The organism is Pseudomonas sp. IT-P2, from assembly GCF_949767575.1.
GTDB classification, from domain to species: Bacteria; Pseudomonadota; Gammaproteobacteria; order Pseudomonadales; family Pseudomonadaceae; genus Aquipseudomonas; species Aquipseudomonas pharyngis.
Genome location: NZ_CATKQA010000012.1, coordinates 1 through 55,279 on the forward strand (window position 1 = coordinate 1; position 55,279 = coordinate 55,279).

Consider the following 55,279-nt stretch of genomic DNA (forward strand, 5'->3'; position numbering starts at 1 on the left):
CGGGCCCTTTTTTCATGGCTGCATGAACCTGTTTTCATGACACTTTTGTTTCAATCCCCGCTTTAGCTGTGCAATGCTGGCGCCCAGACCGTTAGCCAACTACAGCTTAAGTATCAGAACGTAGAAATTGCGCGGTACCGTCCACTTGCCCCTCTGGGGCGCTGCCATTACAGGGGGTCTGCATGCTCACCCTGCTCAATTTGCTGTCTGCCGTGGCCCTGCTGATCTGGGGCACGCATATCGTTCGAACCGGCATCCTGCGGGTGTACGGCACCAATCTGCGCCACGTGATCGGCCAGAACATGTCCAAACGCTGGCTGGCCTTTGTCGCCGGCATCCTCGTGACCGCGATGGTGCAGAGCAGCAACGCGACTGCCATGCTCGTGACGTCCTTTGTCGGTCAGGGCCTGATGGCGTTGACCCCGGCCCTGGCGACCATGCTGGGTGCCGACGTCGGTACGGCACTGATGGCGCGGGTGCTGACGTTCGACCTGTCGTGGCTGTCGCCGCTGCTGATTTTTATCGGGGTGATTTTCTTTCTGTCGCGCAAACAGACGCGGCTCGGGCAGATGGGCCGCGTGTCCATCGGGCTTGGGCTGATCATTCTGGCGCTGCAATTGATCGTCGAGGCCGCTGCGCCGATCACCCATGCCCAAGGGGTGAAGGTGATTTTCGCCTCGTTGACCGGCGATATCCTGCTCGACGCCTTGGTCGGCGCGCTGTTCGCGATGATTTCCTACTCCAGCCTGGCGGCCGTGCTGCTGACCGCCACCCTCGCCGGCGCTGCGGTGATCAGCCTGCCGGTGGCGATCGGTCTGGTTATTGGCGCCAACATCGGCAGTGGCGTGCTGGCGTTCATGAGCACCAGCATGCAGAACGCCGCCGGCCGGCAGGTGGCGCTGGGCAGCCTGCTGTACAAACTGATCGGGCTGTTGCTGATCATTCCGGTGCTGGATCCGCTGGTGCACTGGATCGACAGCCTGGATTTCAGCCCCCAGGAAATGGTCATCGGCTTCCACCTGCTCTACAACACCGCGCGTTGCCTGATCCTGCTGCCGAGCGTCGGGCCGATGGCGCGGTTGTGTGCCTGGCTGCTGCCGGAGCGGCCGGAGGTCAACGGCACCGCCAAGCCCCGCCACCTTGATCCCACCGCGCTGGTCACGCCGAGCCTGGCACTGGCCAACGCCGCCCGGGAAACCCTGCGCATGGGCGACCTGATCGACAACATGCTCGACGCGACCCTCGACGTGCTGCGCGGCAAACAGACCGCCATCACTCAGGAAATGCGCAAGCTGACCGATGACGTCGAAGCGCTGTACAGCGCGATCAAGCTGTACCTGGCGCAGATGCCCCGCGAAGATCTCGGCGAGCAGGACAGTCGTCGCTGGGCGGAGATCATTGAGCTGGCGATCAACCTCAAACTGGCCAGCGACCTGATCGAACGCATGCTGCGCAAAGTGCAGCAGCAGAAGACTTCGCAACGCCGGTCGTTTTCCGAAGACGGACTGGAAGAGCTGGCCGGGCTGCAACAGCAATTGATCGCCAACCTGCGGCTCGGGCTGTCGGTGTTCCTCAGCGGCGACAAGGAAAGCGCCCGCCAGTTGCTGCGCGAGAAACGTCGCTTTCGCGCCCAGGAACGGCGTCTGGCCCACGCCCATGTCAGCCGGTTGCAACGCAAGATCGTGCAGAGTATCGAGACCAGTTCGTTGCACCTGGAGCTGATTGCTGACATGAAACGTTTGAACTCGCTGTTCTGCAGCAGCGCCTATGTGGTGCTGGAAACTTCCGATACCGGCGCGCTGGCGGCGGACGATATGGCGGACATCACGCATTCGCCTTGAACGTCTGGGGTTGTGGTCAGTCAGTAACTCAAGGTTCGGCCTCGCGGCCGGACTGACGACACGGATCTCCAATTCAGCCGTATGGAAGCTCGTTATGCGTTGCCTGTTGTTCGCTTGTCTGCTGCTCGGTTCCCTGCCCGCCTTCGCCCTGGATCGTTTTCAGGTCGAAGGCTATGCGCTGCCCAACGGGCTGCAATTGCTGCTCAAGCCCGGCACCGAGCGTGGGCACGTGGCGATCCGGCTGGTGATCGGCGTCGGTCTCGATGATTTCGACTGCAATGAAAAGGAGCTGCCGCACCTGCTCGAACACTTGCTGTTCAGCGGCATCGACGCCACCGGTGAAGGTGGTCTCGAAGAGCGCATGCAGGCACTCGGCGGTGACTGGAACGCCTTCACCAGCAACGCCGACACCACGTTCGTCATCGAAGCCCCGGCGAAAAACCAGCGCAAGGTCCTCGACCTGCTGCTGGACCTGCTGACCCAGACCCGCTTCGACGACAACGCGATCAACGCGGCCAAACGGGTAGTCGAGCGCGAGGACGGCGGCCATTACACCCGGCTGCAACGCTTCCTCGATCGGCAGGACCTGGGCCACACCGCGAGCAATCAACTGGCGGTTGAGCTGGGCCTGAAATGCCCGCAGCGGGCCGAAGTCGATGGCCTGACTCGCGAGCAGCTGGAGAAGGTGCGCAAGGCCTGGTACGCGCCGAACAACATGACCCTGATTGTCGTCGGTGACCTCGACAAATTGCTGCCGGCCTATCTGGAACGGGCGTGGGGCGCGCTGGAAGCGGTCGAACCGAGCGAACACCGTCCGTTGCCGGACATCCGCGCCAGCGCTGCCCACGAACGCACGATCACTCGCGGCTTCATCGGCAACAGTGCCAAGCTGCACTGGCTGGTGCCGGAGCCGGTGCTGGACGACCAGTACGACGAAACCTTCGACCTGCTCAAGGAATACCTGGAGTGGGCGCTATACCGCCAGTTGCGCCTGAACCACGGTTTGTCCTACGGGCCGTGGGCCGAGCGCGAAGTGTTCGGCGGCGTCGGCTTCATGAGCCTCAACGCCGACCTGGATCGCGGCGATATCGCCGAAGCCGAGCAGGTGCTGGAAGACCTCAAGGCCGACCTGCTGAAAAACGGCCTCGACGCCGACACCTTCAATCGCTTGAAACAAGCCGCCATCGCCCACCAGGCCTGGGCCGTGCAAGGCACCAGCGCCATGGCCGACTATTACTGGAGCGCGCTGGGCGACTACGAGGATGGCCGCTTTGCCGATCCTGCGCGGGAGCTGCAAGGCGTGACGCTGGAGGCGGCGAACAAGGCCATGCGCGAGTTGTTGCTGCAACCGGGTTATCTGCGGATCGAGAAACCGCTGCTCAGCGACGATCAGGTGTTGTGGCTGCTGGCGGGCGGATTGGGCGTGCTGGTGCTGATTCTGCTCGGCTGGCGCCTGCATCGGCGCAAGTCCGTGCATCCGGAATGACCGGCAGCCTCGCCACGGGGCCCGGCGGGCGGTACTCTGTCGAGGTTTTTTTCCTATCCAGTCGTGAACCGCCCCCATGTCTAAATTGACCCTCCTGATCCAGCGCATTCTCGAACTGATGAAGCGCTACCCCGGGGTCATTGCGCTCGGCGGTTTCATCTCCGGGGTCGGCAGCTTCATTCTGGTCGACCGGCAACAGGGGCTGGCGAGCTGGATCACCACGATCATGCTGCTGAGCTGGATCTGGCTGATGCTGGAAAACAGCCTGACTAAACTGTTCACGCGAATCTTCAAACGGGAAATCCCCCAGCCGCTGCTGCGTTACGCGACGCAGATGATCCACCAGGAAAGCCTGTTTTTCGTCCTGCCGTTCTTCTTCATCACCACCACCTGGAACAGCGGCCAGCTGTTTTTCACCGGGCTGCTGTGCATCGCGGCGCTGATCTCGATCGTTGACCCGCTCTACTACAAATGGCTGGCGCCACGGCGCTGGGCGTTCCTAGCGCTGCACACCCTGACCCTGTTCGCCGCCCTGCTCACGGCGCTGCCGGTGATCATGCACCTGACCACCTCGCAAAGCTTCAAATGGGCGCTGGGGATTGCGGTGGTGTTGTCGTTCCCGAGCCTGGCGTCGATCTTCCCGATCCGCACCGTGCGCAATGCCTTGGCGATCCTGTGTATCACGGTCGGCATCGGTGGCGTGGGCTGGGTCCTGCGTTCGTGGGTGCCACCGGCAACGTTGTGGATGACCGACGTGGCGATCAGCACTCAGGTGCAGGACCGGGTTCCGGGCGCCAGCCTCAAGGAAGTCAGCGCCGAGCAGATCCGTGGCGGCGGGCTCTACGCCTACACCGCGATCAACGCGCCGCGCGGGCTCGACGAGCGGATTTATCACGTCTGGCAGTTCAACGGCAAAGAGGTCGACCGCATCGCCCTCGACATCCACGGCGGGCGCAAGGAAGGCTACCGGGCCTGGACCCACAAGCAGAACTTCCCCGGCAACCCGGCGGGCAAGTGGCAGGTGCGAGTGTTGACCGAGGACGGTCAGGTGATTGGCGTGCTGCGCTTCGAGGTCACGGACAGCACACCGACCAAAGAAAAGTAACCGGGTTCGTGCTATTACGTAGGTTCGTCTCGATAGCCGAACAAGCACGGAGCTTATGACCAGCAGCCCAATGACCGGCAGTGCCCGCCTGGACACCTCGATCACCCCTGCCCGCCTGCGGGTGACCGGGGACTGGACGCTTGCCCATTACGCCGACCTCAAGCAACTGAGCGAAACGCTCCACGGCCAGTACGACGCCAACACCCCCATCGACCTCAACGGCCTCGGCGCCCTCGACACCGCCGGTGCGTCGCTGCTGGTGGAGCTGCTCGGCTCGGAGCGGCTGGGCAAGTCCGCCGAACACCCCGATTGCACGATTTCCAGCGCCGACCGCGCCTTGCTGCAAACTGTGTATCGTTCGCTGACCGACTTCTGCGTGCCGATCAAGGAACCGGAAATCAGCGTCAGCGTGCAACTGCTGACGCGCATCGGCCGGGCCGTCGACACGGTCTGGCGAGACACCCTGCAATTGCTCGGCTTCGTCGGCCTGATTCTCGAAACCATCGCCCGCAGCCTTTTCCGGCCCAAGCGCTGGCGGATCACGCCGATGATCGCCCACATCGAACAGACCGGCCTCGACGCTGCGCCCATCGTCGCGTTGCTGACCTTTCTGGTGGGCGCGGTGGTGGCGTTCCTCGGGGCGACGGTGCTGGCCAGTTTCGGCGCCAGCGTGTTCACCGTGGATCTGGTGGGCTTCGCTTTCCTGCGCGAGTTCGGGGTGCTGCTCACGGCGATTCTGATGGCCGGCCGCACCGCCAGTGCCTTCACCGCGCAGATCGGCTCGATGAAGGCCAACGAGGAAATCGACGCGATTCGCACCCTCGGCCTCGACCCCATGGAGTTGCTGGTGGTGCCCAGGGTGCTGGCGCTGCTGGTGGCGCTGCCGATGCTGACGTTTCTGGCGATGATCTGCGGGATCGTCGGCGGCGCGGTGGTTTGCGCGGTGTCGCTGGATATCTCGCCGGCGATGTTCCTGTCGCTGCTGCAAAGCGACATAGGGATTCAACATTTCCTGGTGGGTCTGGTCAAAGCCCCGATCTTCGCGTTCCTGATCGCCGCTATCGGTTGTCTGGAAGGCTTCAAGGTCAGCGGCAGCGCCGAATCGGTCGGCGCCCACACCACCTCAAGCGTGGTGCAATCGATTTTCGTGGTGATCGTGCTCGATGCGGTTGCCGCGCTGTTTTTCATGGAGATGGGCTGGTGAGTCGTCTACCCCGCGCGCCCTCCGAGGCGGTGATCGAAGTCCGTGGCCTGTGCAATCGCTTCGGCAGCCAAAGCGTGCACGAGAACCTCGACCTCGACTTGTACAAAGGCGAGATCCTGGCCGTGGTCGGCGGCTCCGGCAGCGGCAAATCGGTGTTGCTGCGCAGCATCGTCGGCCTGCGCCAGCCCAGCGAAGGCATGGTCAAGGTGCTCGGCCAGAACCTGCCGAGCCTGCCGGAACATGAGCGTTCGCTGATCGAGCGGCGTTTTGGTGTGCTGTTTCAGAAAGGCGCGCTGTTCTCGTCGCTGACCGTCACAGAGAACGTCGCCCTGCCCCTGATCGAGCACACCGGGCTCAGCCGTGACGACGCCGAACATCTGGCGGCGGTGAAGCTGGCGCTGGCCGGGCTGCCGTTGTCGGCGGCGGACAAGTACCCCGCCTCGCTGTCCGGCGGGATGATCAAGCGCGCGGCACTGGCCCGGGCGCTGGCGCTGGATCCGGACATCCTGTTTCTCGACGAACCCACTGCCGGCCTCGATCCGATTGGCGCCGCGCAGTTCGACCAATTGATCCTGACCCTGCGCGATGCTCTGGGCTTGAGCGTATTTCTGGTGACCCACGACCTCGACACGCTCTACACCATCACCGACCGCGTCGCGGTATTGGCGCAGAAGAAGGTGCTGGTGGCCGGTCCCATCGACGTGGTCTCGGAAACCGACGACGCGTGGATTCACGAATACTTCCACGGCCCTCGCGGCCGCTCGGCGCTGGACGCCGCCAAACAGCTCAACGAGGTCTGACATGGAAACCCGAGCCCATCATGTATTGATCGGCCTGTTCACGGTGATTGTGGTGGCAGGCGCCCTGCTCTTCGGTCTGTGGCTGGCCAAGTCCAGTGTCGACACCGAGTTCAAGGATTACGAAGTCGTGTTCAACGAGGCGGTCAGCGGCCTGTCCCGGGGCAGCCCGGTGCAGTACAGCGGGATCAAGGTCGGCGACGTGGTCAGCCTGCGCCTCGACCCGCAGGACCCACGTCGGGTGCTGGCACGGATTCGTCTGGCCGGCGACACGCCGGTCAAGGAAGACACCGAAGCCAAACTGGCCCTGGCCGGGATCACCGGCACCTCGATCATCCAGCTCAGCGGAGGCACGCCGCAAAGTCCGAAACTCAAGGGCCATGATGGCAACCTGCCGACCATCGTCGCCTCGCCCTCGCCCATCTCGCGGCTGCTCAGCGACAGCAACGATTTGATGAGCGGGGTCACGACGTTGCTCAGTAATGCCAATCAGATGTTCTCTGCCGACAACATCGAGCGCGTGAGCAAGACCCTCGAGCATCTGGAGCAGACCACCGGCTCGATCAACGATCAGCGCGGCGACCTGCGTCAGGCCATGCAGCAACTGGCGACGGTCGGCAAACAGGCCGGCAACATGCTCGAACAGACGTCCGCGCTGATGCGCAACGCCAACGGCCTGCTCAACGATCAGGGCAAACAGGCGCTCGGCAGTGCCGAACAGGCGATGAAATCCCTGGAGCAAAGCAGCGTCACCATCAACGGACTGCTCAGCAAGAATCAGAACTCCCTCGACAGCGGCATGCAGGGCCTCAACGGCCTGGCCCCGGCGATCCGCGAACTGCGTGAAACCCTGAATTCGCTGCGCGCCATTTCCCAACGCCTGGAGGCCAACCCCAGCGGTTACCTGCTGGGCAGTGACAAGAACAAGGAGTTCACGCCATGAAGCTGACTCGCCTCGCCCTCCTCGCCGGCTTCACGCTGATCAGCGCGTGCTCGATCCTGCCCAAGTCCGAACCGTCGGATGTCTATCGCCTGCCGGCGGCACAGGCACCCGCCTCGGCCGGTTCGGCGGCTGCTCAGCACTGGTCGCTGCGCCTGAACAAACTGCAGGCCAGCGAAGCGCTGAACCGACCAAGCATCGCGGTGATTCCTCAGGGTGATGTGATCAGCAGTTACAAGGCCTCGCGCTGGAGCGATCCGGCGCCGGTGCTGGTGCGTAACCGGTTACTGGATGGATTCCAGCGCGATGGCCGGGTGTCGCTGTTGAGCACCGATGACAGCAACTTCCAGGCAGACCTGGAATTGGGCGGCAGTCTGCAGGCGTTTCAGACCGAGTATCAGGGCAATCAGGCCAGCGTGGTGGTGCGGGTCGATGCGTTGCTGGTGCGCGGTTATGACCAGCGGATTCTCGCCAGTCGCCGATTCGAAGAACGTCAGCCGCTCAGTGATGTGAAGGTTCCGGCGGTGGTGGCCGGATTCGGGCAGGCCAGTGATCGCCTCACCGCGAAAGTCGTGGCGTGGGCGGTGGAGCAAGGGCAGAAAGTTGCCCCTCCTGCCCGGCCTTGAGCCTTAACCGAAGAACCAGTAGCAAACGCCGATAGCGCCGAGCACACCCGCCAGCTCGGCCAGCAGCGCACAACCTACGGCATGCCGGGCGCGCTGGATGCCCACCGCGCCGAAGTAGACCGCCAATACGTAGAAGGTGGTTTCGGTGCTGCCCTGAATCGTCGCCGCGACCAGCGCCGGGAAGCTGTCCACGCCCGAGGTTTTCATCGTTTCGATCAGCATCGCCCGGGCGGCGCTGCCGGAGAACGGTTTGACCATGGCGGTCGGCAGCGCATCGACGAAGCGCGTGTCCCACCCTGCCCACTCCACCAAATGGCGAATGCCGTCGAGGCCGAAGTCCAGCGCGCCCGATGCGCGCAATACGCCGATCGCGCAGAGCATCGCCACCAGATACGGCAGCAGGTTCTTGGCAACGTCGAAACCTTCCTTCGCACCTTCGACAAAGGCCTCGTAGACCTTAACCTTGCGCAAGGCGCCGATCACCAGGAACAGCATGATCAGGCCGAACAGCGTCAGGTTGCCGAGAATCGACGAAAGCCCCGCCAGTGCGGTGGCCGACATCGTCGCGAGCAACGCCATGAAGCCGCCGAGAATCAGCGCGCCGGGAATCAGATAAGCCAGCACCACCGGGTCCCAGACCCGCAGGCGCTGCATGAACGCCACCGACAGGAAGCCGACGATGGTCGAGCAACTGGTGGCCAGCAGGATCGGCAGGAACACCAGCGTCGGGTCCGGCGCGCCTTGCTGGGCGCGATACATGAAGATCGTCACCGGCAGCAGGGTCAGGGACGAGGCATTCAGTACGAGGAACAGGATTTGCGCGTTGCTGGCGATGGTCGAGCTGGGGTTGAGCTCTTGCAGCGCCTTCATGGCTTTAAGGCCGATCGGCGTGGCGGCGTTATCCAGGCCCAGGCCGTTGGCGGCGAAGTTCAGGGTGATCAGGCCGATGGCCGGGTGACCCGGCGGCACTTCCGGCATCAGCCGCAGGAACAGCGGGCCCAGCGCTTTGGCCAGCCACTCGACAATCCCCGCCTTTTCGGCGATGCGCAGGAAACCCAGCCACAGGGTCAGCGTGCCGAACAGCAGCACCATGACTTCGACCGACAGCTTGGCCATGGCAAAAATGCTTTCCACCATCGCCGCGAAGATCCCGGCATTGCCGCCGATCAGCCATTGCCCCAGCGCCGAAACGGCTGCCACGATGAAGAAGCCAAGCCACAGGCCATTAAGCATCAGTCAAATCCCCCGGAAGATGCGGCGAATGATAGCGGGGTCGCCAGAAACGACAAACCCCGGATTTCTCCGGGGTTTGTCAGGGTGCCTTGCGGGCGGGGATCAGTTGTTGGAAACGTCACCGGCCGGCAGTTTTTCCTTGCTGCGCCAGTGCGGCAGCGAGTTCCAGTAGCGCTGGCCCTTGGCGTCGTCGTACATGCCTTCCCAGCGGGCGATGACCAGTACGGCGAGGGCGTTGCCGATCACGTTCAGGGCGGTACGCGCCATGTCCATCACACGGTCGACACCGGCGATGAAGGCCAGGCCCTCCAGCGGGATACCGACGCTGCCCAGGGTGGCCAGCAGCACCACGAAGGACACGCCCGGCACGCCGGCGATGCCTTTGGAGGTAACCATCAGGGTCAGGACCAGCAGCAGTTGCTGGCTGATCGACAGGTCGATGCCGTACAACTGGGCAATGAAGATCGCCGCGATGGACTGGTACAGGGTCGAGCCGTCGAGGTTGAACGAGTAACCGGTCGGCACTACGAAACTGCAGATGGCTTTTGGTGCGCCGTAGGCTTCCATCTTCTCGATCACCCGTGGCAGCACGGTTTCCGAGGAGGCGGTGGAGTAAGCCAGGACCAGCTCATCCTTGAAGATGCGCATCAGCTTGATCACCGAGAAACCGAACATCTTGGCGATCAGGCCCAACACCACAAAGGCGAAGAAGGCGATGGCGACGTAAACCAGGATCACCAGCTTGGCCAGCGGCAGCAGCGAGGCGAAACCGAAGTTGGCCACGGTCACCGCGATCAGGGCGAACACGCCGATTGGCGCGTAGTTCATGATCATGTGGGTGACTTTGAACATGCTTTCCGATACGCCCTGGAACATCTTCACCAGCGGCTCGCGCAGGTCCGACTGCAGGCTCGACAGACCGAGACCGAACAGCACGGAGAAGAAGATGATCGGCAGCATTTCGCCGCGAGCCATGGCCGCGAAGATGTTCGACGGGATCAGGTTGAGGATGGTCTCGATGAACGCGTGTTCATGCTGCACTTCGGCGGCGGTCGCCTGGTACTTGGAGATGTCCACAGTGCCCAGGGTGCTCATGTCGATGCCGGCACCCGGATGGAACAGGTTGGCCAGCAGCAGGCCGACGACGATGGCGATGGTGGTGACGATTTCGAAGTAGATGATGGTTTTCAGGCCGATGCGCCCGAGTTTCTTGGCGTCGCCCACGCCGGCGATGCCGACGATCAGGGAAGAGATGACGATCGGGATCACGATCATCTTGATCAGACGGATAAAGATATCGCCTGCCGGTTGCAGGACGTTGCTGATCCACCAGGCCTTTTCGGCGCTGAAATGGTTAAGCAACGCGCCGATTGCAATCCCCAATACCAGACCGATGAGGATCTGCCAGGCGAGGCTGAGCTTTGCCTTCTTCATTATCTTTACCCTTACTTGCGTTTGACTCAGGCACATGCAGGAACTGGAACGCTCATCAGCGGAAAAGTCTGTGCATCTGCCTCCGTATAAGGTGCCCCGAAGCGCGTGTTTACGGCTCTCCGGCAGGCGAAAAAAGGCGCAACTATTCCGATGCAAGGTTGCGCCGTCTAATGCCGTAAACGCCTACCCTATGCCGAATCGGCATGAGCTTTTTTTTATGAAACTGGCGTCCCAACCGGTTCGAATACGACATTTCGGCAGGCATAAGTGCCGTGAACCGGCCATTACAGCGTAGGTTGGTTATTTTTTGAACGGGTGATTTCGACGAAAAATTTGGGAAAAAGCCTACGTTCGGAAACTAAATGTCCGACTGATTCGGTCGACTCTTTCTCGATATACGGTCGCCAGGAAACACCGCGAAATGCTTTCGCATGCAGTGTGAGCGATAAAAAAGTTGAGCAGAACGCTCTGGATCAACGTTTTGTCACGTTGAAAGCCCAGCGCAAGTCCGTCGAACCACTCCGGTTGGCGAACTTGCGTCGCAGCTTTTACCCTGACCCGGCCCTCATCGCAGGCACTCCCTGTACCCGTAGGTCACTCCGACCCTGCAACAGTCAGAACGTCCCGGCCCCCTGGTCATGCACCGGCCTTCCTCGGGCCGACGCAATGGAGGACAGCCTTTCGGCTGCCCTCGTGTTCAATACCAGTTCGGATCTTTCTTCAGCGTTTCCATCAGAAGGTTTTGCATGCCCTGATCGGGTTTGCCGAGGAAGCGGTAGGTGGCATGTCGCGTTGGCGACTTGTCCGCCGGCAGTCCTTCGGGCACATCCACAAGCATGGCGTAAGCGTCTTTCTTGTCGAAACTGAACGCGACGATCAAGCGATGGTTCATGCATTTGTCTGCGGATTCGCAGAGCGGGCCGACCAGATACTTGTCGCCATCTTCGGTCACGGCATTCATCTGCTGGTCAGGTGTGCCGGACAGGTTCATCACCCATTCCGGCAGGCGTTCTTCCTTCTTCACCACGCCTTCCCAGGTTTCCCTGTATTGCGGGTCGGAACTCAACAGTTCGTTGACCCGCGCCTGGCCGTCATTGGCCGCGATTGCCATGGCACTACCGCCCAGGAGCAGGGCGGCTGCCAGTGTCTTTAACCCCTTCATGTTCAACCTCGACCGCGACGGCCAAAGAAGAAGGAAGCGATGAACATCACCAGGAACACGACAAACAGAATCTTGGCGATACCCGTGGCGGTGCCCGCGATACCACCGAAGCCCAGTACTGCGGCGATGATGGCAATGATCAGGAATGTGATTGCCCAGCTCAACATGGTGATTCTCCTTGCTTCTATTTAGGGATGTTGCCGGTCTCGGCGCGGGGGCGCCCAGATTCGTTGATCAGAAAACCCAGCGTTCTTCACGGGGCATGTCGCCCAGCGGTTGTGGCTGGTCGACGTCCATCATGCGCATCGCGCCGTTGTCGGCCTGACTGCTGCTGACGGCGCTGAAGTGCGTCTGCGTCGCGTGTTGCATGGAAATCAGGGGCTCACTCTGCTGGCTCTGCTCCCAGCGCAGGTATTGCTGGCAGGCGATTAGAGTGATCAGCAGCGCAAGTGCGCCAAACAGGGCCTGCTGCAGATGCAGTGGCGAAATACGCATTTGGGCGGCACGTTGGCGAGTCATCCTGGGTTCCTCACTCTTGTTCGGTGGGGGCAGTGCATTTCTGCCCGGGCTGAGTGATGTATTGCAGCCCGCATGCCAGCTTTTTTGTTTAAAAAAATCTAATAAAATCAGATAGTTATAGATGCTGCAAAAGTTACTGACGACGCATCCTGCACGATGACCCTCGCGGCGTCGTGCGTAATGCACGATTATTTCGTAGGAGAAATCATTCTTTTTGAATTGAGAGCAGGGTGCGGATGTCAGAAAAGGAGGCAGGAAATCGTCCTGAAACTGTGCGATGTTTAAAAAATCAACAAAATCAGTGGATTAGCCGTAAGGGCAGGAGAGAGCTACCCTGCTATGACTGGAATCGATCAGAATCAACCATGCAACTTGCCCGATTTTTCCGGGACTAACCCAAGACATTTACTTATGGAGCGTAGGAAAAATGGAATCAGCCACTGAGCACCAAGGCCGCATTCTGCTGGTGGACGATGAATCCGCCATCCTGCGAACCTTTCGTTATTGCCTCGAAGACGAAGGTTATTCTGTCGCCACTGCCAACAGTGCGGCCCAGGCTGAAGCGCTGTTGCAACGCCAGGTGTTCGATCTGTGTTTTCTGGATTTGCGTCTGGGCGAAGACAACGGCCTGGATGTATTGGCGCAGATGCGCATTCAGGCGCCGTGGATGCGGGTGGTGATCGTCACCGCCCATTCGGCCGTCGACACCGCGGTGGACGCCATTCAGGCCGGCGCTGCCGATTATCTGGTCAAACCGTGCAGCCCGGATCAATTGCGCCTGGCGACCGCCAAGCAACTGGAAGTACGTCAGCTGTCGGCGCGTCTGGAAGCCCTCGAAGGCGAGATTCGCAAACCCAAGGACGGTCTCGATTCCCACAGCCCGGCGATGAAAGTCGTACTGGAAACCGCGCGGCAAGTGGCGGGCACTGACGCCAACATCCTGATCCTCGGCGAGTCCGGCACCGGTAAAGGTGAGCTGGCCCGAGCCATTCACGGCTGGAGCAAGCGCGAGAAGAAATCCTGCGTCACCATCAACTGCCCGTCGCTGACCGCCGAACTGATGGAAAGCGAGCTGTTCGGTCACAGTCGCGGCGCGTTCACCGGGGCCAGCGAAAGCACGTTGGGTCGAGTCAACCAGGCCGATGGCGGTACGCTGTTTCTCGACGAGATCGGCGATTTTCCGCTGACATTGCAACCCAAGTTGCTGCGTTTCATCCAGGACAAGGAATACGAGCGGGTAGGGGATCCGGTCACCCGCCGCGCCGATGTGCGGATTCTTGCCGCCACCAACCTCAATCTCGAAGACATGGTGCGTGACGGACGTTTCCGCGAAGACCTGCTCTATCGTCTGAACGTCATCACCCTGCATTTGCCGCCGCTGCGCGAGCGGGCCGAAGACATCCTGACCCTGGCCGACCGTTTCCTCGCCCGCTTCGTGAAGGAATACGCGCGTCCGGCCCGGGGCTTCAGTGACGAGGCTCGCGAAGCACTGCTGGGCTATCGCTGGCCCGGCAACATTCGCGAGCTGCGCAACGTGGTCGAGCGGGCCAGCATCATTTGCCCGCAGGAGCGTGTGGAAATCAGCCACCTCGGCATGGCCGAACAACCGGCGAACAATGCGCCACGGGTCGGCGCGGCGCTGAGTCTCGACGAACTGGAGAAGGCCCACATCGGCGCAGTACTGGCGACCGCGGGCACCCTCGATCAGGCCGCCAAGACCCTGGGAATTGACGCCTCGACGCTGTATCGCAAGCGCAAGCAGTACAACCTGTGAGCATTCGCCGATGAAACTGGCGATGAAGTTGCGGACTCGCTTGTTCCTGAGCATTTCCGCGCTGATCACCGTGGCCTTGCTCGGGCTGATGCTCGGGCTGGTCAGTGTGATGCAGATGGCCGGCACTCAGGAGGCGCTGATCCGCAACAACTTCGTCACCCTCGATCTGGGGCTCAAGCTGCGCCAGACCCTCGGCGATCAACTGATCATGATGCTCGCCGAAAAACCCGACCCTGTTGCGTTCGAGGCGTCCAAACAGCATTACTTCCAGTTGCTCGACGAGGGCATCGCCCAGGAGCAGAAAGACGACGATCGCCAGTATGGATTCAGTCAGGCCAAAGCCGATTACCTGAGCTTCCTCCAGGCGTTCGACATCTCCCGCGACCCGGCTGCTGCCCTGAGCGGCGGTGGCGACTTGCGTGAGCGCTTCAACACCCTGCGCAACGGATTGATTACCGAGCACAAGCACGCACTGGACAACATCAATTCTGTCCAGCATGCCGCCCGCGACCGCGCATTGCTGATCGCTGGCCTGTTGGGACTGGTGGGGCTGGCGGTGCTGATCATTGGCTTCGTTACCGCACAGGGCATTGCCCGGCGGTTTGGTGCGCCGATCGAAGCGCTGGCCAAAGCGGCGGACAATATCGGCCAAGGCAATTTCGAGGTGACCCTGCCAGTGTCCTCGGCCATGGAAATCAACCTGCTGACCCGGCGCTTCGGGTTGATGGCCGAAGCCCTGCGCGAACATCAGGCGACCAATGTCGACGAATTGCTCGCCGGCCAGCAGCGCCTGCAAGCGGTGCTCGACAGCATCGATGACGGTTTGCTGATGATCGACCGTCAGGGTCGTCTCGAACACTTGAACCCGGTGGCCCAGCGACAACTGGGCTGGGACAGCGACCGTTTCGGCGAAGGCCTCGGCACGGCGCTTCAGCGACCGGAGCTGGATGCACAGCTGCAACTGGTGTTGCGCGGTGGCAACCTTGAGCGGGCGCCGGAAGATTTGAGCATTGAGGTCGACGGCGAAACGCGCCTGCTGACCTACAGCCTGACGCCGGTCAGCCATACCCAGGGGCATATACTCGGCGCCGTGATGGTCCTGCACGACGTCACCGAGCAGCGCGCCTTCGAACGGGTGCGCAGCGAGTTCGTGTTGCGCGCGTCCCACGAACTGCGCACGCCGGTCACGGGCATGCACATGGCGTTCGGACTGTTCCGCGAGCGGGCGAAGTTTCCTCCGGAGTCGCGTGAGTCCGACCTGCTCGACACGGTCAATGAAGAAATGCAGCGTCTGATGCAGTTGATCAACGATCTGCTCAACTTTTCGCGTTATCAGAGCGGTTTGCAGAAACTCACACTGGCGCCGTGTTCCATCGAGGACCTGCTTGAACAGGCGCGTTTGCGTTTCGCCGATTCGGCAGCGCAGAAGGGCGTTACCTTGACCGTCGAAGCGCAGAGCCCGCTGCCACGCTTGCAGGCGGATCAGGCGCAGCTCGATCGAGTCCTCGACAACCTGATCGACAACGCCTTGCGCCACACGGCGCGCGACGGGCTGATCCGCTTGCAGGCCCGTCGCCATGGCGAACGGGTGATCATCAGCGTCGAAGACAACGGCGAAGGGATTGCCTACGGTCAGCAAGGGCGGATTTTCGAACCCTTCGTTCAGGTGGGCCGCAAGAAGGGTGGGGCCGGGCTGGGTCTGGCGCTGTGCAAGGAAATCGTCCAGTTGCACGGTGGGCGGATGGGCGTTTACTCGCGGCCGGGGCAGGGCACGCAGTTCTATATGGCGCTGGCGGTTTAGGCTTCGTCGTCGATCCGGCGGCCGGCGAGTCGCCGTCCACGGGTAATCAGTTCGATGAACTGCACCGCGCTCAAGGCGTGGGCGAACAACCAGCCCTGACCGAACTTCACCCCTTCGCTGCTCAGCAGCGCCGCTTGTGACTCGAATTCGATCCCTTCGGCAATCACCTTCAGGTCCAGCGCCTGGGCCATGTGAATGATGTGTGGCGCGACACCGCTGCTGGCAGCGTCATGGCCGAGGGCGTCGATAAATGCCTTGTCGATCTTCAGGCAATCCACTGGCAGGGTTTGCAAATAGGCCAGGCTGCAATAGCCGGTGCCGAAATCGTCGATCAGCACCTGATGCCCGACATCGCGCAGCGCCTGCAGGTTTTCCCGGGCTACCACCACATCGATCAGGCCGCGCTCGGTCACCTCGAAAGCAATCTGCCGCGCCGCCACCCGATGCAGGGTCAGGAGCCGCGCCATGACCTGGCCGATGCGCGGCACCATCACGTCGCAAGCGGCCAGATTCACCGAGATGTACAGCTGCGGATTGGCCCGCAGCAACTGACCCAACTGCTCGAGCAGGCGTTGCAGGACGAAGTCGGTCATCTGGCGAATCTGTCCGGTGTTCTCGGCCATCGGGATGAACAGGTCGGGGCTGGTCAGCGTGCCGTCCGGCCGGCGCCAGCGCAGCAGGGCTTCGGCACCGACGCAGTTGCGGCTGTCGAGATCGAAGATCGGTTGATAAAGCACCTGCAACTCGCCACGGCGGATGGCGCCGTGCAGCTCGGCGTCGAGCGACTGGCGCTGGCGCACGACCCAGAACACCAGAACGCCCACCAGCGCACCGAGCACCAGACAGAAAGGCACCATCCACCACCAGAGCTCCGGAATATGCATGCCCGTGCGCGGGCTGATCAGCACCAGTTGGTATTCCGGGTTGTCGGTTGGCATGCGGTAAATCAGATGCGACTGGGTGACTTGCAGCGCGTTCGGGGTTTTCGGCGGCCAGGGTTCGGTGGGTGGCCATGCTTGTGGAACGCCAAGTACCGGAATCGCCCGGGTCCCGTGATCCAGCACTACCAACAGGCTGCTGCCGGGCAACAGGTCGACCATGTCGGTGAGATGTCCGCGCGAGGTGGCTACGCGAAAGTTGCCGCGCCCGAGCATCAGCGCTGCGCGGTTTTCATCGGGTTCGGTGGTGGTGTTCAGCCAGTAGCTGTAGGTCGGGCCCTTGATGTCCGGAGGACGGATCACCGACAGGCCTTCCTGGCGCGGACGGTTGGAGCAAATCCGCGTGGCGTCCATGTAGGCGGCTTCATAGACGAAGCGGTAGTTGAACGTCACTTGCTGCAACGTGGCGATCATTTCGTCGTCGCAGCTGCGCAAGGGCTGGGCTTCGAGGTCGTCGAGGCTTTCGCGCAACTGGCCGAAGAGTTGCTCCAGACGTGCCAGGAACCGCTCGCCCTGGGCGTTCATTTCCTGGCTTTCGCTTTGCTCGACCTGGCGCACGGCCACGAACAGCCCGCCAGTGATCAGCAGGCTCGCACTGAGGACAGCCGCGATCATCGCCAGAAACCAGGGGCGATAAAACCAGCTACGCAGCGTCTCTCGGGTAGCAACCATCATGGATATCCGAAGAATTACCAATGAGTTATAGCTGCTGATTGCGATTTCGCCCTGACCGTCGGGCGGGCGTCATTATTTTGTCTGATTCAGCACCAGCAGCAACGCTGCCGTTTGCGCATCCGGCGTGCCGTCAAAGCGCGCAGGGCGGTAGTGCATCTGGAAGGCCGCGAGTACATGGCGGGTCGCTACATCCAGCTCACCGGTTTGCGGCGTCGAGTAGCCCAGGCGTGCCAGTTGGCTCTGGAACCAGGTGATGCTCGGCAGCTCGGCGTCGAACTGCGCTTGCTGGCGTGCCACGGCTTGCTCGTCGGGCCAGAGCCCCAGCCCCTCGGCCGCCAGTCGCTTCCAGGGGAACAGCGGCCCCGGGTCGAGCTTGCGCAACGGGGCGATGTCGCTATGGCCGATGATGTGGCGCGGGCTGATGCCCTGGCGTTTGCTGATGTCCTTGAGCAGGACGATCAACGATTGCACCTGGGCTTCGCTGTAGGGATACCAGAGGCGACCGGTCGGTGTGTCCTTGAAGCCCGGATTGACGATTTCGATGCCGATCGAGCTGGAGTTGAGCCAGGTACGGCCTTGCCATTCGCTTTCGCCGGCGTGCCATGCGCGCAGGTTTTCGTCCATCAGCTTATAGATGGTGGCGTTCTTGTCATCGCCGATCAGGTAATGGCTGCTGACTTCGCCGTGGGTCAGCAATTGCAGTGAGCGTTCGAGCGAGGCGGAGGTGTAGTGCACGATCACGAACTGCACACGGCTGTCGTGATTGACCGAAGGATGGCTGGTGTCGAAACGCGGGCCGCTGGCACAACCGGCCAATAAGAGGAGCGACGCGAGGAGGGTGAAAAATTTCATGGCAGAGGGCAGTACACGCAAGACGATAATGCAACAGTGTAACGTATCGCCTTGCGCTTCGACGCTTAAAGGGCTGATTTAAACAATATGGAACAATTGCCTCAGCCCAGCTCTACCCGGTTACGCCCTGCGTTTTTTGCCCGGTAAAGCGCCTGATCGGCTCTTTTGAGCACCAGATCGCTGTGTTCTCCCGGCCGGAATGCCGCCAGCCCCATGGAAACCGTGATCGTGACGCGCTCGCCCTTGAAGTGAAACGGGCAGGCTTCGATGGCGGCGCGCAGGGTTTCCAGGAGTTTGGCGCCGACCGCCGGCGGGGTGGCCGGGAGCAGAAGGACAAACTCTTCCCCGCCGAAACGGGCGATGAATTCACTGCCGCGCAAACGCTTGCGCAGCACCGTGGCGATGATTTTCAAGACCTTGTCGCCGGCCAGATGCCCGTAGTTGTCGTTGATTCGTTTGAAGTGATCGAGGTCGAGCATGGCCAGGCTCAAGGTATTGCCGTGCTGCTGCCATTGGGCGATTTCATGTTCGAGCCGTTCGGTCCAGGCGGCGCGGTTGGGCAGGCCGGTGAGCGGATCGATCAGGGCTTTCTGGCGTTGCTCTTCGAGGTGTTCGCGATAACCCTGCGCTTCCTGCTCCATGTGTGCGACGCGTTCGGCCAGGCTTTTCAGGCGTCCAGCCACTTCCTGTTCCCGGGCGTCGCGCTGCTTCTGGTGCTGATCCATGGTGCCGAGCAGGCCTTCGAGGTGGTTTTCCAGCACTTGCTTGAGATCGTCCAGATCGGCCGCTTCCTGCACGCTGTTCTGCAGGCCGTCGACCTGTTCGCGGATCTGCGTGTCCATCGCTCGCGCCGCAGAGCTGTTGTCGGCGTGGCCTTCGCTGGCGGCCTGCAAGTTGCTCTGGAACGCTTCGAGGCGCTCGTTGAGTTGCTGCAGGTAGGCTTCGAATTCGTGCTGGCCGCTGTCGGTAATGGCCAGCATCAAGGTCGCGAGATCGTCGAGGATCGGCAGCAATTCGTACCAGTTCAGGCCGTTTTTCAATCGATCGCGCATGGCCTCGGCTTGCGGGCGATGGCGCTCCGGCAAGGTCAGGTCATCCAGCAGCCCGATCAGCGTGTCTTCGATGTGTTTGGCGACCGAGCTGTAGGACGGCTCCGGCGAGTCCGGCAGGGCGTAGAGGATGTCGTGCTCGGATTGTTCCGGATCGATGGCGGCCAATGCCTGGGCGATGGGCTCGGGCAGGGGCAGGCTGTCGAGGATCACGGGCGGCGGGGTATCGCCGGGGTGGATCAGTTCGTCGGGGTTGATGGCCGTGGGCACTGCCGGCGCGAAAACCGGAGGAGGTGTGAAGGTCTGCGGCTCCGGTTCTGGCTCGGCGGTTTCTGGTTCGCTGGGGGCGGAGGGGGATTCGGTGAGGATTCTGGCAGGCTCAAAGGCAACCACCTCCGGCTCCGAATGATACTCGGGGGTTGGTGCTGGAGTTTGCGGCTGCTCGACTTCGGGGGCGGCAACCGGCGCTTGGCTGACGGGCGCAGGGACGACCGGTTCGGCGGTCGTGACAGGCGCTTCCTGCAAGGGCGCGGTCTGATGAGTGACGGGCAGTTGCTCTGGCTGTGCGGGTGGTGCAGCCACAGCAGGCTGGGTCGCCGTCACAGGCGTTTCCTCGCTGTCGCGACTGCCGAACAGGCGCTGTAACAAGCCTGGGCGTCCCGGTTCCGCCGGCGTTGCCAGTTGGCTCAAGGCCTTGCCCTGCAAGCCGCTGAGTTCGCTGAGCAGCAGCGGCATCTCTCTGGCCTGACTCACCCGCCCATCCAGCTGCTTGGCGAATTTCTTCAACGGCTGGGCCACATCGCGAGGCAGGGGCAGAGATTGCAGTTGAGTGACCAGCGCCGTCAGTGCGGTGCTGACCTGTTCGATCCGGGTTTCCCGACGCTGCTCGGAATCGAGCACGGCTTTTTCCAGGCGCGGCAGCAGGGCGGCGAGGCCAGCGTCCATGTCATCGGTGCGCACCACGTCGCGCATTTCTTTCATGCACTGGTCGACCACGCGGTCGGTGCCTTCCGCTGCCAGCGTGCTGCGCACCAGGCCGCGGCGCAGCAGGTCGAGCCGGGCGTCCCATCGACGTTCGAGCTTTTCCTGTTGTTCGATGCTTTTGAGGTATTTCTCTTTCCAGCGCTGGGCTTCGTCGCTCATTCAGGGGTTCCGCGAAGGGCAGTGCTCAACGCGGGCAATGCATCGGCCGTGAGCGAACCCGGCAGACGAATCTCTACCGCGACCGGCAGGTGATCGGAAATCGGTTGTGCCAGCACTTCGACCTTTTCCAGGGTCAGGGTCGGGCTGAGCAGAATATGATCCAGGCAGCGCTGGGGGCGCCAGCTGGGGAATGTTGCTTCGAGTTGCGGGGCGAGCAGGCCGAGGTCGCGCAACGGCGAGTGTTGCAGCAGATCGCTGGCGTGGGTGTTCATGTCGCCCATCAGCACTTGGTGCTTGTAGCCGCCGATCAGCTCGCGGATGTAGGCTAGTTGCATGCTGCGCACCCGGGCGCCGAGCGCCAGGTGCATCATCACCACCACCAGCGCTTCCGGGCCTTCGCCGAAGCGCACCAGAATCGCCCCGCGTCCCTTTGGACCCGGCAGCGGGTGGTCTTCAATCGCCCACGGACGCAGGCGACTGAGCACGCCATTGCTGTGCTGGGCCAGTCGGCCAAGGTTGCGATTGAGTTGTTGATACCAGTAGGGGAAGGCGCCGAGCTGGGCCAGGTGTTCGACCTGATTGACGTAGCCTGAACGCAGGCTGCCGCCATCGGCTTCCTGCAGGGCGACCAGATCGAAGTCGCCGAGCAGATTGCCGATCTTTTGCAGATTGCTGGAGCGCCCGGGGTGCGGCAGCAGATGCTGCCAGCTGCGGGTCAGGTAGTGCCGATAGCGCTCGGTGCTGATGCCGACCTGAATATTGAAGCTGAGCAAGCGCAGACGGCTGTCTGCGGGCAGGCCCGTCGATTCCAGGTGATGCTCGTTGACCTGCGGATCATGCAGGCCAACGACGCGTTCGGTTCCCCAGCGGCGCATGGCGATTGCCGCGCTTAGTTGGCGGCTGCCTTGGTGGTCGCTCGCTCTTTGGCTACCAGTTGGTCAGCCAGTTTCAGTGCCTGTTCGGCGCCGCCGGCGGAGCCGATGTCGAAGCGGTACTTACCGTTGACGATCATGGTTGGAACACCGGAGATTTCATACTTCTTGGCCAGTTCGCGGGCTTTCACGATCTGCCCTTTGATGGCGAACGAATCGAAGGTCGCCAGGAACTTGTCCTTGTCCACGCCTTGAGTGGCGAGGAAGTCGGCCATGTCGTTCTTGTCGGTCAGTTTCTTGTGTTCTTTCTGGATCGCGTTGAATACGGCAGCGTGCACGTTGTGCTCGACGCCCATGGCTTCCAGGGTCAGGAACATCTGGCCGTGAGCGTCCCACGGGCCACCGAACATCGCAGGAATGCGCACGAAGTTGACGTCGGACGGCAGTTTTTCAACCCACGGATTGATCACCGGCTCGAACGCGTAGCAGTGCGGGCAGCCATACCAGAACAGCTCGACCACTTCGATCTTGCCAGGCACGGCGACCGGTACCGGGTTGCTCAGTTCGACGTAAGGGGCAGCAGGGGCTTCGGCGGCCTGGGCGGTCACGCCGAACAGGCTGGCAGCGACGAGGGCGGCGCTGATGATCAGATTACGCATGCTTTACTCCTGGACAATTTTGGTCGCCTCGCGCGACCTGTTTTCAGACAGATCCTGGCGGGCATGAGGTCTGTAGTGTAACGGCAGCGGCCACAAAAAAGGGCGGCCAAAGCCACCCTTTTTATACTTCATGCAACGGATTAATCGAGCGTTAACGTGGCAGGCGTTTGCCATCGCACGTAACGCTCGAATCGCGCGTCTTAGTGCAGGCCCTGAATGTAGCTGGAGACTGCCGCGATGTCTTCGTCACTCAGCTTGCGGGCGATGGTGCGCATGGTCATTGCGTCGCCATCGTTGTTGCGGCCGGCTTCTTCCTTGCGGAAATCGGTCAGCTGCTTGGCGATGTACTGAGCGTGTTGGCCACCCAGGTGCGGGAAGCCGGCGGCTGCGTTGCCGGCGCCGTTCGGCGAGTGGCAACCGGTGCAGGCTGGCAGGCCTTTCTCGAGGTTGCCGCCACGGAACAGGGCTTCACCGCGAGCGACGATCTTCGGATCGGCGGCGCCGACGCTGCCTTTCTGGCTGGCGAAGTAGGCGGCGATATCGGCCAGGTCCTGATCGCTCAGGTTGGTCAGCAGGCCGGTCATTTCCAGAACGGTGCGCTTGCCCGACTTGATGTCGTGCAATTGCTTGGTCAGGTAGCGTTCACCCTGTCCGGCCAGCTTTGGAAAGTTTGGCGCCATGCTGTTGCCATCCGGGCCATGGCAGGCGCCGCATACGGCGGCTTTTGCCTGGCCTGCGGCTGCATCACCGGCAGCATGGGCGAAGCCTGAGATTCCCACGGTCAACAGCAGACTCACGATCAGTTTGTTCATCAGCTAATCCAACTACGGCTAAGGGTTAAGAGTTATGGACCGGGCTTACTCTCGCTCATCCAGAGGATGAGGGCCTGGTAATCCTCGGCACTGCAGTCCATGCACAAACCACGCGGCGGCATCGCCTTGAAACCCTGGGTCACGTGTTGCACCAGCGTCTCCATACCTTTCGCCAACCTCGGCGTCCAATCTTCCTGATCGCCTCTTTTGGGCGCCATGGGTAGTTGGCCGGAATGACAGGCTCCACAAACACGGTTGTACACGGCTTCCGGATCCTGTGTAGCCTGTGCGCTGTAAATCGGCATCAAGACTCCGGCAGCCAGCAGCCATTTCGTCATAAAACGACCTTTTCAGGGTTGAGAGCGTTCTGCGTTCTAATGCGCAATCAAGGTCTGTCGCTCTCGTGAACTTCATCCTTCGCTGGGACAAAGCACACACAAAATCTGCGGCATTATATACTGGCGTCACTGAAACGGAAGCGACACCGCGTTCCGCGCCTAATCCCGGCGCCGCCCACATCGGAAATCCCATGCAACTCAAGAATCCCATCCTCGGCCTGTGCCAACAGTCCACGTTCATGCTCAGTGCCGCCAAAGTCGATCAGTGCCCCGACGACGAAGGCTTCGAAGTGGCGTTTGCCGGTCGTTCCAACGCCGGTAAATCCAGCGCGCTGAACACCCTGACTCACGCCAGCCTGGCGCGCACCTCGAAAACCCCGGGTCGCACACAGCTGTTGAACTTCTTCAAGCTAGACGATGAACGGCGTCTGGTCGACCTCCCGGGTTACGGTTATGCAAAAGTACCGATCCCGCTCAAGCAGCACTGGCAGCGTCACCTCGAGGCTTACCTCGGTGGCCGCGAGAGTTTGAAGGGTTTGATTCTGATGATGGACATCCGTCATCCAATGACCGATTTCGACCTGCTGATGCTCGACTGGGCCGTTGCCGCCGGCATGCCGATGCACATCCTGCTGACCAAGGCCGACAAACTGACCTACGGCGCGGCCAAGAACACGCTGCTCAAGGTGCAGTCGGAAATCCGTAAGGGGTGGGGCGATCAAGTGACTATCCAGCTGTTCTCCGCCCCAAAACGCATGGGTCTGGAAGAGGCCTACACTGTGTTGGCAGGCTGGATGGAACTGGCCGATAAAGGCGCGGAAGCAGCGGCTGAATAATAAGGATATGGAAAATTGGCTGTAGTGCGGTCAGGCAAGGCAAAAGTGTTAGTAAAAAGCGGAGTTTAGGGGACCTAAATGAGCATTTTTACTAACGCTTTTAACGCAGCATGACCGCGCTACAGCCAATTTTGAGGCAAAAAAAGCCCCGGACTTCATATGGGGAGGGAGAAGTTCCGGGGTTTAAGTTCCGAACCGCTAGGGCGGGGTTCAGATATCTGCCAACACTTAACACAACATAGGAGCATCGAAGGGCTTCACCAGCCATTCAGTATCTCTGAGTGCCCTGTCGCAAGATTAGTTCAGAATCTTTTCAAAAAACTTTGGAATAAACTCAAGAACGATCAGGCCTAAGCGGTTTTCGGTGCTTTTGCCGCGACGCTCGGTCGCAGCAAAGCCGCGTCCCAGAGGCCTCAGTGCGCCTCGTCCCAGTTGTTGCCAACTCCCACTTCCACCAGCAACGGCACGTCCAGTTTTGCCGCTTCGCTCATGTGCACGCGAATTTCTTCGCGAACCTGATCGACCAGATCCTCGCGAACCTCCAGCACCAGTTCGTCGTGCACCTGCAGGATGACTTTGGCGTCCAGCCCGGAAGCGCTCAGCCAGTTATCCACCGCCACCATGGCTTTCTTGATGATGTCTGCTGCGGTGCCCTGCATCGGCGCGTTGATCGCCGTGCGTTCGGCGGCCGCGCGATCCTGCGGCTTGTTCGAGTTGATTTCCGGCAGATACAGACGACGACCGAAGATCGTTTCCACGAAGCCTTGGTCTGCTGCCTGGGCGCGGGTGCGATCCATGTACTCGCGAACGCCCGGGTAACGCGCGAAGTAGGTGTCGATGTAGGCCTTGGCAGTCTTGGTGTCGACGCCGATGTCCTTGCCCAGCTTCTGCGCGCCCATGCCGTAGATCAGGCCGAAGTTGATCGCCTTGGCGCTCCGGCGCTGGTCGGACGTCACTTCGTTGAGCTCGACCTTGAATACTTCGGCCGCGGTGGCGGTGTGCACGTCCAGGTTGTTGCGGAAGGCATTCATCAGCCCTTCGTCGCGGGACAGGTGGGCCATGATTCGCAGTTCAATTTGCGAGTAGTCCGCCGCCAGCAGTTTATAGCCTTTCGGCGCGACGAACGCCTGACGGATGCGTCGGCCCTCGGCGGTGCGCACCGGGATGTTCTGCAGATTCGGATCGCTCGACGACAGGCGTCCGGTCGACGCGACGGCCTGATGGTACGAGGTGTGGATACGCCCGGTACGCGGATTGATCTGCTCCGGCAGGCGATCGGTGTAGGTGCTTTTCAGCTTGCTCATGGAACGGTGTTCCATGAGCACTTTCGGCAAGCGGTGATCGTCTTCGGCCAGTTTCGCCAGCACTTCTTCGGCGGTGGACGGCTGGCCCTTGGCGGTCTTCTTCAGCACCGGCAGGCCAAGTTTTTCGTAGAGGATTACGCCCAGTTGCTTCGGCGAGCCGAGGTTGAACTCTTCACCGGCAATCTCGAAGGCTTCACGTTCCAGCGCGACCATCTTGTTGCCCAGCTCAATGCTCTGAATGCCGAGCAGTTCAGCATCGACGAACGCGCCCTGGCGCTCGATGCGAGCGAGCACCGGCACCAGCGGGATCTCGATGTCGGTCAGCACGCTGGCCAGGCTCGGGATGGCGCTGAGTTTTTCGAACAGGGTCTGGTGCAGGCGCAGGGTCACGTCGGCATCTTCGGCGGCATACGGCCCGGCCTGTTCCAGGGCGATCTGGTCGAAGGTCAGTTGCTTGGCGCCTTTGCCGGCGATGTCCTGGAAGCTCACGGTGGTGTGGTCCAGGTATTTCTGCGCCAGGCTGTCCATGTCGTGACGGGTGGCGGTGGAGTTGAGCACGTAGGACTCAAGCATCGTGTCGAAGGCAATCCCGCGCACAGTGATGCCTTCATTCTGATCGCCGCCAATGGCGCAGTTGGCCAGGATGTTCATGTCGAACTTGGCGTGTTGGCCGACCTTGAGTTTGTTCGGATCTTCAAGGATCGGCTTGAGTGCGCGCAGCACGGTGTCGCGATCCAGCTGCTGCGGCACGCCGATGTAGGAGTGGGTCAGCGGGATGTACGCCGCTTCGTTGGCCTGTACCGCGAAGGAAAGCCCGACCAGTTGCGCCTGCTGCGCGTCGATGCCGGTGGTTTCGGTGTCGAAGGCGAACAGTTTGGCGTTCTTCAGCTTTTCCAGCCAGACGTCGAATCGCGTCTGATCGAGGATGGTTTCGTACGCGGCTTCAGCCGCAGCGGCGGGCGCTTCCTCTTCGGCAGGCGCACTGAACAGATCGCCGGCCGGCGCAGGCTCGGCAGCAGCGCTCAGTTCCTGGCGCTTGGCATCGCGATCCAGGTCATTCAGCCAGCTCTTGAATTCCAGCAGGGTGTACAGCTCGTAAAGTTTGGCCGGGTCCTCCGGACCCATTTGCAGGTCCTCGAGGCCGATATCCAGCGGCACGTCGACCTTGATGGTCGCCAGTTGATAGGAGAGGAACGCCATCTCCTTGTGCTCTTCGAGCTTGGCCGGCAGCGTCTTGGCGCCGCGAATCGGCAGGGTCGGCACGATGTCGAGCTGCGCGTACAGCTCGGTCAGGCCACCGTTGACGCCTACCAGCAGGCCGGAAGCGGTCTTCGGACCGATGCCGGGAACGCCGGGGATGTTGTCGGAAGAATCGCCCATCAGGGCCAGATAATCGATGATCTGCTCCGGAGCGACGCCGAATTTCTCCTTCACGCCCTCCACGTCCATCGAACTACCGGACATGGTGTTGACCAAGGTAATGTGGCCGTCGACCAGTTGCGCCATGTCCTTGTCGCCGGTGGAGATGATCACCGGACGATCGGCGGCCGCGCTGCTGCGGGCCAGGGTGCCGATCACGTCATCGGCCTCGACGCCTTCGACGCACAGCAGCGGGAAACCGAGGGCGATCACGCTCTGGTGCAGCGGCTCGATCTGCACGCGCATGTCGTCGGGCATGCTTGGGCGGTTGGCTTTGTATTCGGCGTACATCTCATCGCGAAATGTCCCACCCTTGGCGTCGAACACCACGGCGAACGGGCTGTCCGGATACTGCTTGCGCAGGCTCTTGAGCATGTTCAGCACGCCTTTGACCGCACCGGTCGGCAGGCCTTTGGAGGTGGTCAGCGGTGGCAGCGCGTGAAAGGCGCGGTACAGGTAAGACGAACCGTCCACCAGGACGAGGGGGGCTTGGCTCATGAGCAGAATCAACCTTTTCGGCGGGCCCGGCGCTAGAATAGCGGGACCGTTGACGACAAAGGGACAAGGTTATCATGCGTACGTTAAATCGCTTGCTGCTGGTCAGTCTGATTGCTGTTTCACCGCTGGCCGCGATCGCGGCGGATGATGCGCCATCGTCGGAGCCGGAAGTTACCATCAGCACGCACACGGAAGGCGACAAGGTCATTCAGGAATACAGCCGGAGTGGATTCGTGTATGCGATCAAGGTCACACCGAAGGTCGGCAAACCCTATTTCCTGGTGCGTGCCGATGGTTCGGACGCGAACTACATCCGGTCCGACCAGCCGGATATGCTGATTCCGTCGTGGGAAATCTTTACCTGGAAGTAAGTTTCCTGACTTTTAATCGGCGCCGTTTGATGGCGGCGCCAGAACTGAGCAGTTTTTAACCATGTCTGTGTTCACCCCCCTGGCTCGGCCCGAGCTGGAAACCTTTCTCGCCCCTTACGGGCTCGGCCGTCTGCTCGATTTCCAGGGGATCGCCGCCGGCAGCGAAAACACCAACTTCTTCATCAGCATGGAAAAGGGCGAGTTCGTCCTGACCCTGGTCGAACGTGGCCCGGTGCAGGAAATGCCGTTCTTCATCGATCTGCTCGACGTGCTGCACGAAGCCGATCTGCCGGTGCCTTACGCGCTGCGCACCACCGACGGCGTTGCCCTGCGCGAGCTGAAAGGCAAACCGGCGCTGCTGCAACCGCGCCTGGCCGGCAAGCACATCAAGCAGGCCAATGCCCAGCATTGCGCGCAGGTCGGTGACTTGCAGGCGCACCTGCACCTGGCGACCCAGGGCGACAACATGATCAAGCGCAAGACCGATCGTGGTCTGGACTGGATGCTGGAAGAAGGCACACAGTTTCTTTCGCACCTGAGCGACGCGCCGCGTGCGCTGCTGCAAACCGCGCTGGACGAAATCACCCAACAGAAAGAGAAAATTCTCGCGCTGCCTCGGGCAAATATCCACGCCGACCTGTTTCGCGACAACGCAATGTTCGAAGGCACGCACCTGACCGGGCTGATCGACTTCTACAACGCCTGCTCCGGGCCGATGCTCTATGACGTGGCGATTGCCCTGAACGACTGGTGCTCGGACGATGACGGCCTGATCGACGGCCCGCGTGCACGGGCCTTCCTTGGCGCCTACGCGGCATTGCGACCTTTCACGGCGGCCGAAGCCGAACTGTGGCCGACCATGCTGCGAGTGGCGTGCGTGCGGTTCTGGCTATCCCGCCTGATTGCGGCGGAATCGTTCGCCGGGCAGGACGTGCTGATTCACGATCCGAAAGAGTTCGAGCAGCGGCTGGCGCAGCGTCAGACGGTCAATACGCCGCTACCTTTCGCCCTGTAAAAGAAAAAACCGCAGCCTGCACAGGCTGCGGTTTTTTTTGTATCAGAGCGATTCGAGACAACCCGCCAGATCATTCCCCAGCTTCTCCAGCACTTGCTCGTAACCTTGAGCCGTCGCTGGCGTGTACCCGCCCAGCGCATCCAGTTCCGCCAGTTTCACCGGCAGGCCTGCCACCAGGGTCTCGGCGAGACGTGGACGTAGCGGCGGCTCACTGAACACGCAGGTCTTGCCGACTTCCTGCAAGCGCGCGCGCATCGCCGCCACATGCTGGGCGCCCGGCTGCACTTCCGCCGCTACGCTGAACACGCCGGTGTGCTTCAAGCCGTAGGCCTCCTCGAAGTAGTCGAAGGCTTCGTGGAAGACGAAGTAGGGTTTGCCTTCAATACCGGCCAGACGTTTCTTCAAGCGCTGATCCAGTGCATCCAGACGTTCATCGAACGCCTTGGCGTTGCTCTGATAGCGCTCGGCATTGGCCGGGTCTGCGGCGCTCAAGTCAGCAGCCATTTTGTCGGCAATAACCCGCGCGTTCACCGGCGATAGCCACAAATGCGCATCGAGACTGCCCGGGCGATGGTCGTGGTCATGTTCGTCGGCTTCTTCAGCGTGGGAATGGTTGTCCGCAGCGAAGCGGCGCAGCTTCATGCCCGGCAAGTCCTGCACGGCAACGCTCGGCAGCGTACGCCCGTTCAGCACGCGAGGCAGGAAACTTTCCATGTCCGGGCCGATCCAGTACAGCAGGTCCACCGATTGCACCTTGCGCACGTCGGACGGACGCAACGCGTAGTTATGTGGCGAAGCCCCCGGTGGCAGCAGCACTTCGGGAATAGCCACGCCGTCCTGCACCGCAGCGGCAATCAGTTGCAGGGGCTTGATGCTGGTGAGGACTCTGACCTCGGCCTGAGCCGGACCGATCAGCAGAAAACCGGTGATGAATACGACAAAAACAGAAAAAAGTCGGGACACGATGACCACTCAATGAGGCGAGAACGGGTAACATAATAACGTCTCTAACCAAACTCGTCGCCGCTCATGCCTATTACACCGATTGCCAGCCGTCCTCACGACCACTCGCACTGCGTTCACAGCGCGCTGTCCGAGGCCGATGCCCTGTGTGCACAGAAAGGCTTGCGCCTGACCGCGTTGCGCCGGCGGGTGCTGGAACTGGTCTGGCAAAGCCACAAGCCGCTGGGCGCCTACGACATTCTGGCCGTGCTCAGCGAGCAGGACGGCCGCCGCGCCGCGCCGCCGACCGTATACCGGGCGCTGGATTTCCTGCTGGAAAACGGTCTGGTGCACCGCATTTCCTCGCTCAACGCCTTCGTTGGCTGCGTTCACCCGAAACATTCGCACCAGGGCCAGTTCCTGATTTGCCGCGAATGCCATGCCGCCATCGAACTTGAGCAAAAAACCATCAGCGATGCGATTGTCCACAGCGCCAAGGACGTCGGCTTCATCGTCGAGGCCCAGACCGTCGAAGTGGTCGGCCTCTGCTCCGGTTGCCGGGGGGCTTGATGAGCGATGCGCTGATCCGTCTGGAGCAGGTGGCGGTCCGGTTTGCCGGGCAGAACGTGCTGGACAACATTCACCTGAGCGTCGAACCGGGGCAGATCGTCACCCTGATCGGCCCCAACGGCGCCGGCAAGACCACGCTTGTGCGCGCCGTGCTCGGGCTGCTGAAACCCGACAGCGGCAGCGTCTGGCGCAAGCCGAAGCTGCGCGTCGGTTACATGCCGCAAAAACTCCACGTCGATCCGACCTTGCCGCTGTCAGTCCTGCGCTTTCTGCGGCTGGTGCCGGGCGTCGATCGTCCGCGTGCGCTGGCGGCACTCAAGGAAGTCGGCGCCGAGCACGTCATCGACAGCCCGGTGCAAAGCGTTTCCGGCGGTGAAATGCAGCGCGTGCTGTTGGCTCGGGCACTGCTTCGCGAGCCGGAACTGCTGGTGCTCGACGAGCCGGTGCAGGGCGTCGATGTTGCCGGGCAAGCCGAGCTGTACAGCCTGATCACCCGTCTGCGCGACCGTCACGGTTGTGGTGTGCTGATGGTGTCCCACGATCTGCATCTGGTGATGAGCACCACGGACCAGGTGGTGTGCCTCAACCGTCACGTCTGCTGCTCCGGGCATCCTGAGCAGGTCAGTGGCGATCCGGCTTTTGTCGAGCTGTTCGGCAACAATGCGCCGAGCCTGGCGATCTATCACCACCATCATGACCATGCCCACGACCTGCACGGTTCGGTGGTCAAGGGGCCTTTGACGGGCCAACCTCACGTTCACGGAGATAGCTGCAAGCATGGCTGATTTTCTGTTCTACGCCCTGCTTGCAGGTCTGGCGCTGGCGGTGGTCGCGGGGCCGCTGGGCTCGTTCGTGGTCTGGCGGCGCATGGCCTATTTTGGCGACACGCTGTCCCACGCCGCACTGCTCGGCGTGGCGCTGGGCTTTCTGCTGGATGTCAGCCCGACCGTCGCGGTCACCGTGGGCTGCCTGCTGCTGGCGGTGCTGCTGGTGACCTTGCAACAGCGCCAGCCGCTGGCGTCCGACACACTGTTGGGCATTCTTGCGCCGAGCACGCTCTCTCTCGGGCTGGTGGTACTAAGCTTCATGCATGAAGTGCGGATCGACCTGATGGCCTATCTGTTCGGCGACCTGCTGGCGATCAGCCCGACCGATCTGGCGTGGATCCTCGGCGGCAGCGCGGCGGTGCTGGTGTTGCTGGTGACGCTGTGGCGCCCGCTGCTGGCGATCACCGTGCACGAAGAGCTGGCCAAAGTCGAAGGTCTGCCGGTGGCCGGTTTGCGCATGGCGCTGATGCTGTTGATCGCGGTAGTGATCGCGGTAGCGATGAAAATCGTCGGTGTGTTGCTGATTACTTCGCTGTTGATCATCCCGGCGGCTGCGGCACAACGTCACGCCCGTTCGCCGGAACAGATGGCACTGGGCGCGAGCGTGCTGGGCATGCTCGCCGTGTGTGGCGGGCTGGCGCTGTCCTGGTTCAAGGACACCCCGGCGGGCCCGTCAATCGTTGTGACGGCGGCCGCACTGTTTCTGCTGAGTTTTGTTCTGCCCCGTCGAGGGGTGTAGACTTGCTCGTTTTTTGCGCAAATAGAGAGTCGCAGGAATGAAGCCGTTCGCCTCCCGTTATCTGCTCCTTGTGGCCTTTTCAGTGCTGCTGGGCGCCTGCCAAAGCACGCCGCCGGTGGCCGAAGTCCCCGATGCGCGGGCCACGGCCATCGCACAGCTGGAGCAAAGCCTGGCCAGCAGCGAACTGGCCACTGCCGAAGACCAATTGGCAGCCTTGCAGGCCGAAACACCCAACGATCAATCCCTTGAGCAATACCAGCGCCAGTTGGCCGAGGCCTATCTGCGCCGCAGCCAGATCGTCCTGCAAAAGGGCGATGTGAATGCGGCCGCGACCGCGTTGGCCCGTGCCCGCGTGCTGATGCCCAAGGCCCCGGCACTGACCGGTGGCGTCAATGGCGCGATCACCGAAGCGCGCAAGGCTGAACTGGAGAAAGCCGAAGCGGCGCTGCAAGCCGCTGAAGCCAAGCCGAAGGCCAAAGTGATCGATCCGACTGCCGAGAGCACCACGATTGCGCTGAATATCACCGATAGCCGCAAACTTCGCCGCCAACTGGATGCGATCGCCGCCGATGTGGTGAATTACGACTGTGCGGTGAGCATTCAGGCCCCGCGCACCAATGATTACCCGTGGCTGGCGACGTTGATCACCAAGCGCGTGAAGAAGCTTGATCCGGATTTCGATCTGAAGATCGAAAAACAGATTCTGCGCACGGTGCCGGCGCAGATGGTTCTGAGCCCGCGCAAACCTTGAATTAACCGCAGCCTGCTTTTCGCAGGCTGCGGTTTTTTTTCAGGCAGGAATCGCCTTGGCCTTGGCTTCCCTATCCCAAACCCGATGCTGCCCGATCGCCGCAAAGAATGGCTGGGTCAGCGCGCCTACATCCTTGCCTTCGACCAACCCCGCATCCGTTTCCAGCTTCAACACGTCCAGCAACTGTTTGGCCTCGCCATGCAGCGCAATCGCCTTCAAGTGCTTGTACGCCTCCAGCAGGTAATGCAACGCCACGCCGTCACCGCTCAACGCTTTAACCGACGCTGCGCCACCCGGCACGAATACCGCATCGAACGCAATCGAAGGCAAACCTTCCATCGACGCATCTACCGCCAGGGTTTTGCCATCGGCGGTCTTCACCGGCGCCGAAGTCGGACCAAGCAGTTTGGCGTGCGCACCTTCTGCCGCCAGCGCCTTCTTCATCGCATCAATCGCCGCACCATCGACGCCGTTGGCCGCAAGGATCGCAACTTTTCGTGTCTTGATGTTCTCCGGCAGCAGGTTGGCCTGACTCAGCGCCGGCGAACGATCCAGTGATGTTTCAGGCACGTCCACGGTACCTTTGCCTGGCGCTGGCAGACCCAGGTTGGCCGCCACGCGTTTGGCCAGCTCCAGATCGATGTTGGCGAGAATCTCGTTCACTTGCCGCGCCCGGATGAACTCACGCTCAACCTTGCCCAGTTCGAAACTGTAGGCGGCGATGATGTGCTCTTTCTCGTGCGGGCTCATGCTGTTGAAGAACAGCCGCGCCTGGGAGAAGTGGTCGCTGAACGACTCGCTGCGCTGACGGATCTTGTTGGCGTCGATACGCTCCGGGTAGCTCTCGAAGCCGCCGTCCTGCGCCGCCGGTGGAGTTTCTTTCGGCCAGCCGCCATCGATGGAGTTCGGTTCGTAGGACGCGCGGCCCTTGTCGATCACTGTACGGTGCTGGGCATCGCGCTGGCCGTTGTGGAACGGTGCGACCGGGCGATTGATCGGCAGCTCATGAAAGTTCGGCCCGCCAAGTCGGCTGATCTGCGTGTCGGTGTAGGAAAACAGCCGGCCTTGCAGCAGCGGGTCATTGGAGAAGTCGATCCCCGGCACGATATGGCCGGGGCAGAAAGCGACCTGCTCGGTTTCGGCAAAGAAGTTGTCCGGGTTGCGGTTGAGGGTCATCTTGCCCAGCGGCGTGATCGGAACGATTTCTTCGGGAATCAGTTTGGTCGGGTCAAGGATGTCGAAATCGAAGTCGTGCTCGTTTTCCTCTTCGATGACCTGAACGCCGAGTTCCCATTCCGGGTAGTCACCCATCTCGATGGCTTCCCACAGATCGCGCCGGTGGTAGTCGGTGTCTTTACCGGCGAGCTTCTGCGCCTCGTCCCATACCAGCGAACAAGTGCCGGCAGTAGGGCGCCAGTGGAATTTGACGAAGCGCGATTTGCCCTCGGCATTGATCAGCCGGAAGGTGTGCACGCCGAAGCCCTGCATGCTGCGCAGGCTTTTCGGGATCGCCCGGTCGGACATCGCCCAGATCACCATGTGCGCCGATTCCGGCACCAGCGACACAAAATCCCAGAACGTGTCGTGAGCCGAGCCGCCGGTAGGGATCTCGTTATGCGGTTCGGGCTTCACCGCGTGGACGAAGTCAGGAAATTTGATCGCGTCCTGTATGAAAAATACCGGCATGTTGTTGCCGACCAGATCGAAGTTGCCTTCGTCGGTGAAGAACTTCACGGCAAAACCACGCACGTCACGCACGGTATCGCCGGAACCACGCGGTCCCTGAACCGTGGAAAAACGCACGAACACCGGGGTTTTCTTCCCCGGATCCTGCAGGAAACCGGCCTTGGTCAGCGTCGAATGGTTCTCGTAGCTCTGAAAGAAACCATGGGCGCCGGTGCCGCGGGCGTGGACGATGCGCTCGGGAATCCGTTCATGGTCAAAGTGCGTGATCTTTTCACGCATGATGAAGTCTTCCAAAAGCGACGGCCCGCGAGCCCCGGCCTTGAGGGTGTTCTGGTTATCAGCAATTTTCACGCCCTGATTGGTGCGCAGGGCCTGACCGGTAGCGTCGGAGCGAAACTTCTCCAGGCTGTCGAGTTTGGCATTGGTGTTGGCGCGATCCGGGGTATCGGTGCCGGCCAGTTGGCTTTTGTCATTGGCAGGTTTCTTGGTACTCATCAGTCATGAACTCCTGTTTGTCCCGGGATTGCCCCGGAACGCTTGAGTGTTTCCCAGGCACGGCACCCAGGGTTTTCAAGTCGCTTAATTAGTGACTGATGAGGGTTTCGGGCGTTCCTTTTTTATGACCTTTGATCCTGTTATTGCCAAATCGAAGGTTATTCGCGAAATAAATGCTAAGAACCTCTATACGGACAGGCTAAAATGCGCGCCCGGCTAACCGCTGATCCTTTTCCAACGCGCCCCACAAGGTTCGCTACGTGATCGAGTTTCAAAACGTCCATAAGACTTACCGCGTCGCCGGTAAGGACATCACCGCGCTGCACCCGACCAGCTTCTCCATCGAGAACGGTCAGGTGTTCGGCCTGATTGGCCATTCCGGCGCGGGAAAAAGTACCCTGCTGCGTCTGATCAATCGCCTGGAGCAATCCAGTGGCGGCAAGATCATCGTCGACGGTGAAGAAGTCACCGCGCTGGACGCCAACGGCCTGCGCCGTTTTCGTCAGCAGGTCGGGATGATCTTCCAGCACTTCAACCTGCTGGCATCCAAGACCGTGGCCGACAACGTCGCGCTGCCGCTGACCCTGGCGGGTGAACTGTCCCGCGCCGAGATCGACCAGCGTGTGGCCGAGTTGCTGGCGCGGGTCGGTCTGTCCGATCACGCCAAAAAGTACCCGGCGCAGCTGTCCGGCGGTCAGAAGCAGCGTGTCGGCATCGCCCGCGCTCTGGCGACCAAGCCGAAGATCCTGCTGTGCGACGAAGCCACCAGCGCCCTCGACCCGCAGACCACAGCGTCGGTCTTGCAACTGCTGGCCGAGATCAACCGCGAGCTGAAACTGACCATCGTCCTGATCACCCACGAGATGGATGTGATCCGCCGCGTGTGCGATCAGGTCGGCGTGATGGACGCCGGTGTGATCGTCGAGCAAGGTTCGGTGGCCGATGTGTTCCTGCATCCGAAGCACCCGACCACCAAGCGCTTTGTTCAGGAAAGCGAGCAGATCGACGAAAGCGAGCAGCGCGATGACTTCGCTCACGTGCCGGGCCGCATCGTGCGTCTGACCTTCCAGGGCGAAGCGACCTACGCGCCGTTGCTCGGTACCGTCGCCCGGGAAACCGGTGTGGATTACAGCATCCTGGCCGGTCGCATCGACCGCATCAAAGACATTCCTTACGGGCAATTGACCCTCGCCGTCACCGGTGGCGACATGGAAGCGGCGTTCGCCCGCTTCACCGCCGCTGACGTTCACATGGAGGTGTTGCGCTAATGGAAGACCTGATGAGTTTCTTCACCAATATCGACTGGTACGAAATCTGGCTCGCCACCGGCGACACCCTGATGATGCTCGGCGGTTCGCTGCTGTTCACCGTGCTGCTCGGCCTGCCGCTGGGCGTGTTGCTGTTCCTGTGCAGCCCGCGTCAGTTGCTCGAAGCCAAAGGCGTGTACGCGCTGCTGTCGTTGGTGGTGAACATCCTGCGTTCGCTGCCGTTCATTATTCTGTTGATCGTGATGATCCCGTTCACCGTGCTGATCACCGGCACCTCGCTGGGCGTGGCCGGTGCGATTCCGCCGCTGGTCGTAGGTGCAACGCCGTTCTTTGCGCGGCTGGTGGAAACCGCCCTGCGTGAAGTCGATCGCGGCATCATCGAAGCGACCCAGTCGATGGGCGCGACCACTCGCCAGATCATCATGAACGCCCTGCTGCCGGAGGCCCGTCCGGGCATCTTCGCAGCAATTACGGTGACGGCGATTACACTGGTTTCCTACACGGCGATGGCCGGTGTGGTCGGTGCCGGTGGCCTGGGTGACCTGGCGATCCGTTTCGGCTATCAGCGTTTCCAGACAGACGTGATGATTGTCACCGTGGTGTTGCTGCTGATTCTGGTGCAAGTGCTGCAAATGGTCGGCGACCGACTGGTCGTGCACTTCTCGCGCAAATAACCGGTTTTGTAATGACATGAGCCGGCCATTCGCTGGCAGGCGCCAGACGGGCGCCGTAAAAAGGAGTTAGCTGAATGAAAAAACTGATTGTTGCCCTGGCTGCCTTTGCAGCGTTCTCGGCCCACGCCGACGAAACCCTGACCGTTGCTGCCACTCCGGTACCGCACGCGGAAATCCTCGAATTCGTGAAGCCGGCACTGGCCAAAGAAGGCGTGGATCTGAAGGTCAAGGTCTTCACCGACTACGTACAGCCGAACGTACAAGTGGCCGAGAAGCGTCTGGACGCCAACTTCTTCCAGCACCAGCCGTACCTCGATGAGTTCAACAAGGCCAAGGGCACCAGCCTGGTGTCCGTGACCGGCGTGCACCTGGAACCGCTGGGCGCCTACTCCAGCAAGTTCAAGAAAATCGAAGAGCTGCCAAGCGGCGCCAACGTGGTGATCCCGAACGACGCCACCAACGGCGGCCGTGCGCTGTTGCTGCTGGCCAAGGCCGGCGTGATCACCCTGAATGATCCGAGCAACATCCTGTCGACCGTCAAGGACATCGCCCAGAACCCGAAAGACCTGAAGATCCGTGAACTGGAAGCCGCGACCATCCCGCGCGTGCTGACCCAGGTCGACCTGGCGCTGATCAACACCAACTACGCGCTGGAAGCCAAACTCGATCCATCCAAGGACGCGCTGGTCATCGAAGGCAGCGACTCGCCTTACGTGAACATCCTGGTGTCCCGCGCGGACAACAAGGACAGCGACGCGATGAAGAAACTGGCCGCCGCCCTGCACAGCCCGGAAGTGAAGAAATTCATCACCGAGAAGTACAAAGGCGCGGTGCTGCCGGCGTTCTGATTTGATCGTGCCCATGCTCTGCGTGGGCATGCATCCCCGGGCGCTCCGCGTCCGCTGGGACGCAGAGCGTCCCTTGCTGCATTCCCACGCAGAGCGTGGGAACGATCAAAACGAAAAGGGGACGCCAGTGGCGTCCCCTTTTTAGTGCGTTCAGTTTTTACTTGCGGCTCAACATCACCGGCAACTGCGCCACCAGCTTGGCATTATTCAGCGGCGCCCGAATAAACCCGCGCTGTGTCCCGTCCGGCCCGATCACCGCCAGGTTGCCGCTGTGATCCACCGTGTAATTCGGCTTGCTGGTGTCCGCCGGAATGAACGGAATGCTCACCGCGTTCGCCACCTTCTGCAGCTCGTCGATGGACTTTGGCGTCAGGCCTATGAACTGTGGATCGAAGTAGCCCAGGTACTGTTTCAACTGCGCAGGGTTGTCGCGGTTCGGGTCGACGCTGACCAGCACGATCTGCAACTTGTCCACGGCATCCTTCGGCAGTTCGCTCTTGATCTGGCGCAGCTGGGCGAGGGTGGTTGGGCAGATGTCCGGGCAGAAGGTGTAGCCGAAGAACAGCAGGCTCCACTTGCCCTTGAGCTCGTTGACCGTGACCGGTTGGCCGTCCTGATTGGTCATCGTCACGTCCGGCAGGTTGCGGCTCTGCGGCAGCAGGATGATGCCGGCGTCGATCAGTGCGGTCGGGTCGCCCTGGCCCTTGCCGCTCAGCACTTTGTTGACGGTCAGGCCGAGGATCAGCGCGATCACGGCGACGAGGATGAAGACGGTTTTCTGGGTTCGAGTCATAGGTTCAACAGTAAGTAGTGGTCTACGAGCAGGGCGATGAACAGCAGAAACAGGTACCAGATAGAGTACTTGAAGGTGTTGATCGCCGCGTGCGGCCGAGTGCCACGGTACAGCACCACGGCCCATTGCAGAAACCTGGCGCCCAGCCCGAGCGCGCAGATCAGGTACAGCAGGCCGCTCATGTGGATCACGTACGGCAACAGGCTGACCGCCAGCAGGGCGAAGGTGTACAGCAGAATGTGCACCTTGGTGTAGTGCTCGCCATGGGTGACCGGCAGCATCGGAATGTCGGCCTTGGCGTATTCCTCTTTGCGGTGGATGGCCAGCGCCCAGAAGTGCGGCGGGGTCCAGGCGAAGATGATCAGCACCAGCAGCAGCGGTTCGGCACTGACGTGGCCGGTCGCGGCGGTCCAACCGAGCAGCGGCGGAGCGGCGCCGGCGAGGCCGCCGATGACGATGTTCTGCGGCGTCGCACGCTTGAGAAAACCGGTGTAGATCACCGCGTAGCCGAGCAGCGAGGCCAGGGTCAGCCAGGCAGTCAGCGGATTGGTGAAGGTCAGCAGCAGTGCCTGGCCGAGCAACGCCAGCACCAGCGCAAAGGTCAGTGCTCCTGTGGGCGAAACCCGGCCCTCCGCCAGCGGCCGTTTGTGGGTGCGGGCCATGACCGCATCGATGCGTCGGTCCACCACATGATTGACCGCCGCCGCGCCACCGGCACACAGCGCGATCCCCAGGTTGCCGAACACCAGCACCGTCCACGGCACCCCGGCGCGGGTCGCGAGGAACATGCCCACCAGCGAGGTGATGAGCATCAGCACCACGACTTTCGGTTTGGTCAGCTCCAGGTAATCACGCCACAGCGCCTGCGCCGGACGTTCGCCGATCAGAATCGCCATGGCGTCTCTCCTTTAATCGTGATGGGCGCCGCCGAGTGTTTGCGCGGGCTCAGGCGCCAGCGCGCGATCATCGGCTGCCTGACCCGAACCAGGCTGGTTCGCGCGTGATAGTTGACCAGCACCATGGTCAGCAGCAGCGCTGCGCCGCCAGCGTTATGCGCCACGGCCACCGGCAGCGGCAGATGGAACAGCACGTTGCTGATGCCGAGGGTGATCTGCGCGGCGAGGGCGATCAGCACCAGCCCGGCCAGTCGCGTCATGCCGACCACTTTCAGTTGCCAGGCCAGACCGAGCAGGACGAGCGTCACCAGCAACGCGCCGATGCGGTGGGTCAGGTGAATCGCCGTGCGTGCATCGCTGTCGAGTTGCCCGCCGAGGTAGTTGGGGCCGATGTGTTGAGTCAGGTGAAAGCCGTTGGCGAAATCCGCCGGCGGCAGCCATTGGCCGTGGCAGGTCGGGAAGTCGATGCAGGCCACCGCCGCGTAGTTGGAACTGACCCAGCCGCCGAGAGCAATCTGGCCGATCACCAACAACAATCCGGCAGTCGCCCAATATTGCAGACGCTTGGGCACGGTCAGCGCCGGCAGTACGCCGGACAGTCGCAACGTCAGCAGAAACAGCAGGCTCAGGGTCGCGAAGCCGCCGAGCAGATGCCCGGTTACCACTTGCGGCCAGAGCTTGAGCGTCACCGTCCACATGCCGAACGCCGCTTGGGCGAACACCACCGCCAGCAGAAACAGCGGCAGTTTCAGCGGTTGCCCCGGATGACGACGATTGACCCACGCGCGACCGGCCAATACCGAGATCAGCAGGCCGAGGGTGCCGGCGAAGTAACGGTGGATCATCTCGTTCCAGCCTTTGTGCGCCTCCACTGGCGAGTCGGGGTAATGCAGTTCGGCATGGGCCAGCTGGGCTTCGCTTTTCGGCACGCTGATGAACCCGTAGCAGCCCGGCCAGTCCGGGCAGCCGAGGCCGGCGTGGGTCAGGCGGGTGTAGGCGCCGAGCAGCACGACGATCAGTGCCAGCAGGGTGGCAAACAGCGCGAGGCGAAATCCAGGTTTGGCCATGACGATGCCCTTATCCGATGTTCGACAGTTTCAGCAGGTGGCGCAGGTCGTTGAGCAGATCCTTGCCCTTGACGCTCGGGTCGTAGCGCAGCACGAGGTTGCCGTGGGGATCGATGATCCACAGTTGCGGCGTGGCCTTGTCGCCCGTGGCCTTGCTGAAGGTCGCCGGGTCCAGCGGGTAGCGTTGCAGCTGCGGGTATTCGCGGGTCAGCTTGGCTTCGTAGTCGGCAGTCAACGGTTGTGCAGCGGCCAGGGCGTGGCTGGCGCGCCCGGCTTCGCGGCCCAGGCCGATCTGGATCTGCCGCGCCAGGTACACCAGTTGCTGGCAGTCCACCGCGCAGTCTTTCGGCGCGGTCACGAGCATCTGCCAGCGCGTTTCGTCAGCCTGGATGCCGAGGTCGGTGCGGGTCTGGCCGTTGCCGATCAGTTCGCCGTGATAGCTGCGACCTTCCGGCACCCAGAACTGCAACTTGTACATGCCGGTGGCGAGGATCATCGGACCGACCACGCCGAGCACGATCAGCAGCAACTGGATGCGTCCGCGACGGCGACTGGCCGGGACTTTCGTTTCAGACATGCTGGGTGGATTCATGGCCGCTCCCATGGTGTTTCTCCTTTGCGTTGTGCCAGCCGAGATAGAGGTAGAGACCGAGCAGGGCGGTGGCCATGGCGAACCACTGCACGGCGTAACCGAGGTGTTTTTCCGGGCCCATCGCGACTACCGGCCAGTCGGCCTGATAGCTGGCGGGGCCGGGTTCGGCGCGTAATTCGTAGGCGAACCCGTCGCGTTCGAGGGTTTTCCACAGCTTCGCGGGTTCGATGGCGGTGACGGTCTGCGGCCAGGTGCTGCTGACCGGATCGGCATGCAGCTGGAAGGTGGCACCGGGGGCGACATACACCCAGGCATCGACATTCACGGCATCGGCTGGCGTATTGAATTGCGGGGCCGTGCGCCGGTCCGGCCACGGCAGCCAACCGCGATTGACCAGCAGCCACTGGCCGCTGCGTTGATCCTGAAACGGTTGCAGCAATTCGACGCCGACCTTGCCGTTGCGCTGGCGGTTGTCCAGCAACAGGCTGTGGGCGGCGTCGAACTGGCCGTGCAGATGCACCCGGCGAAAGGCCGGATCGGCGCTGTGCAGCAACTCGGTGCTGGCCATCGGTTCGGCGGCGCGGCGTTCGGCGTAGCTGGCGAGCAGGGCGGTTTTCTCCGCGCCCCGGCCCAGTTGCCAGAAGCCCAGCGAAATCAGTAACGGCAGCAGCAGGCCGACCACCAGGGTCGGCACCACGCCCGGCCGGAAGCGCTTCATGGTCGCGCCAGAAAATCAGTGAACGCGATCGCTATACTCAAGTGCATCGCTTGTTCCCCCGGAGTTCTTCCCATGCTCAAAGCAGCCATCGTCCTGATGCTGATTGCCACGGTGGTCAGCCTGTTCAGCGGCCTGTTTTTCCTGGTCAAGGACGACAGCAGCTCGAATCGGCTGGTGATCGCCTTGAGTGTTCGGGTGGCGTTGGCTGCTGTCACCGTCGGCCTGATCGCCTGGGGTTTCTACAGCGGCCAACTGGTGTCCCACGTGCCGTGGTAGCTGCAAGCGCCAAGCTACAAGCTACAAGCCTTACCGTTTTGACTTGAAGCTCGCAGCTCGCGGCTTGCAGCTGCTGTTAAAGCACATAAACGAAGATGAACAAGCCGATCCACACCACATCGACGAAGTGCCAATACCAGCTCGCCGCTTCAAAGCCGAACTGATGTTCGTTGTCGAAATGGCCCTTCATGATGCGCATCAGCATCACGAACAAAATGATCGTGCCGATGGTCACGTGGGCGCCGTGGAAACCGGTGAGCATGAAGAACGTCGCGCCGTAGATGCCCGAGCCGAGGGTCAGCCCCAGTTCGTGGTAGGCGTGGATGTATTCTTCGGCCTGGAAGCCGAGGAACGCGCAGCCCAGCAGCACGGTGATCGCCAGCCACAGTTTCAGCGCGCCGCGATGGCCTTTCTTCAGCGCGTGGTGGGCAATGGTGATGGTCACGCTGGAGCTCACCAGCAGGATGGTGTTGATCAGCGGCAGGCCCCAGGGGCTGATGACTTCCTTGGGCGGCGGGAACAGTTTCGGATCCGGCGTGTGCAGCAGCGGCCAGGTGAACTGGAAGTTCGGCCAGAGCATGTGGGCGATGCCTTTGGTGCCTTCGCCGCCCAGCGCCGGGCCGGAAATGTGCCGCACGTAGAACAGCGCGCCGAAGAAGGCGATGAAGAACATCACCTCGGAGAAGATGAACCAGCTCATGCCCCAGCGGAACGAGCGGTCCAGTTGCGGGCTGTACAACCCCGCGCGGCTTTCCTTGATCACCGTGCCGAACCAGCCGAACAGCATGTACGCCAGCAACAGACCGCCGACGAAAAAGATCAGCGGGCCGTGGGATTCCGGACGCGCTGCCTTCAGATCGTTGAACCAGGTCGCCAGGCCGTACACGGTGACGAACATCCCCACCGTGGCCACGATCGGCCACTTGCTCTGGGCCGGGACGTAATAGTGCTCATGAGTTGCCATTTATTGTTCTCCTTATCGGGCACGCTTAACCGCCAGTGTTTGCAGCCACCGGAGGATGTCGGGCGGTGATATCGAACAGCGTGTAGGACAGCGTCAGGTGCTTCACGTCCTTGGGCATGTCGCGGTCAACGATGAAACGCACCGGCATCTCGATCTGCTGACCGGGCTGCAGCACCTGCTGGGTAAAACAAAAGCATTCGGTCTTGTGGAAATACGCCGCCGCATTGCTCGGCGCGATGCTGGGCACGGCTTGAGCGCTCATCGGTTTGTCGGTGGGGTTGCGGGCGATGAAGATCATCTCGTTCACCGCGCCGGGGTTGGCCGTCAGCTCGTCATGCTTGGGATAGAAATCCCATGGCATGTCGGCGGTGTTGGTCGACAGAAACTGCACCCGCACCTGCCGCGAAGCATCGACGGTCTGCTCGCCCTCGTACTGCCCGGCGGTCTTGCCGTTGATGCCGAACGCCTTGCACATCACGTCGTAGATCGGCACCAGGGCAAAGCCGAAGACGAACATCGCCACCACCACGCCGAGCAGTCGGGTGACCAGCTTCTTCATCGAAATCGAGTCAGCCATGGTGGCGGTCCTCAACGGCTACGGGGTTCATTTCACTTCCGGCGGCGTGGTGAAGGTGTGATACGGCGCCGGTGACGGCACGCTCCATTCCAGACCTTCGGCGCCATCCCACGGTTTGGCCGGAGCCGGCTCGCCGCCACGGATGGTCTTGATCACGATGAACAGGAAGAAGATCTGCGTGGCGCCAAACATGAACGCGCCGATCGACGAGACCATGTTGAAGTCGGCGAACTGCAGGTTGTAGTCCGGAATCCGTCGGGGCATGCCCGCCAGGCCCACGAAGTGCATCGGGAAGAACGTCAGGTTCATGCCGACGAAGGACAGCCAGAAGTGCAGCTTGCCCAGAGTTTCGTCGTACATGTGGCCGGTCCATTTCGGCAGCCAGTAATAGGCCGACGCGAAAATCCCGAAGATCGCCCCCGGCACCAGCACGTAGTGGAAGTGCGCGACCACGAAGTAGGTGTCCTGGTACTGGAAGTCGGCCGGGGCGATGGCCAGCATCAGCCCGGAGAAACCGCCGATGGAAAACAGGATCACGAACGCCACGGCAAACAGCATCGGCGTCTCGAAGGTCATCGAGCCTTGCCACATGGTGCTGGCCCAGTTGAACACCTTCACCCCGGTCGGCACCGCGATCAGCATCGTCGCGTACATGAAGAACAACTCGCCCACCAGCGGGATGCCCACCACGAACATGTGGTGCGCCCAGACGATGAACGACAGGAACGCGATGCTTGCCGTGGCGTAGACCATCGAGGTGTAGCCGAACAGCGGCTTGCGCGAGAAGGTCGGGATGATCTGGCTGACGGCACCGAAGGCCGGCAGGATCATGATGTACACCTCGGGGTGGCCGAAGAACCAGAACACATGCTGGAACAGCACCGGGTCACCGCCACCGGCGGCACTGAAGAAACTGGTGCCGAAGTGGATGTCCATCAGCATCATCGTCACGCACCCGGCCAGCACCGGCATCACCGCGATCAGCAGGAACGCGGTGATCAGCCAGGTCCAGACGAACAGCGGCATTTTCATCAGGGTCATGCCGGGGGCGCGCAGGTTGAGGATGGTGGCGATCACGTTGATCGCGCCCATGATCGAGCTGATCCCCATCAAGTGAATGGCGAAGATGAAGAACGTCACGCTTTCCGGGGCATAGGTGGTGGACAGCGGCGCGTAGAACGTCCAGCCGAAGTTCGGCCCGCCACCGGGGGTGAAAAGAGTCGAGACCAGCAGCAGGAACGCCGCCGGCAGCAGCCAGAAGCTGAAGTTGTTCATCCGCGGCAGGGCCATGTCCGGCGCGCCGACCATCAACGGGATCATCCAGTTGGCGAGGCCGACGAACGCTGGCATCACCGCCCCGAATACCATCACCAGACCATGCATGGTGGTCATCTGGTTGAAGAATTCCGGCTGGACGATCTGCAGGCCGGGCTGGAACAGCTCGGCGCGGATCACCATGGCGAACGAGCCGCCGAGCAGGAACATGCAGAACGCAAACCACAGGTACAGCGTGCCGATGTCCTTGTGGTTGGTGGTCAGCACCCAGCGCATCAGGCCTTTGGCAGGGCCGTGGGCGTGGTCGTGGTCGGCATGACCGTGGTCATCGATGACAGCGCTCATGGCCGGTCTCCTTCAAGTGAGTGGACTGGGCAGGCCGGGGCGCAGGACCCCGACCGGTTCACGAAGTACGCAATAGACCGGCTCATTTGCTTTCCGCCTGTTTCAGCTCCAGCACTTCTTTTGGCGTGACCATGTCGCCCTTGTTGTTGCCCCAGGCGTTACGTTCGTAGGTCACGACCGCTGCGATATCGACTTCCGACAGCTGCTTGCCGAACGCCGCCATGGCGGTGCCGGGCTTGCCGTGGAAGACAATGCTCAGGTGCGCGTCTTTCGGGCCGGTGGCGATTTTCGAGCCCTTGAGGGCCGGGAACATCGGCGGCAGGCCCTGGCCTTCGGCCTGGTGACAGGCGACGCAGGTGGTGTGGTAGATCTTGTCGCCACGTTCCTTGAGTTCGTCGAGGGTCCATTCCTTGCTGGTCAGCTCCTTGAGCTGCAACGCTTCGGCCTTGCGCTCGGCGAGCCATTTTTCGTAGTCGGCCTTCTCCTTGACGTCGACCACGATCGGCATGAAGCCGTGGTCCTTGCCGCACAGTTCGGCGCACTGGCCACGGTAGAGGCCGGGCTTGTCGATGCGGGTCCAGGCTTCGTTGACGAACCCGGGGATCGCATCGCGCTTGACCGCGAAGGCCGGCACCCACCAGGAGTGGATCACGTCGGCGGAGGTCACGAGGAAGCGCACCTTGGCGCCGGTCGGCAGCACCAGCGGCTTGTCGACCTCGAGCAGGTAGTGCTCGCCCTTGGCTTCCTTGTTGTGGATCTGCTCGGCGGGCGTGGCCAGGTTGCTGAAGAACTCGACGTCCTGGCCCAGGTATTTGTAGTGCCACTTCCACTGATAACCGGTGATCTGGATATCGATATCCGGCTCACTGGTGTCGTACATCTTGATCAGGGTCGCGGTCGCCGGAACGGCCATCGCCACCAGAATCAGCAGCGGGACGACGGTCCAGAGAATTTCGACGGTGGTGCTTTCGTGGAATTTTGCGGCGACCTGCCCGGTAGAACGGCGGTGCACCATCATCGACCAGAACATGGCGCCGAAGACGATGATCCCGATCACCACACAGATCCAGAAAATGGTCATGTGCAGGTCGAATACTGCGTGACTGATTTCAGTCGCTCCAGGCGCCATATTCACAGTCCAGGCAGCGTGCACCGGGCTGAAAATCGACCACAACAGGAGGCCCATCCAGACGTGTGGATGTCGCATCATTGCGGGTTCCCCTTATCGTTCTTGTTATCCCGCCGGCTTTCACCAGAGGCAAGGGAGCGGCTGCATCAGACTACGAACTTGAATCGCCGGGCCTTGCTGCGTGGGCAGTCGGGCGTCATCAGCTAACTCCATTCAATGGCGAGTATAGACAGCCACCGAGAAATGCAATGTGAGGACGTAAATCGAATGAAACAGCTGACGCTTGCGTTCCAGGGCACGAATGGAGAAGGATGCAGACGAGTGGTGGCAAACCGATATAACGCCGGTGCATCAAGGATGAAATAATTATGACAAATGCGTCTTAGCATTTTTCGTAAGCCAGCTAAGTTATGTCTTCCCTATTTCATTGCCTTGTTTCCTGGAGTTTTCATGAACACCGCCGCATTGCGCGAGCAAATACACATAGCCCGACAACACGAGATTGAAACCGGAAAGCTGACCCGTCAGCTCGAAGCTCAAATGCAACACCTGCACCCGGCGATCCAGTTGCCGGAAACCGACGCCAATGGCGTGCTGACGCGTTTTGTCGCCGCCTACATCGATGAAGTGCCAGACCTGCTGGATGCAGCCAATGAAGTCGCCAGGGAAGCGGGAATCGAATCGCAGATCAAACCGGTGCTGAAAATCGCCGAGCAGTACTTCCTCCAGCCACCCGTGGGCCTGGACAGTCTGCTGGACGAAGCCTATCTGGCGCACCGTTTTGTCGAAGAGGTCAACGACCTGTACATCAAGCATTTCGGCCAGCCACTGATCCCCTTGGACATGACGGTCGCCAATCTGATTGCTCACCAGTTGATCGGTGAGGAATTTGCCAACCAACTCGACGAAGTGGTGCACCACGCGGTGGACAGCATGCTCGACGACGACAGCTTTGCGCTGGAGTCGGTGGAAGCCTACCGCGAGAAACTCAGCAGCCCGGACACCGGTGCGGCATGGAAACGCTGGCCGTGCATGAGCCGCCGTCTGGGCGTGGGCCTGGAGCTGGATCAGCCTGCGGCTTGATCTCGGCGCAAACGATTGGGGGAACAGATTGCTCTGTTCCCCCAAGTGTTTTCAGCCCGCCGCTCCGATCCCGGTGGTGGTGCGGATCCGCCCCTCGAGCCGTCGCTTCAACCCGCGAGACTCGATCAACAGTTTCGCCCCCTTGGCCGCATTCGCCCGGCCCCACTCTTCGAGCAGTTCCAGACACGAATGGTCGATGTAGCTCAGGTTATTGAGCGGCACGTGCACCGTTGTGCCCGGCGGAATGCTGCCCAGTACCTGAGTCAGCGCCGGCACCTTGAGGAACGTCGCGGCGCCCACCAGACGCAACTCCATTTCCCCTTCCTGCGGCAGATCGATGAGGCTGATTTTCAGGCGTGAAGCCTTGAACGCCAGTTTCAACAACGTCAGGCCGAAACCGATCAATACGCCCGTCAACAGGTCGGTGAAGATGATCGCCAGCGCCGTGGCGGCGTAGGTGAACATCGGCATCCGGCCATAACGCCCCAGACCACGAAACGCCTTGAGATCCACCAGTTTGAAACCGGTGTAGACCAGAACGCCCGCCAGACTCGCCACCGGAATGCTCTGCAACACGCTCGACAGCAACAGCACGAACGCCAGCAGCCACAGGCCATGGAAAATCGTCGAGTAGCGTGTGGTGGCGCCGGCCTGGACGTTGGCCGAACTGCGTACGATCACCCCGGTCATCGGCAGCGCGCCGACCAGACCACAGAGCATGTTGCCGACGCCTTGCGCCGACAGCTCACGGTCGAAATCCGAACGCGGGCCGCTGTGCATGCGATCCACCGCGGCGGCGGACAGCAGGGTTTCGGCGCTGGCGATGAAGGCGACGGCGAACGCGGCGATCAGCAGCGTCGGGTCGGCCAGGCTGAGCAGATCCGCCGGTGTCAGCCAGTCGATGGCTTCGGCCAGATTCGCCGGCACTTCAACCCGCTTCACTTGCAGCGCCAGCAGCAGGCTGGCGCCTGTCGCCAGTCCGACTCCGAGCAGCGCGCCCGGAATGAAACGCAGCGAATGCGGGCGGAATTTTTCCCACAGCCACATCACCGCGATGGTCGACAGCCCGAGCAGCCCGGCCTGCCAGCCAAAGGACGGCAAGGCCTGCGCCACCGCGCCGGGGAAAGCCGTGAGGTTGTCGAGACCGGAGGGTTTCGGTGAAGCGTCAAGCATCACATGCACCTGTGACAGCACGATCAGCACACCGATACCGGCAAGCATGCCGTACACCACCGCTGGCGCCGTGACCCGGAACCAGCAACCGAGCTTCAGGCGTCCCGCTACCAGTTGCAGGAAACCGGCGAGCAGCAGGATCGGCCCGAGCATTTCGATGCCGTGCTGGCGCACCAGCTCGAACACCAGCACCGCCAGACCCGCCGCCGGCCCGCTGACCTGCAACGGCGACCCCGCCAGCCAGCCCACCACCAGACCGCCGATGATCCCGGTGATCAGGCCTTTGGCCGGCGGCAGCCCTGACGCAATGGCAATGCCCATGCACAGCGGCAACGCGACCAGAAACACAACCACCGAAGCTAGCAGCTCCCGTGGCAACACAGCTTTCAATTGAGCCGCACGCATGGCGATACTCCCGAAGTTTTCTTCAGGCGTGGCAAGGCCTGGCCGCTGAAACAGCGGCCGGCGTCAAACCACACGGATTTTTAGGAGGATTTAGAAGCGCGCTTTGGGCGTCGCCACCGGAATCGGATGGCTGCCGTCGAGCGGCAGGAAGCATCCCTGATCCGCGTCGTAAGCTTTGATTTCGCTGGTTTCGATGTTGTAGACCCAGCCATGGATGAACAGATGACCGTTCGCCATGCGTGAGGCTACCGAAGGATGGGTACGCAAGTGCTGCAGTTGGGCGATGACGTTTTCCTCGGTGAGGATCGGCATGCTTTCTTTTTCGTCGGCGCAGTTGCAGTTGTCATGCACCATGGTTTTCGCGACTTCGGCGTGGCGCAGCCAGGCTTTGACCGTCGGCATCTTTTCCAGGCTGTCCGGATTGAGTACCGCACGCATGGCGCCGCAGTCGGAGTGGCCGCAAATGATGATGTGCTGCACGCCAAGTGCCAGAACCGCATATTCGATGGCGGTGGAAACGCCGCCGTTCATCTGGCCGTAGGGTGGTACGACGTTGCCGACGTTACGGGTCACGAACAGATCGCCGGGCGAACTCTGGGTGATCAGTTCAGGAACGATGCGCGAGTCGGCGCAGGTGATGAACATGGCCCGTGGCGACTGGGCCGTGGCGAGTTTCTTGAAGAGTTCTTCCTGCTGCGGAAAGACCTCATGATGAAAATGCAAAAAGCCGTCAACGATACGCTTCAACGCTGCATCGGCGGATTCCGCCACAGGGGCGGCTTGCGCCGACGCAGCCAACGGCTGTTTATCCTTGTCACTCATGATTCATCCTCATTGGCGGATTCGGGGAGTCGTTCCCGTGTATTCCGGTGTGAAGCCAGTGGCTGTTTAGAACATCCGGGTCATCCCGACCCGTCAGTCACTCGATGAACAAGGTAACTGCCGAAACTTAACTCAAACTGAATCAAGCGCTCTAGAACGTGTGTTCCAGGTCACAAAAAACGTGACCGGCGTAAACCGGCCAAGCATTCCTTCCTCTCAATCAAGGGCCAATTGTCGCTAAATCAGCGCCATCTGGCGACCCGGCGGACAGAAGGCCGTGCAATCGAGGTTGAAGCCTTCGCGGTGATTGAGTCCCAAGCGCTTGATCGCTTTGGCGAAGCGCTGGGCGAGCAGGTCGGCAAACGGCCCCTCGCCGCGCATCCGGGCCCCGAAACGACTGTCGTACAGCTCGCCGCCACGGCTCTGGCGGATCAGGCTCAGTACATGCGCCGCACGCTGCGGGTAGTGCGCCTCGAGCCATTCCTCGAACAGCGGCGCCACCTCCAGCGGTAGGCGCAGCATCATATAGGCCGCGCTCTGGGCGCCGGCCGCGTGGGCCTCGGTCAGCAGGCTTTCGATTTCGCTGTCGTTGATCATCGGAATCATCGGCGAACACAGCACGCCCACAGGAATCCCCGCCTCGCGCATCACCCGGATCGCCCGCAACCGGGCCTTGGGCGCAGCGGCGCGGGGTTCGAGAATGCGTTTGAGTTCGTCGTCCAGGGTGGTCAGGCTGATCATCACCGCCACCAGCCGCTGTTGTGCCAGTTCGGTGAGCAGGTCGAGGTCGCGCAGGATCAGCGAGCCCTTGGTAACGATGGTCACCGGATGCCGGTAGCGCAGCAGCACTTCGAGGGTCTGGCGGGTGATCCGGTGTTCGCGTTCGATCGGCTGATAGGGATCGGTGTTGGAGCCGAGGTTGATCGGCGCACATTGATAGCCTTTTTTCCCCAGCTGTTCTTCCAGCACCTGGGCGGCGTTGGTTTTGGCGATCAGTTTGGTTTCGAAATCCAGCCCCGGCGACATGTCCCAATAGGCGTGGCTGGGCCGTGCATAGCAATAAATGCAGCCATGCTCGCAGCCGCGATAGGGATTGATCGAACGGTCGAAGGGCAGGTCCGGCGAGGTGTTGCGGGTGATGATGGTCTTCGCGGTTTCGAAGCTGACTTCGGTGCCCTGAGTCAGTGGCACTTCCTGATACCAGCCATCATCTTCGGCCACCGAACGACTCGGCGCGAAGCGGTTGTGCGGGTTGGTCGCGGTGCCGCGACCGCGCGGGGGCAAGGGGCTGGTCATCACGGGTGTCCTTGGTCTGTACATGCATACAGTATCCGCAAGGTGGCGGAGGATCCACTACCGTTCAGCCGTCCATCAATAAATCGCGCAGTTAGTTGTAAGTTTGTTTAGAGCTAAAGTTGTAGTTGTGCAAATTGAAGAAACATAAGTTGGCTGTTCGTTCACTGTTCAAGTTCGTAGTATCCACTCCGCTTCACACCACTTGACTATATAAAAGACAAAAGGATTTGATGATGTCGTTTTTTAATTCGCGCGGTATTTTTCTGCAACTGATGCAACCCGGCCCATCGGAACCCAATACACTGGTTTCCATGCAACTGGCGCGTAAGGAACTGGGCTGGGATGCCGAGGCCGGCGTACAGACCGAAATGCTGGTTGATCCGATTTTTGTCACCGCGACCTCCCGGGATGGCGGCCATACCTTCAGCATCGGCCGTCTGGAGCACGATGTGGATCGTGACGGTGAAATCGGTGAGCAGGATCGAGCCAAACTGGTTGCCCTGGCCAAAGCCTATGCCAGTATTACCAATCCGTAACAGCCATTAAATAAATAACCCCCCGCATGATTAATCATGCAGGGGTTATTGCGCTTAGTTGTGGCTGGTTACTTGTCCCAGATCACCGGCTGATGTTGTAGTCATATCGTCGGTGCGTAACTTGGCAATCTCTTTCGCGGTGACAGGGGATGCTTTGTTACCCCAACTTCCACGAATAAAACTCACGACATCCGCCACTTCCTGATCCGACAGACGCCAGGCGAAGCCAGGCATGGTGAACGTCGACGGCGCCGTGTGCGTCGCAGGCAGCGTGCCGCCCTTGAGCACGATGTGGATCAGCGAAGTCGGGTCGTCCGATTGCAACACCGGATTACCTGCCAACGCTGGGAACACCCGGGTGTAGCCATGGCCGTCGGTGCGGTGGCAGGCGGCGCAGTTGTCGATGTACACCGACGCGCCACGCTGACTGTCGTCACCATTCCACAAGGCCTTGGCGGCTTTTTCGTCGTACTGGTGCGGCTGGTCGGCAGGGTCATTGGCCGGCAGCGTTTTCAGGTAACGGGCAATCGCGGTCAGGTCGGCGTCGGTCATGTACTGCATGCTGTGGGTGACCACGTCGCTCATGCCGCCGAACACCGCGCTGCGGTCGCTGCGACCGGTCTTGAGAAACTGCACCAGTTGCTCTTCGCTCCAACTGCCGAGACCGTCCTTGTGGTCGCCGCGCAAACTTTTGGCGATCCAGCCTTCCAGCGGCGCACTGCCTGACAGAAAACTGCTGCCTTCGGCCGCGCTCAGGGATTTTTCCTGCATGGTCAGGGCCCGTGGCGTATGGCACGCGCCGCAATGTCCGAGGCCTTCCACCAGATACGCCCCACGGCTGACGACGGCGTCGTCCGACGCGGCTTTGTAATCCTCGACCTTCGGCGCGAACAGCCAGCGCCAGCCCATCAGCGGCCAGCGCATGCTCAATGGCCACGGGATATCGCTGGCCTTGTTCTCTTGCGCCACCGGTTCCACGCCGTGCATGAAGTAGGCGTAAAGCGCCTGCATGTCGGGTTCGCTGACACGGGCGTAGGACGGGTACGGCATCGCCGGGTACAAGGTACTGCCGTTTTTGGCCACGCCATGCCGCACGGCCTGGTCGAAATCCTCGAAGCTGTAGTCACCGACGCCGGTTTTATCCGGGGTGATGTTGGTCGAGTAGATCGTGCCAATCGGAGTTTCCATCGGCAGGCCACCGGCGAACGGCTTGCCATCCTTGGCCGTGTGGCAGGCCACGCAGTCGCCGGCACGGGCGAGGTATTCGCCTTGTTTGATCAAGGATTGATCAACTTCGGCGCCATGAACGGCAGTGCTGCCGAGCAGCGCGAGGGTCGCGATAACGAGAGTCTTCATGGTCATCGCTCCTTAAGCCTGAACCAGCGGGCCGGGGTTTTTCAGGTATTGCTCGCGGATCGCTTTCGCCGACCAGTAGGTCAGCGCGGCAACCAGGCCGGTGGGGTTGTAGCCCAGGCCTTGCGGGAAGGCCGAGGCACCCGGAACGAATACGTTGTGCACGTCCCAGCTCTGCAGGTAACGGTTCAGCGCGCTGGTCTTCGGATCGGTGCCCATGATCGCGCCACCGTTGAGGTGGGTGGTCTGGTACGACGCAGTGTTGAAGTGGTCGCCGACTTTCTTGCCGATCACGGCGATGGCTTTCGGGCCCATGGCCTCGGCGATCTTGCCCATTTTCTCGACCATGAAGCGGTTCATCTTGATGTCGTTTTCCTGCCAGTCGAACGTCATCCGCAGCAGCGGCATGCCGTAGGCATCGCGGTACACCGGATCCAGATCGAGGTAGTTGCCACGGTAGGACTGATGTGCGCCGTGGGCGTCCATCGACACCTGGTGGGTGTAGTAATCGGCGGTCGCGCGTTTCCACGCACTGCCCCAGGCCGGGGTGCCCGGCGGGTTGGAGGTGCCGGCGATCGGTCGGCTGCCGGCCTGGTTGACCCACATCGGCGAGCCACCGACGAAGCCATGCGGCCCGTGATCGAAGTTGTCGGCATTGAAATCATCCACCGCCACACCGTTGCCGCCGGCACCGATAAAGTTGTTGGTGTGGGTGTCCTTGTCGAAGAACGCCTTGATGGTGGCCATGTTCTGGTAGGCGAAGTTGCGCCCGACCACGCCTTCACCGCTGACCGGGTCGTAGGGTTTGCCGATGCCGGAGAGCAGCATCAGGCGCACGTTGTGCAACTGGAACGCGCCGAGGATTACCAGATCCGCCGGTTGCTCGATCTCGCGGCCCTGGCCGTCGACGTAGGTGACGCCGGTGGCTTTGGTTTTCGTACTATCGAGGTTGACCCGCAGCACGTGGGCGTTGGGCCGCAGTTCGAAATTCGGCAGCGGCTTCAGCGCCGGCAGAATGTTCACGTTCGGCGACGCCTTGGAATACATGTAGCAGACGTAACCACTGCAGAAACCGCAGAAGTTGCACGGGCCCATCTGCGCGCCGTAAGGGTTGGTGTACGGCCCCGACGTATTTGCCGAAGGCAGGTTGTAGGGTTTGTAACCCACCTCCGTAGCCGCTTTACCGAACAGCTGTGCGGAAACCGTGTTCTTCTGCGCTTCCAGCGGGAACGGGTTCGAGCGATCCGGTGCGTACGGGTTGCCGCCCTTGCCCTGGCCGACCAGTTGGCCTTTCACGGTCCAGGCCTGGCCGGAGGTGCCGAAGACTTTTTCGGCGAAATCGAAGAACGGCTCCAGCTCTTCATAGCTGACGCCGAAGTCCTGGATGGTCATGTCCTTGGGGATGAAGCTTTTGCCGTAGCGCTCTTCGTAGTGGCTGCGCATGCGCAACTCGATCGGGTCGACCCGAAAGTGCACGCCCGACCAGTGCAGCCCGGCGCCGCCCACGCCATTGCCCGGCAGGAACGCGCCCAACTGGCGGTTCGGCAGGGCGATGTCGTTGACGCTGTGGCGGATGGTGACGGTTTCCTTGGAAACGTCCTGGAAGAGTTTTTTCCGCACGCTGTAGGTGAGTTCGTCGATCACCTGAGGATAGTTGCCGTCCGGGTAAGTGTCCTGCATCGGCCCGCGCTCCAGCGCCAGCACGTTCAGTCCGGCCTCGGTCAGCTCCTTGGCCATGATCGCGCCTGTCCAGCCGAAACCGACGATCACTGCGTCGACCTTCTTCATTACCGTTGCCATGCTCACGCCCTCTCGCCGCGAATCGAAACTGCCGGGAAGGGGTACTGCTCGTTGCGTTCCACCCAATCCATGAAATCGGCGCGGGCGCCGGGGAAGCCGATCATGGTCCAGCCGACCATGCCTTTATTGCCGCCGTGGATCGGGTCGCAGAAGAACCCTTCCTTGGTGTTTTGCAGCAGCAGACTGAAGAAAATCTTCGCCGGAACCGCGTCGAATTGCGGTTTTCCAGCTTCAAGCTGCTTGAGCAGATCGTCTCGGGTAGCGCTGTCTTGCTCGGCAAATGTTTTACCGTTGATGGATTTTGCCCACTGATCCGTGGCGGCGATGCCGAGGCGATAGATCTCTTTCGGGACCAGTTTGCTCTGCCAGCCCATCTCCGGCGCGGCGTCGGCATTGAACGGGCCCTGCATGTACCAAAGGGCACCGGCGGCGTAGGGGGTGTTCATCTGACGGTCGATGTATTCCGGCACGCCAGCTTCGAGTGCACCTGGACCCTGCGCATCGTTGGGGATCAACTGCGCGACGGCGGCATTGATGAATGCCCACTCTTCTGCGGTGAAGTAGCTCGGCTGATAGGTGCTCGCTTCAACGGCGGCCGTTTTCGCCTGGGACGTGGCAGGCGCGCTTTCAGGCGCGGCTTGCAGCACCGTGCTGCCGAGACCGCTGCCAGCGAGGG

General features: G+C 61.4%; 52 protein-coding genes (1 of these 52 cut by a window edge). 22 read left to right on the top strand and 30 right to left on the bottom strand.

Going from position 1 to position 55,279, the window contains the following annotated elements:
- The first annotated feature begins 182 nt into the window (after positions 1-182).
- The 7 genes from ACM6JM_RS11625 to ACM6JM_RS11655 all read left to right on the top strand — a co-directional run bounded on the left by ACM6JM_RS11625 (position 183) and on the right by ACM6JM_RS11655 (position 7,999).
- Positions 183-1,841, top strand: a complete 1,659-nt coding sequence (locus ACM6JM_RS11625) for a Na/Pi cotransporter family protein (RefSeq protein ID WP_074689766.1) — start codon at positions 183-185, stop codon at positions 1,839-1,841.
- Positions 1,842-1,935: 94 nt separating this feature from the next.
- Positions 1,936-3,327 carry a M16 family metallopeptidase gene (locus tag ACM6JM_RS11630; protein ID WP_064592451.1) on the top strand — a complete coding sequence of 464 codons (1,392 nt, stop codon included), beginning with the start codon at positions 1,936-1,938 and terminating at the stop codon, positions 3,325-3,327.
- Between the two features lie 76 nt (positions 3,328-3,403).
- Positions 3,404-4,432 (top strand): DUF5924 family protein, encoded by a 1,029-nt coding sequence (locus ACM6JM_RS11635; protein WP_039764894.1) that lies wholly within the window; start codon positions 3,404-3,406, stop codon positions 4,430-4,432.
- Between the two features lie 55 nt (positions 4,433-4,487).
- On the top strand, positions 4,488-5,636 hold the full coding sequence (locus tag ACM6JM_RS11640; RefSeq protein WP_064592455.1) for an ABC transporter permease: 1,149 nt from the start codon (positions 4,488-4,490) through the stop codon (positions 5,634-5,636).
- The gene (locus tag ACM6JM_RS11645; protein ID WP_414881919.1) at positions 5,633-6,436 is read left to right on the top strand and encodes an ABC transporter ATP-binding protein; all 804 of its coding nucleotides are present in this window, start codon (positions 5,633-5,635) and stop codon (positions 6,434-6,436) included. Before ACM6JM_RS11640 ends, ACM6JM_RS11645 begins: the two co-directional genes overlap by 4 nt.
- 1 nt (position 6,437) lies before the next feature.
- The gene (locus ACM6JM_RS11650; protein WP_039764886.1) at positions 6,438-7,376 is read left to right on the top strand and encodes an MlaD family protein; all 939 of its coding nucleotides are present in this window, start codon (positions 6,438-6,440) and stop codon (positions 7,374-7,376) included.
- Positions 7,373-7,999, top strand: coding sequence for an ABC-type transport auxiliary lipoprotein family protein (locus ACM6JM_RS11655; RefSeq protein ID WP_039764884.1), 627 nt, complete (start codon positions 7,373-7,375; stop codon positions 7,997-7,999). The genes ACM6JM_RS11650 and ACM6JM_RS11655 overlap by 4 nt, the downstream gene beginning before the upstream one ends.
- 3 nt (positions 8,000-8,002) lie before the next feature.
- Here the strand turns inward: ACM6JM_RS11655 and ACM6JM_RS11660 are convergent, their stop codons facing one another.
- The 5 genes from ACM6JM_RS11660 to ACM6JM_RS11680 all read right to left on the bottom strand — a co-directional run bounded on the left by ACM6JM_RS11660 (position 8,003) and on the right by ACM6JM_RS11680 (position 12,347).
- A complete protein-coding gene (locus ACM6JM_RS11660) occupies positions 8,003-9,232 on the bottom strand; it encodes a nucleoside recognition domain-containing protein (RefSeq protein ID WP_085690410.1) in 1,230 nt (409 codons plus the stop codon).
- Positions 9,233-9,334: 102 nt separating this feature from the next.
- Positions 9,335-10,666, bottom strand: a complete 1,332-nt coding sequence (gltP, locus tag ACM6JM_RS11665; protein ID WP_064592462.1) for a glutamate/aspartate:proton symporter GltP — start codon at positions 10,664-10,666, stop codon at positions 9,335-9,337.
- A gap of 697 nt (positions 10,667-11,363) precedes the next feature.
- A complete protein-coding gene (locus ACM6JM_RS11670) occupies positions 11,364-11,828 on the bottom strand; it encodes an inhibitor of vertebrate lysozyme family protein (RefSeq protein ID WP_039764879.1) in 465 nt (154 codons plus the stop codon).
- Positions 11,829-11,830: 2 nt separating this feature from the next.
- On the bottom strand, positions 11,831-11,995 hold the full coding sequence (locus ACM6JM_RS11675) for a DUF1328 domain-containing protein (protein WP_003177151.1): 165 nt from the start codon (positions 11,993-11,995) through the stop codon (positions 11,831-11,833).
- Positions 11,996-12,062: 67 nt separating this feature from the next.
- Positions 12,063-12,347, bottom strand: a complete 285-nt coding sequence (locus tag ACM6JM_RS11680) for a hypothetical protein (protein WP_074689761.1) — start codon at positions 12,345-12,347, stop codon at positions 12,063-12,065.
- Between the two features lie 427 nt (positions 12,348-12,774).
- On the opposite strand from ACM6JM_RS11680, the gene algB reads away from it, so the two are divergent.
- Positions 12,775-14,121 carry a sigma-54-dependent response regulator transcription factor AlgB gene (algB, locus tag ACM6JM_RS11685; protein WP_039764876.1) on the top strand — a complete coding sequence of 449 codons (1,347 nt, stop codon included), beginning with the start codon at positions 12,775-12,777 and terminating at the stop codon, positions 14,119-14,121.
- A gap of 10 nt (positions 14,122-14,131) precedes the next feature.
- Complete coding sequence (locus tag ACM6JM_RS11690; protein ID WP_085667284.1) at positions 14,132-15,922, top strand: KinB sensor domain-containing domain; 1,791 nt, start codon at positions 14,132-14,134, stop codon at positions 15,920-15,922.
- On the opposite strand, the gene ACM6JM_RS11695 is transcribed toward ACM6JM_RS11690, so the two are convergent.
- From ACM6JM_RS11695 to ACM6JM_RS11725, 7 genes are all read right to left on the bottom strand, one after another.
- Complete coding sequence (locus tag ACM6JM_RS11695; protein WP_163973785.1) at positions 15,919-17,535, bottom strand: EAL domain-containing protein; 1,617 nt, start codon at positions 17,533-17,535, stop codon at positions 15,919-15,921. The genes ACM6JM_RS11690 and ACM6JM_RS11695 overlap by 4 nt on opposite strands.
- Before the next feature lie 72 nt (positions 17,536-17,607).
- Positions 17,608-18,387, bottom strand: a complete 780-nt coding sequence (locus ACM6JM_RS11700) for an N-acetylmuramoyl-L-alanine amidase (RefSeq protein WP_039764871.1) — start codon at positions 18,385-18,387, stop codon at positions 17,608-17,610.
- A gap of 101 nt (positions 18,388-18,488) precedes the next feature.
- Complete coding sequence (locus ACM6JM_RS11705; protein ID WP_414881920.1) at positions 18,489-20,579, bottom strand: diguanylate cyclase; 2,091 nt, start codon at positions 20,577-20,579, stop codon at positions 18,489-18,491.
- The gene (locus tag ACM6JM_RS11710) at positions 20,576-21,454 is read right to left on the bottom strand and encodes an endonuclease/exonuclease/phosphatase family protein (RefSeq protein WP_039764867.1); all 879 of its coding nucleotides are present in this window, start codon (positions 21,452-21,454) and stop codon (positions 20,576-20,578) included. Before ACM6JM_RS11710 ends, ACM6JM_RS11705 begins: the two co-directional genes overlap by 4 nt.
- Before the next feature lie 14 nt (positions 21,455-21,468).
- Positions 21,469-22,110: a thiol:disulfide interchange protein DsbA/DsbL gene (locus tag ACM6JM_RS11715; RefSeq protein WP_064592477.1), complete on the bottom strand. Its 642-nt coding sequence runs from the start codon at positions 22,108-22,110 to the stop codon at positions 21,469-21,471.
- A gap of 200 nt (positions 22,111-22,310) precedes the next feature.
- Positions 22,311-22,922, bottom strand: coding sequence for a c-type cytochrome (locus tag ACM6JM_RS11720; protein WP_039764863.1), 612 nt, complete (start codon positions 22,920-22,922; stop codon positions 22,311-22,313).
- A gap of 32 nt (positions 22,923-22,954) precedes the next feature.
- Positions 22,955-23,260, bottom strand: a complete 306-nt coding sequence (locus tag ACM6JM_RS11725) for a c-type cytochrome (RefSeq protein ID WP_039764861.1) — start codon at positions 23,258-23,260, stop codon at positions 22,955-22,957.
- 191 nt (positions 23,261-23,451) lie between these two features.
- Here ACM6JM_RS11725 and yihA point away from each other — a divergent pair, with 191 nt between their 5' ends.
- On the top strand, positions 23,452-24,096 hold the full coding sequence (gene yihA, locus ACM6JM_RS11730; protein WP_039764859.1) for a ribosome biogenesis GTP-binding protein YihA/YsxC: 645 nt from the start codon (positions 23,452-23,454) through the stop codon (positions 24,094-24,096).
- 413 nt (positions 24,097-24,509) lie between these two features.
- Here yihA and polA read toward each other — a convergent pair whose 3' ends face one another.
- Positions 24,510-27,317 (bottom strand): DNA polymerase I, encoded by a 2,808-nt coding sequence (polA, locus tag ACM6JM_RS11735; RefSeq protein WP_414881921.1) that lies wholly within the window; start codon positions 27,315-27,317, stop codon positions 24,510-24,512.
- 74 nt (positions 27,318-27,391) lie between these two features.
- On the opposite strand from polA, the gene ACM6JM_RS11740 reads away from it, so the two are divergent.
- Together ACM6JM_RS11740 and ACM6JM_RS11745 are read left to right on the top strand one after the other, a co-directional pair.
- Entirely contained in the window at positions 27,392-27,688 is a 297-nt protein-coding gene (locus ACM6JM_RS11740) for a DUF2782 domain-containing protein (protein WP_039764856.1), read from the top strand.
- 61 nt (positions 27,689-27,749) lie between these two features.
- Complete coding sequence (locus ACM6JM_RS11745) at positions 27,750-28,703, top strand: homoserine kinase (RefSeq protein ID WP_039764854.1); 954 nt, start codon at positions 27,750-27,752, stop codon at positions 28,701-28,703.
- Positions 28,704-28,745: 42 nt separating this feature from the next.
- On the opposite strand, the gene ACM6JM_RS11750 is transcribed toward ACM6JM_RS11745, so the two are convergent.
- Complete coding sequence (locus ACM6JM_RS11750; RefSeq protein WP_414881922.1) at positions 28,746-29,666, bottom strand: zinc ABC transporter substrate-binding protein; 921 nt, start codon at positions 29,664-29,666, stop codon at positions 28,746-28,748.
- A 66-nt stretch (positions 29,667-29,732) separates the two neighbouring features.
- Between ACM6JM_RS11750 and zur the strand changes: the two genes are divergently transcribed.
- Genes zur through ACM6JM_RS11770 form a run of 4 tightly spaced genes read left to right on the top strand, consistent with a single transcriptional unit; the run spans position 29,733 to position 32,532 of the window.
- Entirely contained in the window at positions 29,733-30,215 is a 483-nt protein-coding gene (zur, locus tag ACM6JM_RS11755; RefSeq protein WP_011331783.1) for a zinc uptake transcriptional repressor Zur, read from the top strand.
- Positions 30,215-31,000, top strand: coding sequence for a zinc ABC transporter ATP-binding protein ZnuC (gene znuC / locus ACM6JM_RS11760; protein WP_039764852.1), 786 nt, complete (start codon positions 30,215-30,217; stop codon positions 30,998-31,000). Before zur ends, znuC begins: the two co-directional genes overlap by 1 nt.
- Positions 30,993-31,781, top strand: coding sequence for a zinc ABC transporter permease subunit ZnuB (znuB, locus tag ACM6JM_RS11765; RefSeq protein WP_007954005.1), 789 nt, complete (start codon positions 30,993-30,995; stop codon positions 31,779-31,781). The genes znuC and znuB overlap by 8 nt, the downstream gene beginning before the upstream one ends.
- 37 nt (positions 31,782-31,818) lie before the next feature.
- Positions 31,819-32,532, top strand: a complete 714-nt coding sequence (locus tag ACM6JM_RS11770; RefSeq protein WP_039764851.1) for a PA5502 family lipoprotein — start codon at positions 31,819-31,821, stop codon at positions 32,530-32,532.
- A 39-nt stretch (positions 32,533-32,571) separates the two neighbouring features.
- On the opposite strand, the gene katE is transcribed toward ACM6JM_RS11770, so the two are convergent.
- Positions 32,572-34,713, bottom strand: a complete 2,142-nt coding sequence (gene katE / locus ACM6JM_RS11775; protein WP_414881923.1) for a catalase HPII — start codon at positions 34,711-34,713, stop codon at positions 32,572-32,574.
- 260 nt (positions 34,714-34,973) lie between these two features.
- Between katE and ACM6JM_RS11780 the strand changes: the two genes are divergently transcribed.
- The 3 genes from ACM6JM_RS11780 (at position 34,974) to ACM6JM_RS11790 (ending at position 37,503) form a co-directional block, all read left to right on the top strand.
- Entirely contained in the window at positions 34,974-35,981 is a 1,008-nt protein-coding gene (locus tag ACM6JM_RS11780; RefSeq protein WP_007953999.1) for a methionine ABC transporter ATP-binding protein, read from the top strand.
- Positions 35,981-36,655 carry a methionine ABC transporter permease gene (locus ACM6JM_RS11785; RefSeq protein ID WP_011331789.1) on the top strand — a complete coding sequence of 225 codons (675 nt, stop codon included), beginning with the start codon at positions 35,981-35,983 and terminating at the stop codon, positions 36,653-36,655. The genes ACM6JM_RS11780 and ACM6JM_RS11785 overlap by 1 nt, the downstream gene beginning before the upstream one ends.
- A 74-nt stretch (positions 36,656-36,729) precedes the next feature.
- On the top strand, positions 36,730-37,503 hold the full coding sequence (locus ACM6JM_RS11790; RefSeq protein ID WP_103385831.1) for a MetQ/NlpA family ABC transporter substrate-binding protein: 774 nt from the start codon (positions 36,730-36,732) through the stop codon (positions 37,501-37,503).
- A 157-nt stretch (positions 37,504-37,660) separates the two neighbouring features.
- On the opposite strand, the gene ACM6JM_RS11795 is transcribed toward ACM6JM_RS11790, so the two are convergent.
- From ACM6JM_RS11795 to ACM6JM_RS11815, 5 genes are read right to left on the bottom strand one after another with little or no spacing between them, the layout of a single operon-like run.
- Positions 37,661-38,296: an SCO family protein gene (locus ACM6JM_RS11795; protein WP_127796507.1), complete on the bottom strand. Its 636-nt coding sequence runs from the start codon at positions 38,294-38,296 to the stop codon at positions 37,661-37,663.
- A complete protein-coding gene (gene cyoE, locus ACM6JM_RS11800; protein ID WP_007953992.1) occupies positions 38,293-39,192 on the bottom strand; it encodes a heme o synthase in 900 nt (299 codons plus the stop codon). The genes ACM6JM_RS11795 and cyoE overlap by 4 nt, the downstream gene beginning before the upstream one ends.
- Positions 39,180-40,259: a COX15/CtaA family protein gene (locus tag ACM6JM_RS11805; protein WP_134021539.1), complete on the bottom strand. Its 1,080-nt coding sequence runs from the start codon at positions 40,257-40,259 to the stop codon at positions 39,180-39,182. The genes cyoE and ACM6JM_RS11805 overlap by 13 nt, the downstream gene beginning before the upstream one ends.
- A gap of 10 nt (positions 40,260-40,269) precedes the next feature.
- Entirely contained in the window at positions 40,270-40,863 is a 594-nt protein-coding gene (locus ACM6JM_RS11810; protein WP_414881924.1) for a hypothetical protein, read from the bottom strand.
- On the bottom strand, positions 40,829-41,569 hold the full coding sequence (locus ACM6JM_RS11815) for an SURF1 family protein (RefSeq protein ID WP_085667441.1): 741 nt from the start codon (positions 41,567-41,569) through the stop codon (positions 40,829-40,831). The genes ACM6JM_RS11810 and ACM6JM_RS11815 overlap by 35 nt, the downstream gene beginning before the upstream one ends.
- A 72-nt stretch (positions 41,570-41,641) precedes the next feature.
- Between ACM6JM_RS11815 and ACM6JM_RS11820 the strand changes: the two genes are divergently transcribed.
- Positions 41,642-41,845 carry a twin transmembrane helix small protein gene (locus ACM6JM_RS11820; protein ID WP_011331797.1) on the top strand — a complete coding sequence of 68 codons (204 nt, stop codon included), beginning with the start codon at positions 41,642-41,644 and terminating at the stop codon, positions 41,843-41,845.
- Positions 41,846-41,921: 76 nt separating this feature from the next.
- Here ACM6JM_RS11820 and ACM6JM_RS11825 read toward each other — a convergent pair whose 3' ends face one another.
- The 4 genes from ACM6JM_RS11825 to coxB all read right to left on the bottom strand — a co-directional run bounded on the left by ACM6JM_RS11825 (position 41,922) and on the right by coxB (position 46,216).
- Entirely contained in the window at positions 41,922-42,809 is an 888-nt protein-coding gene (locus tag ACM6JM_RS11825; RefSeq protein ID WP_011331798.1) for a cytochrome c oxidase subunit 3, read from the bottom strand.
- Between the two features lie 25 nt (positions 42,810-42,834).
- A complete protein-coding gene (locus tag ACM6JM_RS11830) occupies positions 42,835-43,386 on the bottom strand; it encodes a cytochrome c oxidase assembly protein (RefSeq protein WP_011331799.1) in 552 nt (183 codons plus the stop codon).
- Positions 43,387-43,413: 27 nt separating this feature from the next.
- A complete protein-coding gene (gene ctaD / locus ACM6JM_RS11835) occupies positions 43,414-45,006 on the bottom strand; it encodes a cytochrome c oxidase subunit I (RefSeq protein WP_414881926.1) in 1,593 nt (530 codons plus the stop codon).
- 82 nt (positions 45,007-45,088) lie between these two features.
- The gene (coxB, locus tag ACM6JM_RS11840) at positions 45,089-46,216 is read right to left on the bottom strand and encodes a cytochrome c oxidase subunit II (protein ID WP_039764835.1); all 1,128 of its coding nucleotides are present in this window, start codon (positions 46,214-46,216) and stop codon (positions 45,089-45,091) included.
- A 369-nt stretch (positions 46,217-46,585) separates the two neighbouring features.
- Here coxB and ACM6JM_RS11845 point away from each other — a divergent pair, with 369 nt between their 5' ends.
- The gene (locus tag ACM6JM_RS11845) at positions 46,586-47,218 is read left to right on the top strand and encodes a hypothetical protein (RefSeq protein ID WP_039764833.1); all 633 of its coding nucleotides are present in this window, start codon (positions 46,586-46,588) and stop codon (positions 47,216-47,218) included.
- Positions 47,219-47,269: 51 nt separating this feature from the next.
- Here the strand turns inward: ACM6JM_RS11845 and ACM6JM_RS11850 are convergent, their stop codons facing one another.
- From ACM6JM_RS11850 to ACM6JM_RS11860, 3 genes are all read right to left on the bottom strand, one after another.
- The gene (locus tag ACM6JM_RS11850) at positions 47,270-48,796 is read right to left on the bottom strand and encodes a SulP family inorganic anion transporter (protein WP_103385833.1); all 1,527 of its coding nucleotides are present in this window, start codon (positions 48,794-48,796) and stop codon (positions 47,270-47,272) included.
- Positions 48,797-48,886: 90 nt separating this feature from the next.
- Entirely contained in the window at positions 48,887-49,618 is a 732-nt protein-coding gene (locus ACM6JM_RS11855) for a carbonic anhydrase (protein WP_064592510.1), read from the bottom strand.
- Between the two features lie 237 nt (positions 49,619-49,855).
- On the bottom strand, positions 49,856-50,914 hold the full coding sequence (locus tag ACM6JM_RS11860) for a PA0069 family radical SAM protein (protein WP_074689748.1): 1,059 nt from the start codon (positions 50,912-50,914) through the stop codon (positions 49,856-49,858).
- Positions 50,915-51,147: 233 nt separating this feature from the next.
- Between ACM6JM_RS11860 and ACM6JM_RS11865 the strand changes: the two genes are divergently transcribed.
- Complete coding sequence (locus ACM6JM_RS11865) at positions 51,148-51,450, top strand: hypothetical protein (protein WP_007953977.1); 303 nt, start codon at positions 51,148-51,150, stop codon at positions 51,448-51,450.
- Positions 51,451-51,504: 54 nt separating this feature from the next.
- Here the strand turns inward: ACM6JM_RS11865 and ACM6JM_RS11870 are convergent, their stop codons facing one another.
- The 3 genes in view from ACM6JM_RS11870 to ACM6JM_RS11880 are tightly spaced (at most 12 nt apart) and all read right to left on the bottom strand, a layout consistent with a single transcriptional unit that may run on beyond the window.
- Complete coding sequence (locus ACM6JM_RS11870; protein WP_414881927.1) at positions 51,505-52,806, bottom strand: c-type cytochrome; 1,302 nt, start codon at positions 52,804-52,806, stop codon at positions 51,505-51,507.
- Positions 52,807-52,818: 12 nt separating this feature from the next.
- Entirely contained in the window at positions 52,819-54,603 is a 1,785-nt protein-coding gene (locus ACM6JM_RS11875) for a GMC family oxidoreductase (protein ID WP_039764823.1), read from the bottom strand.
- Between the two features lie 2 nt (positions 54,604-54,605).
- Positions 54,606-55,279, bottom strand: the 3' portion of a protein-coding gene (locus ACM6JM_RS11880) for a gluconate 2-dehydrogenase subunit 3 family protein (protein ID WP_103385836.1). The gene runs 73 nt beyond the window's last position; 674 of the gene's 747 nt are visible here — the last part of the coding sequence; its start codon lies off the right edge, out of view; it ends in the stop codon at positions 54,606-54,608.

What these genes read in the sequence shown, in the direction of transcription:
- ACM6JM_RS11625 (WP_074689766.1), top strand. Translation starts at nt 183, where the DNA reads ATGCTCACCCTGCTCAATTTGCTGTCTGCCGTGGCCCTGCTGATCTGG.
- ACM6JM_RS11630 (WP_064592451.1), top strand. Translation starts at nt 1,936, where the DNA reads ATGCGTTGCCTGTTGTTCGCTTGTCTGCTGCTCGGTTCCCTGCCCGCC.
- ACM6JM_RS11635 (WP_039764894.1), top strand. Translation starts at nt 3,404, where the DNA reads ATGTCTAAATTGACCCTCCTGATCCAGCGCATTCTCGAACTGATGAAG.
- ACM6JM_RS11640 (WP_064592455.1), top strand. Translation starts at nt 4,488, where the DNA reads ATGACCAGCAGCCCAATGACCGGCAGTGCCCGCCTGGACACCTCGATC.
- ACM6JM_RS11650 (WP_039764886.1), top strand. Translation starts at nt 6,438, where the DNA reads ATGGAAACCCGAGCCCATCATGTATTGATCGGCCTGTTCACGGTGATT.
- ACM6JM_RS11655 (WP_039764884.1), top strand. Translation starts at nt 7,373, where the DNA reads ATGAAGCTGACTCGCCTCGCCCTCCTCGCCGGCTTCACGCTGATCAGC.
- ACM6JM_RS11660 (WP_085690410.1), bottom strand. Translation starts at nt 9,232, where the DNA reads ATGCTTAATGGCCTGTGGCTTGGCTTCTTCATCGTGGCAGCCGTTTCG.
- gltP (WP_064592462.1), bottom strand. Translation starts at nt 10,666, where the DNA reads ATGAAGAAGGCAAAGCTCAGCCTCGCCTGGCAGATCCTCATCGGTCTG.
- ACM6JM_RS11670 (WP_039764879.1), bottom strand. Translation starts at nt 11,828, where the DNA reads ATGAAGGGGTTAAAGACACTGGCAGCCGCCCTGCTCCTGGGCGGTAGT.
- ACM6JM_RS11675 (WP_003177151.1), bottom strand. Translation starts at nt 11,995, where the DNA reads ATGTTGAGCTGGGCAATCACATTCCTGATCATTGCCATCATCGCCGCA.
- ACM6JM_RS11680 (WP_074689761.1), bottom strand. Translation starts at nt 12,347, where the DNA reads ATGACTCGCCAACGTGCCGCCCAAATGCGTATTTCGCCACTGCATCTG.
- algB (WP_039764876.1), top strand. Translation starts at nt 12,775, where the DNA reads ATGGAATCAGCCACTGAGCACCAAGGCCGCATTCTGCTGGTGGACGAT.
- ACM6JM_RS11690 (WP_085667284.1), top strand. Translation starts at nt 14,132, where the DNA reads ATGAAACTGGCGATGAAGTTGCGGACTCGCTTGTTCCTGAGCATTTCC.
- ACM6JM_RS11695 (WP_163973785.1), bottom strand. Translation starts at nt 17,535, where the DNA reads ATGATGGTTGCTACCCGAGAGACGCTGCGTAGCTGGTTTTATCGCCCC.
- ACM6JM_RS11700 (WP_039764871.1), bottom strand. Translation starts at nt 18,387, where the DNA reads ATGAAATTTTTCACCCTCCTCGCGTCGCTCCTCTTATTGGCCGGTTGT.
- ACM6JM_RS11705 (WP_414881920.1), bottom strand. Translation starts at nt 20,579, where the DNA reads ATGAGCGACGAAGCCCAGCGCTGGAAAGAGAAATACCTCAAAAGCATC.
- ACM6JM_RS11710 (WP_039764867.1), bottom strand. Translation starts at nt 21,454, where the DNA reads ATGCGCCGCTGGGGAACCGAACGCGTCGTTGGCCTGCATGATCCGCAG.
- ACM6JM_RS11715 (WP_064592477.1), bottom strand. Translation starts at nt 22,110, where the DNA reads ATGCGTAATCTGATCATCAGCGCCGCCCTCGTCGCTGCCAGCCTGTTC.
- ACM6JM_RS11720 (WP_039764863.1), bottom strand. Translation starts at nt 22,922, where the DNA reads ATGAACAAACTGATCGTGAGTCTGCTGTTGACCGTGGGAATCTCAGGC.
- ACM6JM_RS11725 (WP_039764861.1), bottom strand. Translation starts at nt 23,260, where the DNA reads ATGACGAAATGGCTGCTGGCTGCCGGAGTCTTGATGCCGATTTACAGC.
- yihA (WP_039764859.1), top strand. Translation starts at nt 23,452, where the DNA reads ATGCAACTCAAGAATCCCATCCTCGGCCTGTGCCAACAGTCCACGTTC.
- polA (WP_414881921.1), bottom strand. Translation starts at nt 27,317, where the DNA reads ATGAGCCAAGCCCCCCTCGTCCTGGTGGACGGTTCGTCTTACCTGTAC.
- ACM6JM_RS11740 (WP_039764856.1), top strand. Translation starts at nt 27,392, where the DNA reads ATGCGTACGTTAAATCGCTTGCTGCTGGTCAGTCTGATTGCTGTTTCA.
- ACM6JM_RS11745 (WP_039764854.1), top strand. Translation starts at nt 27,750, where the DNA reads ATGTCTGTGTTCACCCCCCTGGCTCGGCCCGAGCTGGAAACCTTTCTC.
- zur (WP_011331783.1), top strand. Translation starts at nt 29,733, where the DNA reads ATGCCTATTACACCGATTGCCAGCCGTCCTCACGACCACTCGCACTGC.
- znuC (WP_039764852.1), top strand. Translation starts at nt 30,215, where the DNA reads ATGAGCGATGCGCTGATCCGTCTGGAGCAGGTGGCGGTCCGGTTTGCC.
- znuB (WP_007954005.1), top strand. Translation starts at nt 30,993, where the DNA reads ATGGCTGATTTTCTGTTCTACGCCCTGCTTGCAGGTCTGGCGCTGGCG.
- ACM6JM_RS11770 (WP_039764851.1), top strand. Translation starts at nt 31,819, where the DNA reads ATGAAGCCGTTCGCCTCCCGTTATCTGCTCCTTGTGGCCTTTTCAGTG.
- katE (WP_414881923.1), bottom strand. Translation starts at nt 34,713, where the DNA reads ATGAGTACCAAGAAACCTGCCAATGACAAAAGCCAACTGGCCGGCACC.
- ACM6JM_RS11785 (WP_011331789.1), top strand. Translation starts at nt 35,981, where the DNA reads ATGGAAGACCTGATGAGTTTCTTCACCAATATCGACTGGTACGAAATC.
- ACM6JM_RS11790 (WP_103385831.1), top strand. Translation starts at nt 36,730, where the DNA reads ATGAAAAAACTGATTGTTGCCCTGGCTGCCTTTGCAGCGTTCTCGGCC.
- ACM6JM_RS11795 (WP_127796507.1), bottom strand. Translation starts at nt 38,296, where the DNA reads ATGACTCGAACCCAGAAAACCGTCTTCATCCTCGTCGCCGTGATCGCG.
- cyoE (WP_007953992.1), bottom strand. Translation starts at nt 39,192, where the DNA reads ATGGCGATTCTGATCGGCGAACGTCCGGCGCAGGCGCTGTGGCGTGAT.
- ACM6JM_RS11805 (WP_134021539.1), bottom strand. Translation starts at nt 40,259, where the DNA reads ATGGCCAAACCTGGATTTCGCCTCGCGCTGTTTGCCACCCTGCTGGCA.
- ACM6JM_RS11810 (WP_414881924.1), bottom strand. Translation starts at nt 40,863, where the DNA reads ATGGGAGCGGCCATGAATCCACCCAGCATGTCTGAAACGAAAGTCCCG.
- ACM6JM_RS11815 (WP_085667441.1), bottom strand. Translation starts at nt 41,569, where the DNA reads ATGAAGCGCTTCCGGCCGGGCGTGGTGCCGACCCTGGTGGTCGGCCTG.
- ACM6JM_RS11820 (WP_011331797.1), top strand. Translation starts at nt 41,642, where the DNA reads ATGCTCAAAGCAGCCATCGTCCTGATGCTGATTGCCACGGTGGTCAGC.
- ACM6JM_RS11825 (WP_011331798.1), bottom strand. Translation starts at nt 42,809, where the DNA reads ATGGCAACTCATGAGCACTATTACGTCCCGGCCCAGAGCAAGTGGCCG.
- ACM6JM_RS11830 (WP_011331799.1), bottom strand. Translation starts at nt 43,386, where the DNA reads ATGGCTGACTCGATTTCGATGAAGAAGCTGGTCACCCGACTGCTCGGC.
- ctaD (WP_414881926.1), bottom strand. Translation starts at nt 45,006, where the DNA reads ATGAGCGCTGTCATCGATGACCACGGTCATGCCGACCACGACCACGCC.
- coxB (WP_039764835.1), bottom strand. Translation starts at nt 46,216, where the DNA reads ATGATGCGACATCCACACGTCTGGATGGGCCTCCTGTTGTGGTCGATT.
- ACM6JM_RS11845 (WP_039764833.1), top strand. Translation starts at nt 46,586, where the DNA reads ATGAACACCGCCGCATTGCGCGAGCAAATACACATAGCCCGACAACAC.
- ACM6JM_RS11850 (WP_103385833.1), bottom strand. Translation starts at nt 48,796, where the DNA reads ATGCGTGCGGCTCAATTGAAAGCTGTGTTGCCACGGGAGCTGCTAGCT.
- ACM6JM_RS11855 (WP_064592510.1), bottom strand. Translation starts at nt 49,618, where the DNA reads ATGAGTGACAAGGATAAACAGCCGTTGGCTGCGTCGGCGCAAGCCGCC.
- ACM6JM_RS11860 (WP_074689748.1), bottom strand. Translation starts at nt 50,914, where the DNA reads ATGACCAGCCCCTTGCCCCCGCGCGGTCGCGGCACCGCGACCAACCCG.
- ACM6JM_RS11865 (WP_007953977.1), top strand. Translation starts at nt 51,148, where the DNA reads ATGTCGTTTTTTAATTCGCGCGGTATTTTTCTGCAACTGATGCAACCC.
- ACM6JM_RS11870 (WP_414881927.1), bottom strand. Translation starts at nt 52,806, where the DNA reads ATGAAGACTCTCGTTATCGCGACCCTCGCGCTGCTCGGCAGCACTGCC.
- ACM6JM_RS11875 (WP_039764823.1), bottom strand. Translation starts at nt 54,603, where the DNA reads ATGGCAACGGTAATGAAGAAGGTCGACGCAGTGATCGTCGGTTTCGGC.